Genomic DNA, 52,099 nt, shown 5'->3' with positions numbered 1-52,099 from the left:
CCAGCTATATCGATTGCGAAATCCATGCGCCCCTCCGTTGAATGTTCTCATTCTGTTCCACGGAGAAGCAAGAGAGTCAATCGGTCAGAGCGTGCCCCCTGCCCAGCGTACGCGTCCACCTATGATCAGCTCCGGCTGCTCGGCCAGTGGCACTTCCTCCGTCTGGTAGCGAGGGTTGTCGCTTTTTATCAGCAACACCCCGGAACGCAGCATTTGCAAGCGTTTCAGCCGCACCAGGCCGCCATAAACGAGCACATAAATCGCCTCGTCGATGAACTCGCGGATTGAAACGTCCACGATCATCAGGTCGCCATCGTTGATGGTTTCCCGCATCGAATCGCCCTTAGCCACCATCAACCGCGCAAACTTGGGGCTGACGCCAATGCGACGCAGCCATTCCTCCCGGAACGCGAAGATATCGGGCTCGCTCTCCTCATAAAGGTCAAGGGTGCCAGCGCCCGCACTTGGCCGGATTTCGATCTTCGGCACCGGCACGAAGCCGAACGGCAGTCCGCCCTCCTTGAGGGTGAGATAGTTCGGTTCCGACGAACGCATCGGCCCTTTTCCGGCCGCAAGCCAATCCAGCGTGACGTTTGCCGCCTCGGCAATCACCAGGAGATTGTCCAAGCCCGGCATGGAGCCCAACAAGTAGCGCCGGATGGTCGAATCCCCAATTCCCGACCTTTGCGCAAATGCGTGAGGCGATTCGTCTCCGAAGGCGAGCATCAACCTTTCCGCAAAGGTGGAACTCCCCTCCTTCGAACTCTGACCGACCGTCAGAGTTCCATGTTCTGCGTCTTCCAAGTCGATAATCATAGCGTTTTCAAAACCTTAGACGCCAATTGCCCGCTTTGCGCAAACTCTCGAACTCTGACGCGCAAAAGTTTTCGCAATCCGGTTGATCACTTTGCGCAATTGTGCGACATTAGTCGCGACTAGTGTTGTTTAAACATTTAACCATCCGGCCCTCTCCAAAGGTCCGGACGATCGGTGGAGCCGCCATGAACACGCCTCAGGTGTGGGACCGTCACGCCATCAATGCCGAGCTTCGGCGCCGTGGCATGACCCTGACCGGGATCGCCCGCAGTGCTGGCCTTTATCCCAGCTGCTGCAGGCAAGGGATTATCGGCATGAGCCGCCCAGGTGCCCAAGCCATCGCCACTGCCCTGGGCATCCCTTTTCGAACCCTGTTCCCGACTCTCTACACCAGAGGCCGTCATGACGAGGTCGACACTACCAGCACGGCCCGTCGCAGCGGAAGTGCAAAAGTTGCACTCATTTTAGACGGCACGACCAGCCCTCCCTGACGCCTCTGTCTAGCGCAACCGCATTCGCGGACAGCCGAAAGCCAATCAGGGAACTGCCGACGTGACACCGATCAAGATCAAGATTGCCGAAATCAGGGTGCCCGCGAGCCGGCGCCGGCTCGATCCCGCCTGGGTCGCGACGCTGATGGCAGACATGGAAGCCGGCAATGGCCACATGGTGCCCATCGAGGTCGTTCCGGAGAAGACCGAGGGATACCAGTACCGGTTGATCTTTGGTGGCCATCGTCTCGAAGCCGTTCGCCTCCTCGGGCGTGACGAAATCGCCGCCTTCATCAAAGACCCAAAGGACGTGGCGACGGAAGCGCAAATTCGCAAACGCGAGATTGCCGAAAACCTAATCCGCCGCCAGCTCTCTGTCCTCGATCGTTCGAAGGATATCGCTGACTGGCGCGACATCTACGACGCCGAACACGGCACCGGCAAAACTGGACGCAAGAAGAAGGTTCGTGAGATCGTCGAGGATGACGAGTTGAGTGCAAACTTTGCACTCAATTTCTCGGAGGCAGCACAGACCGTCCTCGGCATATCACGCCGCAGCGTCTTCCATGCGCTCAAGATAGCCACCATTCCCGAACCGATCCGGCAGAGCATCTCGCTTCACCCGGTCGCAAACAGCCAGACCGACCTGCTGCTGCTCGCTTCCGAGCCGGTGGAGCGGCAAGGCGCTATCGCCAACCTGCTGCTCGCCGAACCTGCGGAAGCATCGACCGTAGCCGATGCGATCGCGCTGCTCGACAGGGCGCCAGCCCCATCAAGAGAGCCGCGCTGGCAAAAACTCGCGGGCGACTTCTCCAAGATGAAGGAGAGCGAGCAGGACAGGTTCTTTGAGCTGCACGAAGCGGCCGTCCAGCGGTGGCTGAAAGGCCGGCAGCCCTGATGGCCAAGACCCGCCGCGATACTCAGACACTAAACCTGTTCCGCGACTATCAGCCGGCCCCGGTGGTCGAGCGCTTTGACGCGAACGCGGTGCAGGCCTGGTCGCTGGCGGGGCGGTTGTCCAAGGCGGTCAGCCTCACCCTCAACGAAGCCGAGATGAGCCGCGCCGATATCGCCAAGGCGATGTCCGAGCACCTTAAGGACGATGTCTCAAAGGCAACGCTCGACGCCTACGCCAGCCAGGCCAAGGAACAGCATTCAATCTCCGCGCTGCGGCTTGCCGCGCTGGCGTCGGTGACCGGCGACGTGCGCGCTCTCAACACCCTTCTGGAAGATGCCGGGATGATCGTCGTCCCCAAAAAATACGAGGCGCTGATCATGCGCGAAATGGCTGACGAGGCCATCGAGCGGGCGACCCGAGACAGGCAGGCGTTCGACGCACAGTGGAAAGCAAAACGATGAAAGGCTTTCACATGAAACGCGCAATTCTCGACCTGGCGCAAGACGTCGCCGGTTTCCTCGCCATGGCCGCATTCCTGGCCTTCGCGCTCTACGGCTCGGCCGCCCTATCCCTCGCGATAAAGGCCGTCCAATGAACACCTTCCTGGTCATCGGCATCAGCGCCGCGATCGTCTACGCCATCGTCCTTTATGGCGTGCATCGCCTCTACACCGCGCAGATCGCCCGCCGCGCCGCCACCGGCGCCGCGTTCCGCAAGCGAGTGCGCAAGCACGTCCTGCGCGGAGGCATCTGGTCATGACACCGCATCGCTGCGCCATGCCGGAATGCCTCGACGACGCCACCGGCATCTTCTGTCCCAATCACTACATCGCGCTGCCGCCTAAGCAGGCGCAGTGGCTGGTCCGTTGGCAGATCAAGATGATGCGGTGCGAGGACACCGACACCAAGCAGCACATGCGCGACCAACTGCACGGCTACACCCAGGAAGCTGTGCGCACCCTCCAAAATTCCGGGGCGAAGTCCTCCCAAGCCGCCTCGGAGAGCGCCCGCCATCCAAGCCCCACTGCGGTGGCGGGCGCCGACCAATCACAGGTCTCCCCATGATCGAAGCCCGCCTAGACCTCCTCGAAAAAAACCGCGCCGACATCATTAGCAACCTGATGATGTTGTGGTGGGACGATGACCTCTGCTTGCCGACCGACTTTTATTTGGCGATTGCGAACGCGCCGTCCGTCACCAAGGAAGCGCTGAAGGCCGGGCTGCTGCGGGGACGACTGAAGCATCGCGGAGGCGGTTTGGTCGGGCGCCTGGAACTGACCGCCGAAGGCCGTTACCTCGTCCGCCGGATGCTCCAGCGCATGCGTGCCGCACGCTCGACCGAGGTGGTCGCGTGAAAGAGTGGTTGACTGCCCGCGAGATCGCCGCCGAGGCGCTGCCGGATCTGCCGCAGAGCGAAAGCGCTGTCATCCGGCTGGCGAAGCGTGAGGGCTGGGACGATCGCCCCAGGCAGGCGCGCCCGCGCTCCGGCCGGGGCGGCGCGACCGAATATCACCTCTCGCTCTGGCCGACGCTCGCTCAGGTCACCTATCAGCAGCGCCACATCGTTATCGAGCTGCCCTTTAAGTCGGCCAAAGCCGCGCCCGACACCAGCATGACGGCGCGGGCACAAAAGGAACGCGATGCCCGCCTTGCAGTCGTAGCCGCCTTCGAGAGATTCTCGCGCGGCCTCAAGCTCGGCTACGCCACGCGGGTCCAGGTCTTCACCGACAAGTACAACACCGGATCGCTCAACATCGACGAGTGGGTTCTGGACATCGTCCCGGCCCTGTCGAAGCGTTCGCTTGCCCGCTGGCAATCGCAGAAGCGCGACGGCAAGGTCAACGCGCTCGGTCACGATCCCGCGACCGCGCGCAAGGGGACCGGTGTCCTCGAAACGGCCAATGACGGCGCTGTCCGCGCCTTCATGCTGGCACTGATCGCGCATCAGCCGCACCTCTCCGGCCATCACGTCCGTACCATGTGCCGATCCGAGTTCGGCGAGACGTTGAAGGCGATTTCAAAGGGCGTTGAAACGGTCATTCCCATGCCACCCGTCCGGACCTTCCAGCATGCGCTGAAGGGCTTGAAGGAAAATCACAAGGTCGAGCTGCTGAAGCTCACCAATCCCGACCGCTACCGTTCGCATCTCGCGCCGGCCGGCGTCGGCATGCTTCGGCACGTCACCGAACCGAACCAGCTCTGGCAGATCGACGCCTCGCCGGTCGATGCGCTCTGCACCGACGGGCGGCATTCGGTCTATGCCTGCATCGATATCGCCACGCGCCGAAGCGTCTGGCTGCTGTCGCGCACGCCGCGCGCCTCGGCTGTCGCGCTGCTCATCCGTAAAGCCATCCTGGCGTGGGGTGTGCCGGATGTCGTCAAGACCGACAACGGCTCCGATTTCGTCGCTCAGGATACGCAACGCCTGTTTGCCTCGCTCGGCATTGAGGCGGAAACGTCGGACGCCTATTCGCCCGAGCAGAAGGGCCATGTCGAGCGCGTCATCAAGACGTTTCAGCACGATGTCGGGCCGCTGCTGCCGGGTTTCGTTGGCCACTCGGTCACCGACCGCAAGGCGATCGAAAGCCGCAAGAGCTTTGCCCAACGCCTTGGCGAAAGCGATGCCGAAGTGTTCGGCGTCACGCTGACCGGTCCGCAGCTGCAGCAGCACATCGACGATTGGGCGACCACGGTCTACCAGCACCGGCCGCATGCCGGCCTGAAGAATGCCACGCCTTTTGCCACCGCGCTCGCATCCACCAGCGAGCCGCGCCGGGTCGACGAGCGGGCTCTCGACCTGCTTCTGATGCCGGTCGCGGGCTCAGACGGCCAGCGCCTGGTGGGCAAGCTCGGCATCCGCATCGACGGCCGCCACTACATGACGCCGACCATCATGCCAGGCACCGCCGTCTTCGTGCGCATGGACCCGAATGATGCCGGTAGGGCCTATGCCTTCGCCCAGGACGGTGCCGAGTTCCTCGGCGATGCGATCTGCCCCGAACTGTCAGGCATCCATCCCGAGACCCTCGTCCGCGCCGCCAAGGAAATCCGCCACGAGCTGGTCGACGATATGACCCGCGACCTGAAGGCGAACGTCAAAAAGCTTGCCAAGGGTTCACCGCTGATCGAGCGCGCCCTGGAAGTCGCCCGCCGCGACATGCCGAACGTCATCCCGCTGCCAAAGCGCGACCAGGCGCATTCGACACCGCAGATCGCTGCGGCGATCGAGGCGCTTGGCGAAAGGCTCAACCCGAGCCAGCCACTCGATCCACGAGCCGCAGCTGCCCATCGCCGGCTGATCGACGAAATGCAGGCCGATGACGAACAGCGGCTAGTCGCCGAGACCGAAGCGATCATGCGGCGTCGGCAGGCCGAAATCGAAGCGGCGCGCACCGCGCATCTGCCGAAAGACGAGAACGTGGTGGCGCTGCCGGAAACGCCGAAGGAGCGCTACCGCCGCGCGCTTGTTTTCCGCCAGCAGCTCAACGCCAACACGCTGCCGGCCGACGACGCGGTCTGGCTGGGTGGCTACGAGCAGTCGCCCGAGTTCAAGTCCCACAAGGCCATGCATGAAGATTTTGGTGAAGCGTTCTTGTCCCCCTGAGTAACGGAAAAGCCCGGTCGGCAAACCGGGCTCTCCGCAAAGAGATCGCCGCCAGAGCGGCAAACAGAACAACGAGGAAGATGATGACAGAACTGCTCAAAGTCAATCGGCCGGCGCCGCTGAAGAACGTTTCCGCCTTCGCCACGCTGCTCGAAAAGATGGTCAACCGCGACCCGGACCTGCCGGGGCTCGCCGTTTTCTCCGGACGATCTGGCGATGGCAAGACCAAGTCGGCGGTCTATGGCGCAAATAAATATCGCGCCGCGTATGTCGAATGCGGCCAGTATACGACGGCACGCTCCCTTCTCGTGGAGATCCTGAAGGAGCTGGGCGAACAGCACCCGCGCGGCTCGATCGAGGAGCTGAAGACCAACGCCATCATGCTGATGGCGGGCAACCCCCGCCAGCCGCTGATCATCGACGAAGCACACTTCATCGCCAAGAAGCGCTTCGTCGATTTGCCGCGCGAGCTGTCCGACAAGTCCGGCGCGGCGGTCATCATGATCGGGGAGACACTGCTACCGAAGTATCTCGAAGAGTTCGAGCGCGTGCACAACCGCGTGCTCGAATGGCTGTTGGCCGTCCCGTGCGACGCCGAGGATTTCGGCCTGCTGATCGCCAATCGCTGCCCCGGCATCGAGATCGCGAACGACTTGGCCGCCGCGATCCTCGACAAGACCCAGGGCAATACGCGCCGCATCGTCGTTAACCTGACGAAAGTGGTCGAGGCGAGCCAGATACTCGGCACCAAGAAGATCGACCTCGCGACATTCGGCGGCGTCGGCGCGATCTACAGCACCTCGAAATTCACGCCGAGGAAGTTGGCATGAGCGCGCGCGGCATCATCGACATCGTGCAGATGAGCCTTGCAGTCCCGCGCGGCGAGACCGGCTACTGGTCGATCATTCGTGACCTCGATCGCAACGGCCCCTGGACGGTGCGGCAGATCTGCGAGCGGACGAACGTCAAGACCCAAGCGGTCGGCAGATACGTCCGAAAGCTTAAGCTCGCGGGCATCGCCGAAGTGGTCGAAACGAGCGGGCATGTCGGCAGCGGCAATATCCCGGCGACTGTTGTCTACCGGCTGGTCAAACGGCCTCTTGTCGCGCCTCGGATCAGACAGTCAGGCGAAATATACGAGAAGAACATCGACCAGCTCTGGCGGGCGATGAAGATGGCCAAGGTGTTCAGCGTCGCCGAGCTGGCCGGTCTCTGCCCGCAGGTGCCTCCGCGCTCGGTAGAAGCCTATCTCTACGCACTCTCGACGGCCGGCGTCGTGGCGGGCACGCCGAAACGCTACCGGCTCGTCCGCAACATCGGCCTCCAGGCCCCCAAGGTTCTCGGCACCAAGGCTATCTACGATCCGAACGCCAAGACCGTCATCGGCCAGCCCGTGGCACGAGAGGTGCAGCCATGAACCGGGGACCGGTCAAGAACAGCCGGCCCGACGGTAGGTCCTTTGTCGAAAAGGCGATCGAGGCGCACGGCGACCCGCTGCCCGACTGGCTGGACGAGCTCGCCCGGCTTGCTGACGCCGAAGGCCTCGCCGGGGCCGAGAAGCGCGTCGGCTACAGCCGCTCGGCGGTGTCGACCATCATCAGCGGCAAGTATCCGGGCGATGTCGGCCGCTTCGAGGAAATGACGCGCGGCGCGCTGATGTCGCTCACCGTCGAATGTCCGGTCCTGGGCGAGATCGGCCGCGACCGCTGCCTCACCGAACAAAAGGAGCCGTTCCGCGCCACGTCGCGGCACCGCGCCCAGCTTTTCCACGCCTGCAAAATCTGCCCCCAAAGGAGAAAATAGTAATGGGCCTGAAGATGTCCCTGGAACTGTCGGACGGCTTGTCCGACCTGCGCCGCCTGTTTTCCGAGTTCGAGCATGAGCCGCGTGTCCTGGCGCCCGATGACGCAAGGATGCTGTCGCGCATCATCACGGATCTCGGCATCAAGGCGCGCGACATGGAGAACCGGCTGAGCCGGCTCCTATGGAACGAGCAGGCTCGCGCCGAGCGGGCGGCTGACATCGACCATATCGCCGAGGCGGTGTGCCGGCCTGGATCGAACGTGAAGCTGTTTCCGGTTATTCCCAGGCCGTTCTCTGACGGCCGGCCGGGAGGTGCGGCATGAGCAACTTGCAGGAAGCCGAAGCCCGCGCCGCGAACATCGTCAAGCACCTGTTGCCGGTGCTGACGGCCGAGCTGATCAGAAAACCGGAGCCCCGGCCGCTGACCGACCAGGAGCAGGCAATCATGACCGCTTGCGGCGAAGTCGGCCGCGCGATCGACCGCTACGACAACGCCAGATATTCGAACACCGCAGCGGAGCGCCGGGCGCGGGCCACACTGGAAACCGCCGCCCGCAATCTTCGCAAGCTGATCGACCTGCGGGAGGGCAAACATGCCCGCAAGTGAGGCCCTCTTAGCCGCGGTTGCAAAGCTCGACATGATCGACCTTTGCAGCCAGATCATCAGCAATCCAGAGCGCAACGCACCAAGGGCTTCGGTTGCCGAAATCTACGCCCTAGCGAAGGCCACGGAAGGCCTTTGGGCGATCGCTCTCGATGCGAGGCTGCTGATCAGCGCGCTCGATACCGGAAACCACAACGAGGTGGTTCTGCTGACTGCCGCCTTGCGAGATCAGCTTACGCCACTGAGCCCAATCCCCACTCGATAGGAAAGCGACAATGCAAGCAGCAACTGAAGCCACCATCCTCGCCACCGGCGCCGTCGTCGTCGGCGGCAAGTCCTACATGCCCGACGCAAAGGGTAACCTTGTGCCGGTCGAAGCCATCAAGGCAGCCGACAAGCTTGAGGATGAAACCGTTCGGAAGATCCTTGGCTATGCCACCGATCTGTCCGCCCAGGTCACGCGGTTCAAGGAACACACCTTCGACGATCTCTCGGCCTTCGAAGCGCTGCTCGCCCAGGACTACGGCGCGAGCAAGGGCGGCGCCAAGGGCAACAAGACGTTCATGACCTTCGACGGGCTGAAGAAGGTCACCGTCCAGGTCGCCGACCTGATCGCGTTCGGCTCACAGCTTCAGATCGCCAAGGGCCTGATCGACGAATGCCTGACCGAGTGGTCGGCGGACAGCCGCACCGAAATACGCGCCATCATCTCCCGCGCTTTCAATGTCGAAAAGCAGGGCCAGATCAACCGTACCGAAATCCTGATGCTCCTACGCCTCGATATCGAGGACGAACGCTGGCAGCGGGCCATGGAGGCCATCCGCGCCGCCATGCGCGTCATCGGCTCCAAAACCTATGTCCGGTGCTACGAGCGCGACAACCAGAGCGAGGAGTTCCGCCCCGTCACCATCGATCTGGCGAAGGCATAACCGCCATGACCATGCTCTGGATAGAAACCCTTGAGCGCATTGTTGCGCTTCTCGACGAGAAGCTCGCCGAAGCCGACGCCGAAAAAGGCGAGTTCAGCCATGCCGACTATTCGGCCTGGCGCGCGCGGGTCGACGCCGCCGAGGCGAAGCTGACCAGCTTCTTCACTGGCCAGGAAGGCGCCCGGTTTAAAGCCGGCAGCGAGCATTCGGTGAAGATGGCCGGCCTTCGGGCCACCTCAACCAGCAGCGTGACCGTAGCGCTCGGGAACTGGCGCACCGCCGCCACGAAGCAGATCGCCAAGGCGGACGGCTTCAACCCGCATGGCAGCGGCCCGGTCCCGATCGAGCCGAGGGAGGTTTGAGCCATGGTCGGCGAAATCCAGAGAATAGAGGATGCGCTGGTCAAGGCGCTGCGCTTCCGGGGACACGGAACCGAAATCACTTCGATTGACGGTGAACGGATCGCCTACCTCTACGACTACTCCTGCCCGAGTGAGAATGGCGGACATATGCGCGTCGAGATCAACCTCTCACGGGTGGCCCGCGATATGGAGCGCGAGCTGTCATGAACACAGGAACCACAGTCCTTAACCATCATGTGGGTAGCAGCGGGAGAGGCCTTTTTTTCTCTTTGTGCCTTCGCCCTTTCGTGCCTATCGTCACCCTGCTTCGCGAAAAAGGCGGAGCCGGGTTTGGTAGCCCGACATGGAGCGTCCTGGTCGGGCGACGCGGGAAGCCGAAAGGCTTGCCGTTTCCATGCGGTCTACCAACCTGCGTTCGTCCGGCCACCAGGGTGGCCTGCGTGCGCGATGGCAGCAACACCCTCAATCTCACCGCAAAGGCCCTTCCCGGGGGGGAAACTAAATGTCAGGAACTCTACAGCCGATCGACCGGCTGGATTACGCATTGCTTGCTTTCGAAGGGCTCAACGACCTCGTCGCGTCTATGCCCAACCTCCAAGAAGTTCAGAGCGAAAAGCTCTCGCTGCTCTACAGCCTGGTCGCGGACGAGATCCGGAACTGCGCCAGGGAATTGCGCCGCAAACAATGATGGCATCTGCGGGGTCGCGTCATGACCCCGCTCGCTGCCATCCATGTGGCCAACAAGCAGCTCGGCCTCGACGAGGACACTGCGCGCGATCTCTATGAGCGGGTCACCGGCAAACGCAGCCTTCGCCAGATGAACGACCGCGAGCTGAAACTCATCATCACCGAGCAACGCGAGCGAGGTTTCAAGCCGGCTGAAAAGGGCCTTCAAGGGCCGTTCGCGAAGAAGCTGCAGGCGCTATGGATCGCTGCCTGGAACCTCGGCATCGTCCGCGATCGGCACGATGCCGCCATGCTGTCGTTCGTCAAGCGGCAGACCGGCATCGAGCACACAAGGTTCCTGCTGGACGGCGAGGATGCCGCCAAGGCGATCGACGCCCTTAAAGCGTGGATGACGCGAGAGGCCGGCGTCGACTGGAGCCAGTCCGTCAATACCGCCGAATGGCTACGGCCTACAGGTGCAAAGATTGCACTCGCGCAGTGGCAGCTCCTCTCAGTCGCAAAGGCGGTCGACCCCAAGGGCTTCCGCAAGTTTGTTTGGGACAAAGCGAAGCCGCTCGACCAGATGACCGATCGTGACTGGCCGGCCGTCATGAATGCGCTCGGCGACATGGTCAGAAAGGCCCGCCCATGAACAGCCGCCCTGTGCTTTCGCGCGAAGACCGTGGCTGGCCGCAAACCTGGTCGGCCGCCACCCGCATCTATCTCGACTGGACCATCGGCCTGATTTCCGTCGAACACGACGGCGCCATCACCTGGGACGAGCTGCAGGCCATCAAAGACCACCTTGCGGGAACTGTCGCCGTGGCGATCGAGATCTACCCGCCGGCCGCGCGCGTCGTGAACAACATCGCCATGCGGCACCTCTGGCTGCTCGGCGACGACGATTGTTGGCCCGATCTCGGCCGCGAAGGCGCAGCCAAGCCGGTCAGCCTTCGCGACCGCTACCTGGCGGCGCAGATCTCGGCTGGAGGGTCGCGCTGATGTTCCGCTTCTGGAGTGGCAGGGACTTCCTCCGCTGCAATAGCGGCTGGGCCATCGGCTTCTATATTTTTCGGCGACGCGCACAGCCAGGCGAGATCCGCTGGCGCCTGTCCTATGAGGTCGGCATCTCGTTTCGGCCGTTTCGCATCATCAATCACTTGCGGCTTTGGCCAGCTTGGTCGGACGAGCCGTCAGCGCTTGCCGAATACGAACGCACCATGAGGGCGCGCTGATGGTGGCCTATAGCTTCAAGGCCATGTTCGGCCCTCAGGTGTCGGGCCTTATCAAGCGCCACACAGTGCGCGCCGACCGGAAGCGGCACGCCCGGCCGGGCGAGCGGGTGCAGCTCTACCAGGGCATGCGGACCCGCAACTGCATCAAGCTAGTCGATCCCGACCCTATCTGTGTCCGCGTGCTGCCGATCGCCATCGTGACCACGCCGCTCCTGGACGAGTTCATTGGCTCGATCGTCATCGACGGCCGATCGCTGCATCGTGACGAGATTGAAGCCTTTGCCGCTGCTGACGGCTTCGCGATCGACCACGTTGGCGACTGGAAAGCGAAACGGCTGGGCGAAGGGTTCGTCGGATCGGCCCGCTGGAACATGGGAGCCTTTTGGGAAGCCGAGCATGGTGCCGGTTTGTTCGAGGGCGTCCTCATTCAATGGGAGCCAGCATGAGTGATCCGGTTCGCGTTTCCGACCACGCTGTGCTGCGCTTCATGCAGCGCGTGCTAGAGATCGATGTCGAGCAGTTGCGCAGCCTCATGGCAGAGGGCTTGACGCGCCATCAAGGGGCGCCATGCGTGCGGACGATCGGCGCCCGTTTCCTGATGATCAACGGGCGCGTGGTCACAGTGATCAAGGGCAACGTCGTTCCCGGCGACGAGGTGCTCACCGACCTCCTGCGGAGAGCCCAAGAAGAGGGGCGGGCTTGAGCGAGCACGGCCTCACCGACGCTCTGCTGCGCCTGCTCGGGCCAGCCGGCCTCATCAGGCTGGCCGAGCAGCATGGGGGCACGCGCCTTTACATCCCCGCGACGCCGGAACGCGGAAAGCTCGCCGACGAGCTGGGCATCGAACTCGCCGCGAAACTCTCCAGGCGCTTCGGCCGCGACTATCTCAATGTCCCGCTGGTGCGCGAGCTACGCGCGCGCCACTACCGCGCCGCAGGCTCGTCCAACGCGGATATTGCACGAAAGCTCGGATTGTCGGAGAGTGCGGTGAACCGGCTTTTCCAGCGTATGGAAAACGTGCCCGCCAAAGGCAGCGGTGATCCGCGACAGCTCAAGCTTTTCGGCTGATGCTCCTGATGGCTACCGACGTAGCCATGCCTTCTTGTCCCCGAATGCGATGAAGATGCTCCCTGCGGCCGGAGATTTCCTCTGGCCGATTTTCACATGCGGGCGTGAAGTCCAGCCCCGCAGAACATGGAGCGTTCGATGCCCCGTCTTGTCCCGGACTGGCGCCGCGTGGTGCTACTGTCTCTCAGTTTCTGGATGCAGGCAGCTGGCCTCGCCGTGCTTGTGCTGCCCGAATTGCGCTACCGCTTGACCGGCCAGGACGCTGACCCGTATTTCGCCTGGTGGCTTGGTGTTCTGCTCCTGCTCGCCGGAATTGTCGGCCGCTGCTTCCAGCAAGGCCTTTCACTCTGGAAGGAATGGCTGCGCATCATCGCTGTTGCCGCCATCATTATCGCCCTGGCAGTCCTCCTCGCCACGCCGTCCAGAGCCGCCGAGGCGACCGAGGCCGAGACACTGCGGATCGCGGTGCCGTTCATCGCCAAGGAGGAAGGCAAGCGCAACATGGCCTATCGCGACGCGGTCGGCATCTGGACGATTTGCTACGGCTCGACGCTCGGCGTGCATGCCGGCATGGTCATGAGCGATCAGCAGTGCATCGAGACGCTCAAACGCGAGGTGGCTGAGCACCGGTCAGGGCTGCACCGATATTTCTCCGCATCCACCACCTATGCCCGGCTGCCTGCGACGCGAGACGCGGCCTACACGTCTACCGCCTTCAACTGCGGCGTCGCCGCCATCGGCAAGAGCACGGCGACGCGCCGCCTGAACGCCGGCAACGTCGTCGGCGGCTGCGAGGCCCTGACCTGGTGGGACAAGGCCGGTGGCCGCGTCCTGCGCGGCCTCTTTGAGCGGCGCAAGCGCGAGCGCGTTCTTTGCTTGCAGGGCCTGCATTGATGCAGGCTCGCCTCATCGTCCTTGGGCTCATTGTCCTCGCCTTCATGGGACTTGGACTGGTTGCCTACCACTACAAGGTCGAGGCCCGCGACGCGGCGGCCGAAGCCAAGCAGGCCAGGGCCGACCTTGAGGTGGCAAAGGATGTGAACGACGCCAATCAAGAGACGATCGGCCGGATGCAGGCCCAAGCGGCGGCCGACGCCGAGCTCACCCGAAACCTCGCGGAACAGATTGCCGCCTCGAACCAAGCCTTCATCGAAAACAACGCGGCGCTGGCCGCCCTGAAAGATTCCAATGCGGACGTTCGAGCTTTCCTTGCTCTGCCTGTGCCTGATGCTCTGCGCAGGCTGCATGACAAGCCCAAAACCTCAGGTGGTCGTTAAGACCGTGACGATCAAGGAACGCGTGCCATCTGCGTTCCTGATCCCCTGTCCACCGAACTGGTGGAAGGCCGGCGGGCCGGCAGTTGTCGGCGACTATGTCGAGCGAGGCGATGTGAACGGCGCGGCGCGGGATGTTTGCGCCGCGCGTCTGGCCAAGGTCGCGGAGTGGGACAAGCAATGAAGGCCAGCGACGCTGCAATAGAACTCGCGGAGCGCCGCGTTGAGCAGGAACGCGCCGCCAGCATCGCTCGCATACAGGCGGCCGCCCGAGGCCAGCACACCGCAGAAGAAACATCTGAGCCGAGGTTCTGCGATTGCGGCGAACGTATCCCCGACGCCCGCCGACAGGCCGTGCCGAAAGCCACCAGGTGCTTCGACTGCGAAACCTTCATCGAACGACAGAACAGGAAACGAGCGTGATGGACCAGATCAAGGATTGGGCAGGCCTGATCGCCGTCCTGATATCAGTTGGCGGCATTCTCTATGGTTGGCTGACTTCAGGGTCGAGCAAAGCGCTGAAGGACGTCGCGGCGTTGCGTGAAGAGATCGAGGTGGATGCCACCGAACTTGCCAAGGAACGGAGAATTAGTGACGCGGCCATCGTTGGCCGCTTTCAGATGGCCGAGGAGCGTTTGATCAAGCTCGAAAGCGACTTCCAGCACCTTCCGGAGCGGGAGCAGGTCCATCGCATCGAACTGGCGGTAGAGAAGTTGAGTGGTTCGCTGGCTGCTATGTCCGAGCGCATCACCCCGATCTCGGCACTTGCGTCCCGCCTTCAGGAATTGGAATTCGAGAGGGCAAGCGGCAAATGAGCCTGGAAAGCATCATTCAGGAAGAGGCTCGGCTGATCATCCTGCGCGAGCTTTTTGCGCAACCGAACCGCTCGGCGACATCGACATCGATCCGCAACCACCTGCTTGCGGCTTTCATGATCAATAAGTCGCGGGAGTGGGTAGAAGATCAGTTTGACTGGCTCGCCGAACGCGCGGCCGTCAAGGTCTTGGCCGCAGGCTCGATCAAGATCGCGACGCTGGCGCCGCGCGGCCGCGAGCACCTGGCGCATCAGGCGTTCATTTCCGGCGTGCTTAGCCCCACCGACCCGGTGCTGTAGCATCATGGCCGCTGAGCGCCGCGTCCTTTCATCGCTCGACCAGTTGCCGGAAGAGTGCCAGGACGATGTCATCTGGGCACTCGCGCGGCTGAACGAGCGGCAGCGGACGCAGGCCGATATCCTTTTCGAGCTGAACGACCGGCTGGCGGTGAAGGGGCATGGCCCGGTCTCGCGATCGGCGTTCTCCAGGCGCAGCATCCGGCTAAAGCGGCGCGCCGATCGCCTGGCAGAGCGCGACGCCCTCTATGCCGGCATCGTCGACAAGATTTCGCCCGACAAGATGGGCGATCAGGATCTCGTCCTGGGTGAGCTGCTGAAGGCCCTGATCGATGAGCTGATCGACGAAGCGAAGACGGCCGAGGACGTGAAGGAGCTGGCATCGGCATTTCGGCAGACCGTCTCGGCCCAGCACGTCTCGGCCAATCTGAAGCAGAAGGCCAACGCGGCGGCCGAAGCGAAGATGGAGAAGGCGGTCAAGACCGCCACCGGCGAGATCGGCAAGGCCGGACACAAGGTCAACCCCGAAGAAGTGCTTGCGATGATCCGCAAGGCCTATCGCGGGGAGTGACCGACTATGGCGAAGCCCATCCTGTTTGGCTACCAGCGCCGCTGGATCGAAGACCAGGCCCGGTTCAAGCTGGGCAAGTTCGCGCGCCAGACGGGCAAGACCTTCACGACGACACTGGAGAACGTCGACGACTGCTTCGAACATGTGGTCAAGCAGGCGCGCACCCGCTGGGTGATCCTGTCGCGCGGCGAGCGCCAGGCAAAGGAAGCCATGGACGAAGGCGTGAAGGTGCACGCCAAGGCCTACGGTCTGCCTTTCGAAGAACTGCCGGTTGAATACGATATAGGGGCAGTCAAATACACCGCTCTGGAAGTTGTGTTCCCGCATGGGTCGAGGATCCTTGCCCTGCCGGCCAATCCCGACACCGCCCGCGGCTTTTCCGCAAACGTCTTCCTGGACGAGTTCGCCTTCCACAAGGACAGCGGCGCGATCTGGAAGGCGCTGTTCCCGGTCATCTCAGCCGGCTGGAAACTGCGTGTCACTTCGACGCCGAATGGCAAGAGCGGGAAGTTCTATGAGCTGGACACCGGCAAGGACACCACCTGGTCGCGTCATTCCGTCGACATCTACCAAGCCGTGGCCGATGGCCTGCCGCGCAACATCGAGGAGCTGCGTGCCGGCCTCGCCGACGAGGACGCCTGGGCGCAGGAGTACGAGCTTCAATATCTTGATGAGGCGTCGGCCTGGCTCACCTATGAGTTGATCACGTCCTGTGAAGATCCGCTCGCAGGAGATCCCGATGGCTACCAAGGCAACGTCTGCTTTGTTGGCGTCGACATCGGCCGGCGGAACGACCTCTTCGTCATCGATGTCGAGGAGCAGATCGGCGATGTGCTTTGGGAGCGCGAGCGTGTCGAGCTGAAGCGCGCGACCTTTGCCACCCAGGACGCCGCCCTGGACGAGGTCATGCGCAAGTATCGCGTCGGCCGCGTCTGCATGGACCAGACCGGCATGGGCGAAAAGCCGGTCGAGGACGCACAGCGCCGTTATGGCGCCGATCGCGTGGAGGGCGTGCTGTTCACCGGCCCGAACAAGCTGGTGATGGCGACCGCCGGCAAGCAGCGCTTCGAGGACCGCACCATCCGTATCGAGGAAGGCAATCCGGTGCTCAGGTCGGATCTGCACAAGCTGCGGAAGGTCTCGGGACCAACGGGCGCCCCGCGTTTCGTTGCCGAACGTGATGACGATCACGCCGACCGCACCTGGGCGAAATTCCTGGCGATCAACGCGGCTGGCGGTGGTCGAGCCGAATACGGCTATCAGCCGGTCCCGATCACCAAGAGCCGTTTTGAAGAAAGCGGCGATCGTGGCCGCATGCAGGATCTTCCGGATGAGCGGCCGCGCGGCTTCCGCATGGCTTCCCTCCGCCGCTCGAAAGGGATCTACTGATGGCCGATGTTTTCAAGGGACTTGTCGACCAGTATGGCCGGCCGATCGAGAAAGCCGCACTGAGGGTTGAACAGGGCGCGCCGACCACGCGGGGCGTTCGCCGGCACGACGCCCATCATCCAGCCGCCGGCCTCACGCCTGGCCGGCTCGCCAGCATCCTGCGGGCGTCGATCGACGGCGATCCCGAAGACTACCTCGCCCTTGCCGAGGATATGGAAGAGCGCGATCCGCACTATGCCGGCGTGCTGGGCGTTCGCAAACGCCAGGTCTCTGGACTGGAGATCACGGTGGAGGCGGCCGGCGATGATGCGGTCAGTGTACGTGCGGCCGACCTGATCCGGGACATTGTCACCCGCGACAGCTTCGAAGACGAGCTGTTCGATATCCTCGACGCGACCGGCAAGGGCTTCTCATGCACGGAAATCGTTTGGGACACGAGCGAGGGCCAGTGGCTGCCGAAGCGGCTCGCGTGGCGCGACCCTCGCTGGTTCACCTTCGACCAGGTCGACGGCGAAACGCCTTTGCTCCGCGACGGCGGCCAGAACATGCCGCTCAATCCCTACCAATGGGTCTACCATTCGGCCAAGGTGAAGTCCGGCCTGCCGATCAGGGGCGGCATCGCGCGCGCTGTCGCTTGGACCTTCCTATTCAAGAGCTACACGATCAAGGACTGGGCGATCTTCTGCGAGGCCTATGGCCAGCCGCTACGTCTTGGCAAATACGATGCCGGGGCCAGCGACGCCGACAAGGACAAGTTGCTCCAGGCCGTGTCAGACATTGGCACGGACTTCGCAGCGATCGTGCCGCAGTCGATGGCGGTTGAATTCATCAAAGCCGAGATCTCGGGTTCGCACCAGCTCTACAAGGAGCGCGCCGACTGGCTCGACCAGCAGGTTTCCAAAGTGGTGCTGGGCCAGACCGCCACCACCGACGCGATCGCGGGCGGCCACGCGGTCGGCAAGACGCATGACGGGGTGCGCGAGGACATCGAGCGCGCCGATGCCCGCCAGCTCGCTGGCACTCTCAACCGCGATCTCGTTCGGCCAGTCGTGGATCTCAATCTAGGACCCCAGAAGAAGTATCCGAAGATCTGCATCGGCCGGCCCGACGAGGTCGACGTGTCGGCGACGGTGAAGAACGTCGCCACGCTCGTGCCATTGGGCCTGAAGGTCGGCATGTCAACGATGCGCGACCTGATCGGCATCGCCGATCCGAGCGAGGATGAGGAGCTGCTCGTCGCGCCGCGCCAGGCGGCGCCGGCCGACCCGACCACACAGCCGACGTCAGCTGACCAGGAAGAGGCCGTCAACTCGGCGATGGCGCCGAAGCGCGATGCGGTCGAGCGGGCGACGGACAGCCTTCTCGGCGATTGGGAGCTGCTGGTTAAGCCCATCGTCGCCGGCCTGGAGACCGAGATAGCGGCGGCCAGCTCGGTCGATAAGGTGCAAGCCATCCTGGCGAAGCGGTTTGAAGGCCTGAATGTCGATGCGCTCACCGAGCAGCTCGCCCGCTCAGCCTTCGCCGCGCGCCTGGCCGGCGAGGCTGGCGAGTCGCTCTGATGCCGGTTGATCTGAAGCCGGTACCGCCTCGCGATGCGCTGGCTGCGCTGTTTGAGCGCGGCGGCAGGCTTGATCCTTCCTTCGCCTGGCAGGACGTCTGGCAGGAAACCCACGCCTCCATGTTCACGGTCGCCAAGTCGGCCGGCTTTGACATTCTGGGCGACATCTATGCCGCCCTTCAGCAGGCGCTGGCCGAGGGTAAGACGTTCCAGCAGTTCGCGGCCGAACTGACGCCGCTCCTGCAAGCGAAGGGCTGGTGGGGCCAGCAGCCGTCCTTCGATCCGCTGACCGGCGAGACGCGCTGGTCGCAGCTCGGCAGTGTGCGCCGGCTCCAGACGATCTTCGACGTGAACATGCGGATAAGCTACGCCGCAGGCCATTGGGCGTCGTTCGAGCGCAACAAGAAGGTCCGGCCATTCCTGCGCTACGTCCATCTGGAAGCGCAGGAGCATCCCCGGCCGCTGCATCATCTGTGGCACAACACGGTGCTGCCGGTCGATCATCCCTGGTGGAACACCCATGCGTGCCCTAATGGCTGGAACTGCCACTGCACCCTCCAGAGTCTCTCCCAACGCGATGTCGACCGGCTGGAACGCGAAGGCGAGAAGCTAAAGTTCAAGCCCGAGCCAGGCGGCGAGACCGCGTACGTCAACAAACGCACTGGCGAGGTCTTCACGGTGCCGGACGGCATCGATCCTGGCTGGGCTTACAATCCGGGCAAGGCCGGCTTCTCGATGGTCGAAAAGGCGGCAAACGAGAAGATGGCGAGCGGTCTCCTCTCTGGTCCTGGCGCCCCGTCCTGATCGATTTCCAAGGGCCGCCACAGAACGGCAGCCTACCCTTCGCCGCTCCACTGGCCCGGAAAACCGGCCTGTGGCGCTGTAGACCCGTTCAAAACCGATTTTAAGGGCTATTAGCGCCTAAAGGTCGGCCTCCAAATTACCACCCTTGCCGGCCTCCCCGGCCTCGGCTACCGTTCTGCTTGCGAACCGGTCGTCCCACGGCCAGCTGACTTCGCCTTCTCATTCTTGGCGACCGATCGATCATGGCGACCGCCGTCGCCATGCCACGAAGCATCAGGACCGGCCAATGTCCGGCGATGCACAACGCACTTGCCGCACTCCTTTCGGCCGCCCTGGTCGCCTCCCACTCGACTGCTCTCACCGCAGGCGATGCGGACGGTGACAAATGGGTGCAGCTGGTGCCGGCCGGCACCTTCACCGGTCGCAACGGCGAAGGCCCATGGACGACTGGCGACAAAGCGTCGATGGAAACGATCGTCGACAGCACGCGCCAGTATGCCGGCTCGACCGAGCTCGTCGTGGATTACGACCATCAGGCAATCACTGCGCCGAGCGTGGGAGGCCGTGCGCCGGCCGCTGGCTGGATCAAGCAGCTGGAGGCTAGGCCGGACGGCATCTTCGGTCGCGTCGAATGGACGGAGGCAGCCGCCAGCGCGATCAAGGCCGGCGAGTACCGTTACATCTCGCCCGTTTTCCTGCACCAGAAAAGCACCGGCCGGGTGCTCCTCATCCGCATGGCCGGCCTCACCAACACGCCAAACCTGGACCTGATGCAGGTAGCGGCGAGTGCCCTCCTTCCCTCAAAACTCAATGGAGACAGCATGGATAAGATCCTTGCAGCCCTCGGCCTTGCCCAGGGTACCAATGAAGACGGCGTGGTTGCCGCCATCAATTCTTACCTGACAAGCAGCACGGCGATCGCCAAGGCCGCAGGCCTGACGGACACCGCTAAGTCGGAAGATGTCCTTGCCGCCGTCAATTCACTGGTCACCGACCGCGCCAAGTTCGCCAAGGCCGCTGGCCTGGCCGAGGGCGCGAAGGCGGACGACATCGTCACGGCCGTGCAGTCGGCCGTTGCAGGCGCCAGGCCCGACCCGACCAAGTTTGTGCCGATCGAGCAAGTGACGAAGCTCCAGGAGGACGTGAAGGAGCTGCAAAAGACCATGGTCGGAGACAAGGCCGAAGAAGCGGTCAATACGGCGATCAAGGACGGAAAGCTGGCGCCCTCACTGAAGGACTGGGGTCTCGATCTCTACAAGGCCGACGCCAAGAAGTTCGAAACGTTCGTCGGCAGCGCGCCCGTTCTGACGGCGCCGCAGCTGAAGACGCCGAAGAAGGGCGACACCGAAGGCGAGAGCCTCGACGAGGCGCAGCTCGCCGTCTGCTCGCAGCTTGGCATCAAGCCCGAGGATTTCAAGAAGACCTTGACCGCAGAGGCGAAGGCTTAGGCCCCGCCTTTCCCGAACCGATCAACGGGCCTCGCGCCCAGCCAAAGGACCAATTTCGATGACTGCTCTTGGACAGGACCGCAATACGCCTCGCCTTGAAGGGGAGGCCCGCGTCGGAGGCGTTGCCGCCGCCGTGCTCGTTTACGCCGGTGCGATCGTTATGCGCAATGCCTCCGGCTTCCTGACAAAGGGCGCAGCCGCGACCGCCCTGGTCGGCGTCGGCCGGGCCGAGGAACGCGCGACCGGCGGCGCGAATGCCGGAGACGTCAATCTCAGATATCGGCCCGGCATCTATCGCTATGCCAACTCGGCCGCCGGCGACCTGATCACGATCGCCGACATCGGCAAGCCCTTCTACGTCGTCGATGACCAGACGGTCGCCAAGACCGATGGCACAGGCGCTCGCTCGATAGGCGGCTTCATCGAAGGCGTCGACGCCCAAGGCGTCTGGTGCCGCTTCGACGAGGTGGCCGTGCAGGCCTACCTGGCCGGCGCGACGCTGCCCGCCTGATCCCAAACTCCGTTCCAACCAGGAAACCGCTCACATGCTTGTCAATGCCGCAAACCTCAATGGCCTTCGCGTAGGCTTCAAGACCTCCTTCCAGGGTGGCCTTGGCATGGCCTCGACCATGTACACCCGCATCGCAACCACGGTGCCGGCCTCGACCAAGGACCAGAAATACGGATGGCTCGGCAAGATCCCGAGCGTCCGCGAATGGATCGGGCCTCGCGCGGTCCAGAACTTGTCTCAGTCGGATTACACGATCTCGGAAAAGCCCTGGGAGCTGACCATCGGCGTCGACCGCGACGACATCGAGACCGACAATCTCGGCATCTATACGCCGATGTTCACCGAGATGGGTCAGTCGACCGGCGCCAAATGGGACGAGCTGGTGTTCGCTCTCCTGAAGGCCGGTTTCAGCACCAACTGCTATGACGGCCAGTATTTCTTTGACACCGACCATCCGGTGCTCGATGCGGCCGGCGCGCCGCAATCGGTGGCCAACACCGATGGTGGCGCCGGAACGCCCTGGTTCCTGCTTGACGTCAGCCGTTCGCTGAAGCCGATCATCCTGCAGAAGCGTCGCGATTTCGACTTCGTCGCCAAGGACCAACTGACCGACGACAACGTCTTCAGCAACAAGGAGTTCGTCTACGGCGCCGATGCCCGCGCCAATGTCGGCTTCGGCTTCTGGCAGTTCGCCTGGGGCTCCAAGCAGACGCTGGACGCAACGCACTACGCCGCCGCGCGTGCTGCTTTGATGGGCATGAAGGGCGATTATGGTCGCCCCCTCGGTCTCCTGGCCAACGGAGCGAAACCGCTCCTGGTCGTGCCGCCTGCGCTCGAAAGCGCTGCCTTGAAGCTGCTCAATTCCGAGTATGCCGCCGGTGGCGAGACCAATGAGTGGAAGGGCACCGCCGAACCGCTGGTCGTCTCCTGGCTGGCCTGATCGGTCCGCCGGAACTTTGACCTGCCGGCACTCCCAACGGTGCCGGCGGGTTTTTCAAAAGCAGCCCGCTGCCGAGGCTCCTTTTCAAAGACCCGAAAACGAGGATTGAACGATGGCGAAAGCCCCAAGAGCCAGAGCAGCGAAGCCAGTAATCGCGGATCAGCATGTCGCGGCGAATGCTTCGCCTGCGGCTGATGCCACCACCACTTTGGCGGTGGCACCGGCCGCCCCGTCGCTGGGGGCGACGGGGACCATTTCGAGCATACCCCCGGAGAGCCAAGACCAGGGCGGAGCCGGCAATGCGGCCGGCTCCGCTGAGCTGGCCGCCTTAGCGCGGGTCGAGACGGAGGAAGATGAGTTCCGGGCCAAGTATCCGCGCACATTTGCCGCTCTCGACGCCTGGCGTGCGGCGTCCTTAAACGAACCGGTCGGGGTCCGCATCGCTTCGAAGATCGAGGGCTTCAGGCGTGCTGGCATCGCCCATTCCAAAGCGCCTGTCGAGCACCGTCTGGAGGCTTTCAGCCGCCATGCAGACACCGCAGGCCTCGACATGCTGGAAGCGCTCTTCGCCGAACCAAACCTGACGGTGGAGCTGATCTAGTGCTGCACGCCGTGGCGTCATCTGCCTTGCTCCCGATCGTGCTCACGGCCCTGCTATGGGCCGTCGTGCTGCGTCGGCCAGTCACGGACCTGGGCAACGGGGCAAACTTTCCGTTTGGCGTGTTCACCTCGATCGCGCTGCATGTGGTCGCCATTGTTAGCGGTACGGCCATTATCTGGGCCGCTTGGCACTTCTGGCTTCTACCAGGAGGCAGCCGGTGACCTACGCTGTTCAACAGGATCTGGTCGACCGCTTCGGCGCCACCGAGCTGATGCAACTCACGGACCGGACGAACGTGCCGCCCAGCACGATCGACGGTGTGGTTGTCGGCCGCGCCCTGGCGGATGCCGACGGGGTGATCGACGGCTATATCGGCAAGCAGTACTCGCTGCCGCTGACCGTGGTGCCGCCTGTCCTGACCAAGGTCGGCTCCGATCTCGCGCGCTACTACCTGCATGGCGAGGCTGCCGACAAGGAGAGCATCGTCACTCGCAATTTCAACGCGGCGCTCGCCTGGTTGAAGGATGTCGCCAAGGGGTTGGTCTCGATCGACGACGGCGGCCAGGTGCCCGAGCAGGCTGGCGGCGGCGCGATCCGCGCGAATCCCTCGACCCGCGTCTTCAGGCGCGACACGCTGGAGGGGCTGTGATGGCGACCGAAGGCATCCAGCTCCGCCTCGTCGACCAGGCCGTGCTTGCCACGCTCGATCGCGTCGAGCGCCTGGCCGAGCATCCCAGCGCGATCATGTCGGCGATCGCCGCCTACCTGGTCACGTCGACCCAGCGGCATTTCGAGCGCGAGACCGGCCCGGCCGGGAAGTGGCAGCGCCTCAGCCCGCGCACGGCCGCCAAGCGCATCGGCCGCAGCCAGCGCGGCTATGGCCACATGCTGCGCGTCACCAACCGGCTCTACAGCTCGATTACTGGCGAAGCGACCGACACCGAAGCTGCGGTCGGGACCAATATTCTCTACGCCGCTATCCAGCAGCTCGGCGGCCAGGTGAACATCCCTGCGCGCGAGCAGGACCTGCACTTCGGCAAAACCAATCGCGGCCGGCGCTTCGTCAAGGCCTCGCGCAAGCGCAAGGAAACCGTTCGCGTCTCGATCGGCGCGCACAGCATCACCATCCCGGCGCGGCCGTATCTCTACGTCGACGAGGCCGACCAGGCCGAGATCCTGCGCATAGCCGAGGACGCCTTCCGCGCCGAGGCCGACAGCCAGTCCGGAGCACAGCCATGAGCCTTTCGTCCGAATTCCAGCAGCGGCTGCGCGACATCGACCCGCCGCTCTTCCGCATGGTCGCGGGCGCTGCCGCCTTTGCCTCGCTCAACGGCGAGCCGAAGGCGGTCCCGGCCGCCTTCGTCCTGATCGAGGAAGAGCAAAGCGCGCCTAACGAACGCATGACCGGCCGGGTGCTGCAGCGTTGCGAGGCCGATGTCGCCGTCATCATCGTCACCCGCAACGTCTCCGATGGCACGGGTGCTGCCGCAGCCGAGGACAACGAGACGATCAAGACCAAGGTGCGTGACGCGCTGATCGGCTTCGAACCGGTGAGCGTCAGCAACGCCGATGTCGTCGAGCACGTCTCGTCGAACCTTCTCAAAGCCAAGAACGGGCATGTCTGGCAGCGCGAGCTGTTCGGCGCGGCCTACTACCTCGTGGAGAAACCCTGACATGTCGAACGTCGAACGGCCGCTGGAAGGCGGCAGCTACATCCGCAAGGACGGCAAGCTGAAGAAGGTTGCCGGGACCGAGCCCGCACCGCCGCCCGGCACCGCGCCCGAGGCCGCCACGCCGGCAGGCGAACCGGCCTCGGCCGGGGCAACCACCACGCCCAAGAAGGGGAAATAGACCATGGCCATCCGCCGTTGGAAGAAGCTTTCCGCTCTCATCAAAATGGACACCGTCTATGGCGTCGATCCGGTGCCGACCGGCGTCGCCAATTTCATCCAGCTCAGCGACGCAGCCTTTACGCCACTTGCCGGCGATGAAGAGGCACGCAACCTGATGCAGCCGTTCCTCGGTCATCAGGGCGTGTTTCTCACTGGCGACTATGGCCAGTTCAACTTCTCGGTCGAGATCGCCGGCTCGGGCGCGCTCGGCACAGCGCCGGCCTATGGCCCGCTGCTGCGGTCCTGCGGTTTTGCAGAGACGATTACCGAGGACGTGGACGTCCAATATGACCTGATCCACGACGCTTTCGAGAGCAGCGGGCTCTATTACAATGCGGACGGGGTCAAGCACGTGCTGCTCGGCCAGCGCGGCAGCGTCTCGCTCGGCTTCACGCCGAAGCGTATCCCGCGTTTCCAGTTTTCGATGAAGGGTCTGCTCGGGACGATCGCCGATGAAGCCTTGCCGACCGTCACCAAAACTATGTGGATCGACCCGGTGGTGGTCTCCAAGGCCAACACCGTCATGGCGCTGCATGGCTGGACGGCAATCGCCGAGAGCCTCAACATCGACACCGGCTCGCAGGTCGTGCCCCGCCACCTGATCGGCGAGGAGAGCATCGAGATCTCCGATCGCTCGGTGACCGGCACTGCCGTGGTCAAGGCTCAGTCGCTTGCGACCAAGAACTGGTTCGCGATCGCCCGCGCCCACACGAAGGCCGCGCTGTCGCTGACCCACGGCACCGTGGCCGGCAACACGGTGGCGATCGACAGCGACGCGGTTCAGATCGGCAGGCCGGCCGAGGGCCAGAGCGACAACATCCGCAACTATTCGCTGCCGCTGATGCTGACCAGCCTCGGCTCCGAAGAGCTGAAAATCACCATCAAGTAAGCGGCGTTCACGCCCGCTACAAACGTCGTTTAACCCAAGGAAACGTGCCCCCATGAAATTCGTTCTCACCAAGGAATATCGCTACCCCTGGCCGGTCAAGATTGAACGCCCCGATCCGACCAATCCCGGCAAATGGCAGATCCAGAGCTACACGCACGAGTTCGTCGGCGTCGGCGAGGACGAAGCGAAGGCACTCCAAAAGGAGATCGAGGATCTGAAAACGGCTGAGGAACGACAGGCGCGCGAGCACGATCTGCTGATCAAGGCCAGCCGCGGCTGGCGGGATGTCATCGACGACGACAAGAACCCCGTCGAGTTTACCGAGGAATTGCTTCGCCAGGCGCTTCAGGACACCTGGTACCGCCTTGGGCTCTACAACGCCTATGCCGCCTCGCTTGGCAGCCCAGCGGCCCGAAAGGGAAACTGATAGAGGCCGCGCGCGCCTGGGCGCTGGCACGGGAAGGCCTTTCCGACCCGACACGCCCTTCGCGGCCCGACGAACAGGCGCGGCAGGATGCCGAGGCGTTGGGCGTCCCGCCCGAGAACCTCCCCGATGACGATGAAGAGAGCGACGTGTTCGAGGTTTGGGACATCAACGAGGCTTCCATGGCGCTGTTTCTCGGTTGCGAGACACAGTGGCGCGTCGTCGCGCGCGGCATGTCCGGCCTGCTCTATTGGCTGGGCATCGACTATGCCGCCGCCGCCGTTCTGCTGAAGGCGCGGCCAAAGCGCGAAAAGCGGCGCTACCCGGCTACTCAGCTGCTTGATGACCTTCGTGACATGGAGATCGCCGCCCGTGAGATCATGAACGAGGTACGCGAGTGAGCCTAAACCTCGCTCTTGTCATCAGTGGCAACGCGGCCGGCGCCAAAGGTGCCGCAGGCGAGACGGCCACGGCTGTCCGCACGATCGGCGTCGAGGCGGCCCGCAGTTCGGCAGCGCTGACCGCCGCCAACGACCAGGCTGCCGACTCGTCGAAGCGGGTGACCGACGCGTTGACCGGCCAGGAGGCCGTGCAGAAACGGATCCAGGGGATCGTCGCCGCTTACGCAGGCATGAAAGCGCCGGCTGACGATGCGAGCTACCGGCAGCGCTCCGCTGACATCGCGGCCTATGGGAACAGCCTTGACGCGTTGAGGGCGAAGTTCAATCCACTTTTCGCGGCGTCCAAGCAATACGAAACCGAACTGAACGAGCTGAACGACGCCCATAGGGTCGGTGCCTTCACCAGCACCAGGGAATACGATCTGGCGCTCGCAAATTTGAACGACCGCTACACGATGCTAGGCCGGCAGCATATCCAGATCGCTTCCGGGCTTGGTTCAGTCGGTGGCGCGGCGCGGCTAACGTCAACCCAACTCCTGAGATTGTCGCAGCAAGGAAATGACGTTGTCACGATGTGGGCGCTCGGCGCACCGGCGATGATGATCTTCGCCTCGCAGGCCGGCCAGGTCTACGATGCGCTGGAAAGCGGGCCGAAAGGGCTTCGCGGTTCGCTGGCCGCGATCAGGACGTCGCTTGCGTCGACAGCATCCAACGTCCTCTCGGCTTCGGCCGCATTTTTCAGCTTCTCAAATCCGATCGGCTTGGTGGCCACGGCGATCGTGGCCGGCACCGGCGCCATCCTCACCTATTCGATGGCGACGCGGGATGGCATCCGCTCGATCGACGATGTCCTGAAGGATCACGAAGCCAACATCAAAGCGCTGAAGGATGCCTGGGGCGCGCCTGTCGCGGGCATCAAGGCCTATGCAAGCGAAGGCAGCGCTCTATCCATCCGTTCGGTTCAAACCGAGCTGGAGCTGCGCGCTGCCCTGATGCAGGCCTCGCAGGATGCCGCCAAGAACATGGTCGCGAACAGCGGATGGCTGTCGGGCGGATCGCAGTTCGGGCCGACCAACAGCTCCGAGTTCCCGGACTTTGCAAAAGAGATCGACTATTTGCGCGGGACGATCGCCAAGGGCACGCCGGATGTGCTCGGCTTCCGACGCCTGGTCGAAGAGCGCTGGAAACTCGACCCGACCAACGAGGCACTGACCAAGCAGGCGCTCGCGCTCGACAAGTTGACCGACGCCGCCGCTCGGGCGGCGCTTGCCCTTCCCGGCGCCCAGGCCGCTGTCAACGCCCTGGTCGTGCAAGGTGGTCGACCTGACTTCGGCCAAGGCGCCGCCATGCAGGCGGAGATGATCAAGAACGCCGGCATCCTCTACCAACTGCGCCGCGACCAGGACGTGGCGATGGGTCGTATCGGCGCACGATCGCCGACTGAGCTGGCAGCGGCGGCGCGAGCAGCGGAAGCCGCCAAGCCGTTCACAGGCGAAAGCGCCGAGGTCCGCCAGTATCGCCAGGACAGCGCCGCCGCCCTGGCATATGCGCAGGCACAGTATCAGCTCGTTGAAGCCGAGAAACAGCGCGCCCGCTCGATCGACCAGACCATCGCTGCCCAGCAGCTCGACATCAGCCTGATCGGCAAGACGGCCGGCGAGGCCGCGCGCCTGCGGATGGAATTCGAGCTGACCGCGCAGGTTCGCGAGGAAGCCGCGCGCAACAACGTCGCGGTCGACGATGCCGAGATCCGGCGCATCCAGGAAAAGGCGGCAGAATATGGCCGCCTGGCAGACGCGGCGGCGCGGGCCAATCTCTCGCGGGATCTGCAATTCGAGCGCGACCAGCTCGGCCGCTCGCCGATCGAGGCGACCGTTGCCGACCGGCTGAAGGGCGCGGGCCTCTCCGTCGATCTCAATTCCGAGGCGGCGGCGATGATCCGCATGAATGAGCTGCTGAAGCAGCAAAAGCAAATCTGGGAGGATGTCCGCGACACCGGCGTCGACGCGATCGGCGGCATCGTCGACAGCGCAACCCACGGCTTTGCCGACATCGATGACGTGCTGAAGAGCGCGGCCGAAGACGTGCTGAAGCAGCTGACCCAGCTCGGCGCCAAGAACCCGCTGGCCAATGCGCTGTATGACAAAGGCCTGCCGACGCTGGACAGCATCGGCGGCCTGCCAGGCTTCCTCAGCTCGCTCCTCGGCGGTCCCGCGCCTGGCGGTGGCCAGTCCGTCGCCGCGATGACGGTCAGCGCCGGCACCGTGGTCGTCAACGGCGCTCTCGGCGGCGCGGCCGGCGATCTGCTCGGTAAGCTTGGCATCGACAAGCCAGGAGCGGCCAGCGACATCATCAGGATGCCGTTGCCGGACATCGGCGCGGCCTCGGCCACGTCGCAGGGCGGCGTTGGTGGCCAGATCTGGAACTACTTCGCCGGCAAGGGCCTGCAAAGCCACCAGATCGCCGGCATCCTTGGCAATCTCACCGCCGAGAGCGGCCTCAACCCGAACGCCGTCAACCCGAATGGCGGCGCGACCGGCCTGCCGCAATGGTTGGGCTCCCGGCTGACCGGCCTGCTTTCCGAAAACGGCGGCAAAGTTCCCGGTGTCGGCGGGCAGCTCGATTATATCTGGAAGGAGCTTCAAGGGTCGGAAAGCGGCGTGCTGAAGCGCTTGCTCGCTTCGACCGATGTTCGCTCGGCGACCGGCGCATTCGCCGGCTTCGAACGGGCCGAAGGCTGGTCGCAGGCCAACCCGGAAAACATCGCGCTCTGGCAGAAGCGGCTCTCGGCCTCCCAGGATGCCCTGGCCAAATTCCAGGGAACGGCTTCTGCGGCGACGAAAGACCTCGGCACGTTTGGCGGCGGCCTCGGCCAGCTCGGCAATGCCCTCAGCAGATTTCCGACCGCCCCGGCCGGCGGCGGTGGCGGCGGCCTTCTGAGCCTGCTCGGCGGGATCGTCGGCGGTGGCTCCTCACTGTCGCCGGACGCCTGGTCGGCCATCCAGGCTGGGGGTGGCGGCCTGTATGATGTCGGCGGTGCAACCGGCGGCAACGACCCGCGCAAGGTCGCCGGCCTCGTCCACGAAAGGGAATACGTCATGGACGAGCCGGTCGTGCGCGTCCTCGGCGTGCCGTTCCTGGACAATCTTAGGCGCGCCGCCAAATCCGGCCGGGGCTATCTCGAAGGCGGCTATGCCATGCCCGGCTACAGCAACAGCGCGTCGGCGGGCTCTTGGTCGTCGCGGCAGAGCCAGCCGACGAAGATCGAGCGGCACTATCACGACTATGCCGGGGTCAGCGTTCGTGAGGAGGAGCGCGACGACGGCCAGGGCGGCCGGCGCGAGGACATCATCATCGAGGACAAGATGACGGCGGCCGCCAACCGTGCCGGCAGCTCCTTCAACAAGACACTCAGCGCGCGTGGCGCCAGGCAGCCGGTGAAACGCCGATGACGCTAGTCTGGTATCCCCCGGAACTGCCGAGGCCCGAACGCGCGCCCTACCAGTTCGCGCGCGGCGACGGCCGCACCCGCCGGGCAGAGGACGCCGGTCCACCCAATGTGCGCCGCCGCTTCTCGGCCGTCGCCGACACCGTCGCCTTCTCGACGATCCTGACCAGGGCGCAGCTCGCCCGCTTCGATCGCTGGTATGTCGAGGAGATCAAACAGGGCACGCAGCCCTTCCTTATGCCGGCCTGGGACACGGACGGCCTGCCTTTGCTGACCGACGCCGGCGTCCCGCTGCTGACCGAAGCCGGCGTGCCGATCCTGATTGCCGAGACCTGGCTCTGCCTGATCGGTCAGCAGATGCCGGCGCGCGCGCCGAGTTCGCCGAGCAGCGTCCAGTGGCGGGTCACCTTCGACATCGCGGTGATGCCATGAGGCGGATCTCGCTCAACGCCCGCCAGGCCATCGACCAGGTCGCCACGGACGAGCTGGAAGTTGTGCTGGTCATCATCGAGCACCCGCTGCTCGACAAACCGGTGCGGCTGTCCTCGGACAACGCCGATCGGATCTCGGTCGAGCCGCTGATGTACGGAACGCGGTCGACCTGGCGCACGGACGATGGATCGCCGTTCCTTTTCGTCATGCTCGACGCGCTGGTGCCGGACGAACAGGACGACACGCCGGCGCAGGCCTCGCTTGTCATGGAGATCCTCGACAGCGAGATCGCCGACATGCTGACCTCGACCACTGTCCAGGCGACCTGCCACATGGCGATCGTTCTGGCGTCGAGCCCGGATGTTGTCGAAGCCGAATGGCTCGATTTGCTGATGACCGAAGCGCCCGGCGACGCCGGCGAGGTCAGCCTTCAGTTTTCGGTCGAGCCTATCACCGAGGAGCCATATCCGGCCGATCGCATGACCAAGGAACGTTTTCCGGGGTTGCACCGATGACCCTGAAGATGGCGCAAGGCGACCTCCGCTGGACGCAGGCCTTCATCGGCCTGCCCTATGCCGACAAGGGGCGGGACTGGACGGGCTGCGACTGCTGGGGTTGGTGCCGGCTCGTCCATGCCGAACACGCCGGCAACGAATTGCCGTCCTATGACGAACTCTATCCCGGCTCGGCCGAGCGGCGGGAGATCGCGGCAATCGTCGCGCAGGAGGCGCATTCGCCGCTCTGGCTGAAAGTCGAGGATGCGCCACGGGAGCTGGACATCCTCTGGTTTCGTCGCGGACGGCTCGACGCCCATTGCGGCCTTTTCCTTCGCAATGGCCTGATGGGGCACATGGTCGAGGAGGATTGCTCGAAGATCGAGCGCTTCGATTGCATGCCCTGGCAGAACCGCCTGACAGGCATCTACCGCTGGCGGGGTGGAGCATGAGCGTCCACATCACGGCGGCCCCCATCGCCTTCCAGCCCGATCGCGCCCGCATCGAGCTGACACTGCCGGCCGGCATGACGATCGCCGAGATGGTGGCGATGGCTCTGCCTGGCGCCACCGGGCCGGTGCTGGAGCGGGTCCGCGTCGCGTTGGTCAAGGCGAACGGGATGCAGATCGTGCCGCGCGCGATGTGGCACCTGGCCAGACCGCATGCCGGCGTTCACGTCGTCATTCGTGTCATTCCCGGCAAGAGCGCCCTCAACACCATTTTGCAGATCCTCGTCGTCGTCGCCGCCACCGCCATTGCCGGCTTCTTCGCGCCGGCAATCGCCGGTTCGCTCGGCATCACCTCGCAGTTTGGCATCGGCGCGGTCAAAGGCGTGCTCCAGCTCGGCCTGACGGCTCTGGGCGGCCTGCTGATCAATGCGCTGCTGCCACCTGCTGGGCCTGGGAAAGACGAAAAGCCCGCCTATGCGATTTCGGGCTATCAAAACCAGTTCACGCCGGACGCGCCGGTGCCGGACGTTTTCGGCACACACCGCTACGCGCCGCCCTTTGCCGCCTTCTCCTATATCGAGGTGGTCGGCGATGTCCTCTACAGCCGCGCCGTCTTTCTGCATGGCTATGGACCGCTGGAGATCGGCGAGGAGAAGCTCGGCGACACGCTGCTGACCAAGTTCAAGGACTATGAGCTGGAGACGCGTCACGGCTATCCCGACGACCAGCCGCTCTCGCTCTACACCCACCAGGTAATTGAGGAACGGATCGGCACCGACCTGGTGCTTGAGTTCCCGCGCGATGCGGCCGGCAATAAGCTCGGGAACGAGCCGCTCGAGCCCAAGCCGGTCAGCCGCTTCACCGCCCGCGACAGCGCTTGGGCGATCTCCGTCCTTTCATTTCCGGCAGGCCTGATATAGATCGATGGCGAAGGCGACAAGAGTGCCTGGTCCGTGACCTTCAAGCGCCGCATCCGATTGGTCGGCGTCGATGATTGGACAAATCTTCCCGAACTCACGATCCGCGCCAAGAAACAGGTCGGCTTCTATCGATCTGACCGGATCGATTTTCCGGTTCGTGGCGCCTACGAAATCGAATATGAGCGCACCACCGCATCGGAGCTCGATAATGATAACAGAAAAGTCCAATACGTTCTGAGTTGCACGTGGGTCGTGCTGCAAAGCTGGCGGCCGGAATATCCGTTCAACTTCAGGAAGCCGGTGGCGCTGACCGCGTTGCGGATCAAGGCGACCTACCAGCTCAACGGCACGCTCGACACCTTCAACACCGTTGACAAGCGCATTGCGCCCGATTGGGACGGCGCAGCGTGGATCTCCAGGGCGACGAAGAACCCTTCCTCGCTGGCGCTGCGCGCCCTGCGAGGCCCAGCTCTCTATCGGCCCGTCACCGACGACAAGATCGACTTCGGGGCGTTTCAGGACTGGCACGAGTTCTGCACGGCCAAGGGGCTCGCCTACAACCGCATCCACGACTTCGAAGGCGATCTCAAACAGACGCTGGCGGCAGTCGGCGCGGCCGGCCGCGCCGTCGTTCGCTGGAACGGCCGGCAATGGACGGTCATCATCGACCGGCCGCGCGACATAGTCGTCGACCATATCAACCCAAGGAACTCCTCGGACTTCCGCTGGTCGGCCTCCTATTTCGAGCCGCCGCACGCCTTGCGCGTGCCGTTCATCGACGAGACCAACGGCTATCAGCAGGCCGAGCGGCTGGTGCCGTGGCCGGGCCATGTCGGCCCGATCGACATCACCGAGGAGCTGAAGCTGCCCGGCAAGACCAATCCGGACGAGATCTGGCGAGAGGCGCGGCGGCGGCAATACGAGATCATGAACCGCGCCGTCGACTATTCCGCCGTCCAGCAGGGCGCGGCGCGCACGGCGACGGGCGGCGACCTGGTGATGGCCTCGCGGGACGTGCTGAAGCGCGCCATGCACTCGGCCAGGGTCAAGGCCGTGCGCGGCAATCACGTCGAGACGGACGGCATCTTCACCATGACGGCCGGCGAAAACTACGCCATCCGCTTTCGCCAGTTCGACGCCGACGACACGGTCGGCGTCAGTGTGATCCGGACGATCGCCACCGTGGCCGGAGAGAGCGCGGCCGTGCGGCTGACCGGCAGCGGCATAAAGCCTAAAGCCGGCGACCTCCTGCATTTCGGTCCGGCCGCGCTCGACAGTATCCCGCTGATCGTCGCCGGCATCACGCGAGGCAAGAACAACTCGTCCGTCCTGGCGATGAAGCCGGCCGCACCCATCATCGACGAGCTGACCGACGCCGAGGTGCCGCCGGCCTGGAGCGGCCGCATTGGAGCCGAGATCGACGTCTCGCTGATCAAGCCGGCGATACCGGTCATCACCAGCATCGAAAGCGGCACGGTCGAGACCGGCGATGTCAACGGGTTGGTGGTCAACCTGGCGGGCGGCCAGCCCAGCTCCATCGTCGTTGCTGCCTTCAAGCTGCAACACCGGCTGGCCGGCGCGCCGGGATGGCAGCCGCCGCTGACCTGCACGCCGGCCGAGGGCAGCATCGCCGTGCCCGGCTACCACTTTGACGACGATGTCGAGCTGCAGGCCTGGGCGGTCAGCGTTGCCGGCGTCGAGGGCGACCCGACCGTGATCGTCACCGAAACCATCGGCGCTGGCGACTTCGTGCCGCCGACCCCACCCCATTCCACGCTTTTGCTCCTGCTTTAGAGGCTCAACATGGCTGCCAGTCAGATCAATACGACCGACACCGTCACTGGCGGGTCGGTGGCGATCGACACCGAACTTGTCGGCGGCAAGCATCACCCCTCGCACGGCGTGCGCGACGGCATGGACGAGGCGCTGGGCGCTACGACCGACGCGCCGGCGACGACTGACGGCGGCACGTTTTCGCTGATCGCCCTGGTCAAGCGGCTGCTCGGCAAACTGCCATCCACGCTCGGCCCAAAGACTGCGGCCAACAGCTTTAGCGTCACCTTTTCAAGCGATGACGATGCGCTGTTCGGCTCCTTGACGGAGGCGGCACCCGGCACGGACACGGCCTCTTCGGGTCTAAACGGCCGCCTGCAGCGCATCGCGCAGAACTTGACGGCGCTGAACCTGCCGGCAGCTGCGCCATGGCACTACGCAGCCGTTGGCGGGGGCGAGACCGGCGATGCCGATGTCCCGGTGAAGGCCGCGGTTGTCGGCCAGCGCAACCACATGACCTGGCTGACGGCTGTCAACGCGCACGCCACCGTCGATACCGAAATTCTGATCAAGGATGGCCCTGGGACCGTGCTCTATCGCGGCTTTCTGAAGGCCGCCGGCGGCCGCCTGGAGATCGACTTCCGATCGCCGCTGTCATCGAGCGTCAACACAGCGCTGAACGTCGCCAACGCGACCACGGGCTCACAAGTCTACTTCAACTGCGGCGGCTACGTCGCGCCTTAGAACCCCTTTTGAAGGAACGGAAAAATGGCCGAAATTGGCGAAAGAAGTCCTGACCTGCCACTGGTCGCCGCGCTCGACGAGGTGCTTGGCAATGCTACGGTCGAAGGGATTGTCCGCACGGCACGCCAGGCAATGGCCGACCATGCCCAGCAGATCGCCGCAGCCGGACCGATCGCGGATGCGCTGGAAGCGGAGGAGACGGCGCGGGCCAGTGCCGATGCGGCGCTCGACGAACGGCTGGATACGCTCGACGCCGCGAACCTGCCGACCCGCGCGACGGCGGCCGAGGGTACTCTCGCCAATCATGAGGCGCGCATCACGAACAATGAGTCGCTGATCCAGATCGGTGCGAAGACGCCGGTCGCGGTGGCCGCGATCGCGGCCGCCAATGTCAACATCGCGACTGGCCTCGTCGACGGCGTCACCATCGGCGGCGTCGTTGTCCATACCGGCGATGTCGTGGTGCTGCCGGTCCAGACCGCACCGGCGCAAAACGGCCCCTACACCGTCGTCGCCGTCGGCGCGGCCGCGCGAACCACCGGCTTCACGACGAGCGCCCAGCTGCTCGGCTCGACCTTCTCCGTAGCCGGCTCCGTCTGGGCCACCAGGAACACCGCCGCCATCAACGTCGGCGTCGACGCCATCACCATCACCAAATCCTACGATCTGCCCGGCGGCACCGAGATTGTCGCTGCGCGACAGGGCCAGGCGAACCTCGGAGCCAACCTGACGGCGATGAAGGCTGCGACAGCCTCTGCGACCAACTTGGTCGGCGCACGGACGATTGGGCCGACACCTCTCACTGGTGCAGGGGCCGCTGCCAGCGCGAATGTCTATTTTTGGCCGAGTTCGCTGGCGGCATTCGACGAGTATGTGACCGGGCTGCCAGTGGCTATGACAGCCCTCGGCGCGCTTCGTGTCGTGGTTTCGTTTGTGGAGGGCGACGGCTCTCTTTCTGACGCCAGCGTTCCGACGCAGCTGGTGAACGCGCCGGCTGGCGTATCCACCATTTCAGGGCTGAACATCTACAAGCCAGCGGGATGTGTGGTCGGCCTTCAGCCAGCGGGAGGCGGCTCACTTTGCACTACCCCAGGCACAATCCCCGGCGGGGAAGCCCGCTGGCACAGTGCGACTATCCCTACCAGTCATACAGCGAAGACCATCTCCACGACGAACGGCGTCCAGTGGCAAGCCGTTCTGACTGGAGAGATTTCGACAAAGGCGCGCGCTGCTTACGACACGGCCGTCGAAACAGCAGAGCAAATAGGCTCCAGCGTCGACATCGGCTGGCCGACCCTCGTCAACACAGGGACCAACACCCCGGCTGGCTATAGCGTCATCCCGCAAACGCCGGCCGCCGACGATGGCTACATCACCGAAGTCGATGTCGGTGCGTCAGCAGGCGCCACGGCGAACATCCATGTCGTCGAAATTCTTGCCGGTCCGACCGTCAATGTGCTCAGCACGACGGCCGTCTCATTGTTGAATGGTGTCGCTTCAATCCCGGTCGCAATTCCGATTGCGGCTGGCCAGTACCCGGCGATCAGCGGCGGCGGCTACAAGTATCAGCCCAATGCCAATCCGCTCGGCATTCGCGCTTGGGTGAGATCGGGCGCGCTGTCGAATGGCGCCGCCGTCATCGACCAGGCATCGCATCGCTTTGAGGTCAACTTCAAGATCAAGACTGGCCTTATCGGTGATGTGGAAGCGATCAAGGGTGGCGGCGCGCAGAACACCGGCATGAGCCTCCTAGCGGACGCCGATCCGAATGGCGTCGTTGATGCTACGGCAATCTTTGCCTCAGCTCTCGCGGCCCACCCTTACCCATACGTCCCGCCCGGCAACTATGCGGTGACTGCTTTGCCAAATCAGGGAAAAGGCCTGTGGGGCGCTGGCCTAGTACGCGTGAATGGCGTTCTCATCTCGCTGCCCGAACGACCGGAGTTCGGGTCTCGATACCGGAAGATCCGTGCAGCCATGATGCCGCAGATCGCCACCGGATCTTGCCTGATCATCAATGGCGACAGCATCAGCAACGGTGCCTATGCGTCCAACCCGAGGACCAACCATGTCGGCCTGATAGCCCGCTTTGCCAATATGGGCATCGCGCTTGATGAAGCTGTTTTGGTCAGTTTTGATGATGCTGACACGTCAGGCGGCAATGCCTTCCACGGAATATCCTTCACTGGTCCCACGACGCCGACCTATGGGGCCAATGGGCCTGTTGGCAAGTCTCTCATGCTGCAGCCTGGACAGGCGATGGTGCTGGCTGCCGGCACTTATGAGAACGTCGATTTGACTTACCAAGGAGTGGCCAGCGGACAACTCAGCTTCGCCTTCAACGGTACGCCCTACGCCACGGTCAACACGGCATCGAGCGGGAATGACGTGCTCGCAGCTCCGGGCCCGACTGGACAGGCCGGCAGTGGTGCCTACACCATCACCAATACCGGCGCTGTGGCCATAGAGATCACATCCTTGATGCGCTTCGGCGTGAAGGCTGTTGGCTCATCGCCACGACTGTACGTCTGCAGAATGGCGCACGGCTCCTACACCATGGCGACATTCACCCTGGCTCGGATGCAGTCCATGGTCCGCATCGCGACGGCCATTGCCGGAGGCACCAACCATCTCGTTGTCCCTGCTCTCGGTACAAACGAGTCGATCAGCGGCAACATGAACTATGCCCAGATGCGTCAGACCACCCTCGACTATGTGGGTCGCTGGGTCACAGCCGGCGTGCCGATCGTGAACATCCTGCCGGTCATGCCTTGGCGGTGGTCGGCCTACGGCACGTCGAACTATCAAAACGCGCTCGGCGGCATCCGACAAGCCTATCGAGAGCTAGGCACGAGGCGCGTCATCCAGACTGACGCCTACGACTTTGTGGCGGAGGGCCTTGCCGGGGACGGCCACCCGAACGATGCGGGCTTCATTGCAGAGTTCAACGCCATCGTCGCATCGCTATGCGATGGGGCGATTTAGCATCGACGCTGTCTAACGTCTCGTCGAGGTCTGGCGGGGCCGCGCTGACTATTGCGCTGGCTTGACCTGGTAGCCACGCCGGCGGCTTCTGAGGCCTTCAGCGAAGGCTTGAATTCGCTTCTCTACGAGGAGATGCGCGAGGATGCCGACGCCGATACCGACGAGTGAGCTGATGGCCGCTGCAGCAGTTGATGGAAGCCAAGGTGCCACTTTCGTCAACAGGATTAAAGTCGCCGGCATACAAGGCTGATGGAACAGGAAGATGGCGTAGGAGGCGTCCCCTATCAAAAGGCCAACAGAGCTTTCGCGTGGGGACTTGGTGTAAACGGCTATGAACATTGCCAGCACAAGCAGAGGCGCAATCGCCAACACCATCGTCAGGGTTCGGATCTCCAGTCCGAAATACACGACGAGAGCCCGCATCCCAAGGCATATGGCGATCAAGACCAGGATCTGTCCGGGCAGCGCGAAATTCGGTCGCCAGCGGCGCAAAAGCACAGCCATCAGCATGCCCATGCCGAACTCCAAATTGAACGGTGACAGCACAAAGGAAACAAGACTGTCAGCATCCCCGACCTCGCCAGTCAGCACAAAGCGCACCAGCGACAGGGACGCCCAAATCAGGGCCAGCCACCAAAAGCGTGCGGAAATCAGGAAGCAGACGGCGAACACGATGTAAAAAACGATTTCAAAGCGGATCGTCCAAGCAACGCCTGGTGTCACGCTGCCGACGGGCCAGAGGATGATAGTACGGAGCGCACCCATATAATCCGGGCTCGCCCCTGAAACGAGAAGGGCGAAATTGTAGAAAAGGACCGACACATAAAGCAGCGGCAGCAAACGAATAAACCGCCGTTTCAAAAATTCGAATGCCGAATATTTTGGCTGGCCTGTCGCGGCTTCCGTCGCGGTCACGACCATGATGAAGCCGCTCATGATGAAGAACAGATCGACCTCGCCTCCACCGCCCTGGAAAAATGGCGTCAGCAGGCCGGGACCGAAGTACTTTTCTTGCGATGCCGCCAGCACATTGTGGGTCACAACAACCAGGAGGGTTGCGATGGCTCGCAAATAGTGCAGGCCTGAGATCGTCGGTACCTTCTTCGTGGACATGTACCTACGCTGCCTGACGTATTGCTTCGACCAATGTCGCAACCGCACGGCGCGCCAGGTGGATTCCATCGTCGGTCACGTCGTCTGAGCCGCGAATGGCAATATAGGGATCGATGAAGGGGAAACCGCTTCTCAGGGCGGCCTGGCGCGTCGCTTCATTGATCGCGTCGGCAACGGAAGCCGATCTGAAAGCGGTCTTTCTTTCCTCTATTGGAGGAATGGCAAAAATGGTGGCTTCGGTCCCGAGGCTCCGAAACAGGGAGCCGATCGCCATTGTCTGGCCGGCCACGCCCATCGGATCGGTGCCGACTTTACTATCGTTGGTTCCCGCCTGAATGAGAGCTTTTGCCGGTGGGTGGGACTTCAGCGCCGACAGCACAACTGAAGACGAAACTACGGCAAGAACGTTAGCAGCCGTCGCGCCGCCGAAGCCGGCGTTCACCACTTTGAGCCCTTCCAGGGCATGCGGCGGAACAAGTTCGACGAGTGAATCACCGACGAGCATGATGCTGTTTGGACCGACCCAGCGCAGATGCGCCGAAATCGCTGCAGTCCGGACGGCCCAATGGTCCGCCCATGGGACACTATTCGTCGTTGTGACGCGCCCTTTCCAGACGGAAAGGATACCCTTGACCTTTACAAGCCCCATAATTCGCCAGACCCCTAAAAAACCCGCTGGGGTTGTAGCCGACTCTCCAGGGCGTGGCTAGATCACACGGAGTATTCTGCAATACCAGTCGACTCTGGCCGTCATGACGCATCGGCGCCCGAGCCCTTCTGCTTGTTCGACCACCAGATGATGTACATCGCGCCGACCTTCAGAACCGGGACACGCCGATCGCGCTCACGGCTTCGAAGTTCGCGATAGGCTTTCACTTTCAACGTGCCGCCTGGCAGCCTGATACGTAACGCCATAGGTCCCCACCCGTTTCGTGATGAGCGGCATGAAAGACCTGAAGCTTTGGCAGTGTCAATTAGCAATCAATAAACCTGTCTCAAAGCGCGTGGGACCGGTTTGCAACTCTCTGCCTGGCACTCTAGAATCATCGGTGCGTAGAACTCGTGACAGGTGCTCGGGTCAGTTCCCGAGAAGCGGGCCTAGATTGGCGTCCCGACCCGCCCGACAGCATTAAGAGATAACTGCCGCACCTGGCCCTTTCGGGCGCCGGGACGGTGACTGATTCTCGGAAGCCTTTAAATGACCCTTCAAGACCCTTTCACAAGCATCGATCCGGTCCGGCCGCCGGCAGGCTATATCGGCGGCAAACGCCGCCTGGCCGAGCGCCTTGTGGCGCGGATCGCCGCCGTCCGGCACACGACTTATGCGGAGGTGTTCGTCGGCATGGGCGGCGTCTTCTTTCGCCGCCGATCTCGTCCACGCTCCGAAGTCATCAACGACCGCAGTGGCGACGTGGCCAATCTGTTTCGCATCCTTCAGCGCCACTATCCGCAGTTCATTGACACCCTGCGCTTTCAGGTCACCTCGCGCCGCGAGTTTGAGCGGCTGAAGGCCAGCGACCCGTCCACTCTGACCGATCTGGAGCGCGCCGGCCGGTTCCTCTACCTTCAGCGCCTGGCGTTCGGCGGCAAGGTGGCGGGGCGCAATTTCGGGGTCGATCCACGTTCGTCGGCCGGCTTCAACCTGATGACGCTGGAGCCGCTCTTGGCGGATGTTCACGACCGGCTTGCCGGCGTCGTCATCGAGCAGCTCGACTGGTCGGCCTTCATCGACCGCTATGACCGGCCTGAGACGCTGTTTTACCTCGACCCGCCATACTTTGGCAGCGAAGGCGACTATGGCAAGGAGCTGTTCGGCCGCGACCAGTTCGAAGCAATCGCGACCAGGCTGCGGAAACTGAAGGGCCGCTTCATGCTGTCGATCAACGACGTGCCGGAGATCCGGGCGGCCTTCGCAGGCTTCGATATCGAGCCGGTGGAACTGTCCTATACCGTCTCCGGCGGCCGAGGTAGGCCGGCAAAGGAGCTGATTGTCGCGCCGTGATGCCTGGCTCCCTTGCGCGCCAAGGCGGCGCGTTCCTCTTGGCATATTGCCCGGTTTGGGATTAGGTGCACGGATCGGTCACACAGTATCGGAGGATTCCATGCCAATGCGTCGGAAAGCTGAAGAGGCTGGTGTTTTCAGCCCATCCGACATCGCCTTGCTGGGCCGCGTGTTCGATAGGTTGAAGATCGACGGGCAATCCGAGCAGCGGCGCGAAGCATTAGCTTCCAGGATCATCGCCAACTTCGATGCAGGAATTATCGACGAGGACGAGCTGGTTTCGACGTCCAGACTGCCGCTTGGCCGCTAGTTGCCTAACGATCTGGAACAAAGCTTGCGAGACAATGTTTGGGAGACATCGGGAGCCCGCCGCAAAGCACCCGACAGGCGGCCTATAGACCCCACCCGTCCTCCGGTCGCCGGCAGCCCGTCGCTCCACAGGGAGCGGCGGGCCACTCAAGACTTCCCTAATTAGTTGACCGTTTCCCTGCCGCCTTGTTGAATGCAGCGGCTGCCTCCGCCGTGTCGAAGGCTTTCGCGCTTACGCTGCCGTCTACCTTCAGTTTCACTGCGAGGAACGGCAAGCCCCGTATTGGCGGGCTGTAGACGACATACGCTGGAGCGCTTCTTATGTCTGGATCTTGCTTCATCGGCCTAGCTTCTCGACGGTTTCGATGATTGCTTTCGCGAGGGCCTCGGCCTCATCGATCGGCTCGGGACCATAGAGGAGCAAGACGGCCTCCTCGCTGGGCAGCACGCCGGCCGGGCACGTTTCTTCGATCGCCATGCGGATCAGTTTTAGGCCCGTGCGCTCGCTGCCGTGGGCTGTTCCTTGCGTGACGCGCTTGCGGTCCATGGAAAGGCTTCCTTTATTCGTGGAACCTAAACTAACTCGGCGGATTGAATCGCGTTCCTTGAGTGTCGTTCATGCGTCTGAAGTTCATTGAGCCGTTGATGCCGACCCTCGTGGAGAAACCTCCCGAGGGTGGTGGCTGGAGTCACGAGGTCAAGTTCGACGGCTATCGGTCCCAGATGATCATCGACGAGGCGGGCACACGTATCTTCACCCGCCGGGGTCTCGACTGGACGGCGAAATATCGAGACCTCGTCGCCGCGTCGAAATCGATCGACGCTCTAGACGCCATCATCGACGGCGAAATCATCGTTCTGAACGATGCCGGCCTTTCGGACTTCGGTGAGCTGCGCAAAGCCATCGCACGGCGGCAGCACGATCTCTATTTCGTCGCCTTCGATCTGTTGCACCTCAACGGCCACGATCTGCGCGACATGGGGCTGGAAGAGCGGCGCGAGATCCTTGCCGGCATCATCCCGCCTGACATCAGGATCCAGTTCAGCCAGGCGCTGCCCGGTGATGCCAAGGCGATCTATCACCTGGTCGACCAGGCCGGGCTTGAGGGAATGGTTTCAAAGCGTCTGGACAGTAAGTATCGCAGCGGCCCCTCGACGAACTGGTTGAAGGCGAAATGCTATGCGATCGGCGAGTTTGAGCTACTAGGCGTTGAACGGGAGGCTGGGAAACCGGCATTCGCCCTCATGGGCGAAATAGGCACGCGCAAATATGTCGGCTCGGCCTTCATCAATTCGAGCCGCGCGATCCGCGAGCGGCTGTGGAAGCGGGTCCAGGAGCAGGCTGGCCCCGCGCCTAGGGGCATGAAGCGGCCGGCAACCCATTGGGTGAAGCCGGGGCTCATAGGCCGCGTCAAGCACCTGAGGGGCGAGGAAGACCTACGCCACGCCTCCTTGCAGGATTTTCGCGAAGAGTGACTGCCGGTGGACTCTCCACCTCCCGCTACCTATCTTCGCCGTCATGTGCGGACGTGTTCATGTAAAGCGCTCAATTGCGGAGATGGTCGCGAATTTTTCCTTCGCTGACCCAGGCGAGGTCGACCGGCTCTCAAACCAGTTTCCGCTATGGAACGGTGCGCCGAGGCTGAATTACCCGATCATCGTTGTTGATGAGCTGGTACGCGGTTCGACCATGTTCGTGCCGGCGCGGTGGGGCTTGATCCCCTATTGGGTGAAAGACCCCAAGGGCGGTGCCCAGCCGATCAACGCCAAGAGCGAGACGGTCAAGACCAATGGCATGTTCAAGGCGGCATACCAGAATCGCCGAGCCCTGATGCCGATCGACGGGTTCTTCGAATGGAAAGACATCCTCGGCACCGGCAAGAACAAGCAGCCTTATGCCATCGCCATGAAGTCTGGCGAGCCGTTCGCCCTGGCAGCGCTTTGGGAGACATGGCGCGATCCCGCGACGGGCGACAATATCCGCACCTTTACAGTGCTGACGTGCGAGCCGAACCCGATGATGGCCGAGATCCACAACCGCATGCCGGTCATCCTCGCCCCGGCCGACTATATGACATGGCTGACCGACCCCGACCCGGAACACCTGATGAAGCCGTTTCCGGAAGAGCTGATGACAATGTGGAAGATCGGTCGCGACGTAGGCAACCCGAGGAACAACCGGCCTGACCTCCTGGACCCGGTGCGGGACGATCTCTTCGACCTGTGACGCCGAGCTTGAAGCACCGTTGAAAGCGCGTGAGTTAGTGCCAAGTGAAGTTGCGCGGAGATGCCAAGTGATTTTGCGCGCTACACCATTTCGGTGACGCCGCCGCCATGGCCCTGGCGCGGCTTGCGGTCGAACTCCAGCGGCCCGCCTTCCGTATTCACCGGAAGCTCGTTCCACAGGATCGCCTTGTCCTTGAACATGAACGCTGTATAGATGCCCGCCGCCACCGGAATGTCGTCATCGACGACGGCCCTGAGCCCCATATAATAGGGGATCAACGGCCCGCCCTGCTCCGACGACGGCACATAGTCGATCAGGTCGGCGAGCTTCAGCGCCTTCATCTGTTTCGAGTGCATCCAGATCGTCTTGAACTTGTCGGCGCGGTCACCCATGAGGTAGGCGGCCTCGATGATGTCGGTGTCGACGATGGAGGCGCCGGTGGTGCGCACCAGGTCGCCGCCATCATTGGCGATGTTGTCGGCCACGACGCCTTTCAGGATGCCGAGCAAGGTCAGCTTGTTGGCGCGCTGCCAATATTCCGTCTGGCGCCGCACGATCAGCTTCTGCGGGTCGTCGCCGGCCAGGATCGAGGTCAGGTCCGGAACGCCCCAGGCCTGGGCGCGGACATTGCGGGCGGCGACTTCGCGGCGCGAACCGATCTTCTTCATCTCGATGGAATCGGCCGGATCGTCATTGACCGGCTCGGACGGGTCGTTGCCGAGATCCTTCCAGCCGGGCATGTCGACGGAACGGCCGCCCATCGAGAGTTTCGAAGCGATGGACGGGTCGGAAAACAGGATCCCGGCCTGGTAGATTTCGAGCGACTGGACATGCTCCTCGAACGAGTATTGTGCATAAACGGACGGAACGATCGCGTCCGCGATACGGGTATAAGCGTCTGCCATTTTGTCTTTCCTTCAGGGTTGATGGGCGGAGAACTGTGCAGGCCGCTCTGAAACTCGCTCCGGCGAGCCGCCAGATGGCCACCGGAGTAGAGTTTCCAAACGGACTAACGGGGGTTGTTGGGCATCCAGAGGTCCGGGTTCTCACCGGCCTCGCGTGCCAGCCGCCGGGCGCGGGCGGGGTCGCTTTTGACGAGAGCTGAAATCGCCGAAATGTTGCGTTCGCCGGCGGCGTTGCGCTTGAAGGGATTTTGCCCCCTTGGCACGCCGTCGGCGTCGATCGTGTCTTCCCGGAACATCGCTTCGCCGATGGCCTGGAACGCCTTGGCGATCTGCGGATCGGTCAGCGCCCCGTCAGGCAGGAGGATGCCCTTCGCCTTGTAGGCATCGACCAGGCCGAGCTTCTTCATCGCCCGGTTGGCGACTTCGAGCTTCTGGCGAAAGCCATCGCTGTCGGTCGGGCCCCAGTCCCTCACGAGATCGTCGTGAGTGGCTTCCACCGAGCGGGCAAGCGCGATCTCCTGGCGCGCGGCCTGCTCGGCCATGTAGCCGACGAAGCGGTCGTGATAGGCCTGCGCCACCTTCGGCGTAGCGCCGGCCTCGACCGCCCAGGCCTTGGACGCGTTGGCGAGCTCGTCCGAATAGGCGAAGTTCTCGGGCAACCCGTCGGGACGCCGGTACTCGACCTTGTCGGGCGAGGTCAGCGGGCGCATCGCCTCGGGCAACCGGGCATGGAACCTGTCCCAGTCTTCCCGAGATGCGTCAGCAGCCGGAACACGCAGGCTCTCGCCCTGCTGCCGCTCCAGCTCGGCATAGGATGTGAAAACCCGATCGAGGTTTTCCGCCTTGGTCCAGCCCTTGGCTTCGGCGAGCTTGCGGTTGCCTTCGGAAAGACCGTCAAACCAACTTTTGCCGGCCGGCGGGGCGGACCCATGGTCCTCGCTGGCCGGTGGCCGTACTGGGTTGCCCGCCGGCGGCACGTGTGCCGCCACGGACCCGGCGTCTGCCAGATCTGTCATGTGAGATTCCTTGTGTTGAGAATTAAAGACCGGTGATGAGCGCGCAGGCGGCGAAGCTTGGTATCTCCCCCCTCGAGGGGGAGATGGCCGGCAGGCCAGAGGGGGTAGCCGCGCGTGGAGCGCCGGCCTCATCTGTCGCCGGAGGAGGGTTGCGCCCGGTCGAACCGACCCCCTCTGTCGCCTTGGGCGACATCTCCCCCTCGAGGGGGGAGATTAGCGCCTAGACACTATCCCCCCAGTTCTCCCACAGCAGCGTGATCGTGCCCGTCACAGCAATCGTGCCGTCGGCGTCGATATCGGTGCCGGTGGCGAAGGCGAGGTTGAGATAGAGATCGGCCGGCGTCACCGTCCCGTCGAGCGTCACTGCCGCGGCGACATCGGCCGTCGAGGTGGTCGACAGCGCGGCACCCGCGCCATCCAGCGTGCGGCCGGTGGCGGCCAGCACATTGACCATGGTGGCGGCCAGCGTCGCGCTCGACGCCGCCGCCGAGCCGAGCGACCAGGTGAGCGCTGCATTGTCGTTGATGGTCGCCGCACGGGCGGTCAGCACCGCGAACTGCAATCTGGCGGTGCCGCCCTTGATGCGCACCTTGCCGTCGAGGAAGTCGAAAATCTTCTGGCTGGCATAGGCCTGCGCATCGGCAACCGGCACCTGCATGGCATTGAATGAAAAGACGGTGCGGAAGGCGCCGCCCTGCCCCGTGGTAACGGCTTTCAGGCCGAGCCTGGGCGGGGCAAGGCCGGCCTCGCGGGCAGCGGCGCGGCTAAGCGTCCGGGGAAGACCTCGGGTCATGGCATTTCTCCATTTTGGGGGAATTTGTCGTTGCTATCGGCTCGGTCAGCTGCCGCTGGCGGCGGCTTATCGAGCCATCAAGGCTGAATCAATTTGACAGCAAGCTGCTCTATCGCTTTGTTCAAAGACATCTTTCGCCGCGCCACCCCATCAACGCACGAGAAACCATGTCTCATTTCGTGAGGCCCGGTGCCGCCGTTCCGCCGCAATGCAACAGCACTTGGCAAAATCAGCCAGTGCATTAGTTCATTGACTTCAAAGGAGTACCGTAAATGACCATGTACAAAGCCATTGCCGCCGTGCTTGTGACTGCCGCGCTGGCAGGCTGCGCGCAGACCGAGGGGCAGCAGCGGGCCGGAACCGGCGCGCTGATCGGCGGCGCCGGCGGCGCTCTCGTCGGCCAGGCCATCGGCGGCAACACCAAGAGCACGGTCATCGGCGCTGCCAGCGGCGCCCTTCTGGGCGCGGTCGTCGGCAGCGCCACGACGCCGCAGCGCCGCGGCGAACAGCTCTGCCGCTACCAGGACCGCGACGGCCGCATCTACACCGCGCCCTGCGACGACCGGTACTACAACGGCGATTATTGAGGCTAGACCCCTTCTCCCCGTTCACGGGGAGAAGGTCCCGGCAGGTGAATGAATGAGGGGCAGAGCGATGTTCCGAGATGCTGGCGCCGCCGCTCACCTGCCTGGGGCATTCTCTCCCCGTGAACGGGCGAGGGACGCAGTTTCAGCGTCGGCGCAAATAACATTCAATTCACGAAATTTTCGTCTACGAACATCTCCGCAAATTTCTGCGGTGTGAGAGTTACATCATTGTCGCGGGCGATTTTGAGGTTCCTTGCCCACATATCCCGGATTGCTGCCGGCATTCCCTCAGGCATGTGCATAGACTGGGCTATTGCGTCATGCCATTGTCCATCGCCACCATAGATAGATTGCAGTTTGGGGGCCATCCTTTTCAAGCCATCCTCCGACTCTTGAGAAAGTTCTCCGATCGCCCAGAGCACATAAACATCGAGCAGCCTAAGCAGCGGCTGTCCGTCATAACGTGGGTTAGTCAACATTTAACCTCTCACGCATCATAGGTGGCATAATAAATAACGCGTTCGCAGATGGCGGAAATGCTTGGCTTTTCTTTCTGCGACGCAACCAAAGCCTCGGTAATCTCGATTGCAAGGTCGATTTCGAGAAAGTATGCCAGGCCCTCTTTAGCTGCCTCGGGTGGTACCAACACCCCATCCTGCTGAGGCAAAACCATCGCGTCTGAATCCTCCGTCCAAGGCTCCGCCGCGTAGATTGTGGGCTCCGCTGCGTAGACCGGGTCCTCCTCGTCAAATTCCGACAACCGCCCAACGATATCCAGCAACTTCATTTTTTTCCCCATAGGGAAAATCCTCCTCGGCCATTCGGATGCAGTGTTTTCTGGAAGATACTCCCTCGATCATGTTGATATCTAGGGACGAGTTGCATTACACCGGGTTCATCCGCGTGGTGCCAGCTGAAGCCGGGAGGTGCAGCGCGAGGGGCTAGCTCTGTCGGCGTTCGCTGAAGATTGAGACCCTGATTCAGCAAATCCTGAGCGAAAGCAATTTCTCCCTCCATCGTTTGCAATAGGGATTCGTTTGCAGCTTGGACGTGTACTGGGCGCGACGAGCCCGGATACAAGGTCGGGTCCAATCGCATTTCATGTATTACACTGTAGAACTGGCCTGTTGGCGCCGGAATTACGCCGAGTACTTCGGCACGCTTTGCCGCGATGACACTCGTCGGCTCAACTGCTCGTAGTATCCCTTTCTCGGCAACAGCAGCTCGACCAGCCCCGGGCACCGGTATCGACCAGCTCAATGCATCAGACCCCTGATGCATCATCAGGTTCTCGACAGGATTCGACGACTCGTAATAGGCATCCTTGTAATCTGGAGGGCTGATCGTTCCCCCGGACATGCCGTAGGCAACCCAATCATTTGCGTTGGCCAGGGCGATCCCTGCATTGGCAGCTACCTTGCCGAGGGCTTTGGCCTGCGATGCCAACACCGAAAGTGTCGACGGGGCCTTGTACCCGGATGCATCCGGGATGATCCAACCCAGACCGGCATCGGCCAGTTGCCGGGCCACGGCCGCCCGAGCGACAGGGCCGGACGTTCCCGCAAACAGCGCGCCTAGCTTCGCGTTTATGTCCTGCTGATAGCTACTCCTGCTGTCATAATTCTCGGAGAGATCGCGGAGAATGAACTGCGGCACGGGCTGAGGGTTCTCAATCCCCAATTGTTCCTGTGCGGCGACGGACATGGCTATCGCTTTGTCATAGGCGTCCTTGTCATAGCCGTTTGGATCCTCGAGTCCGCCACCGGTCACGGCTTTCCAGGCGGCATCGATATTGGGAAACACTTCGCTGACATAGCCCCCGGCATCGGCTCGTCTGTGATTCATGACCAGCCCTACTGCAACGGCGGTCGTCTCACGGCTCGCCTGGTTTTCCTGCGAACCGTTCGGCCCGGAATCGGCATCGCGAAGTGCTGCATGGATCGCTTGGTTCGGCATGGTGCCCATGCCGAAAACCTGCCTACCGACATCGGCCCGCCAGTCGAAATCCTGGAAGCGTTTGTCGCCCTCGTCGAGCCCATAGGCGATCCTGAAGGCGTCGCGGCCAGGCAACTTGCCGGAATAGGCGCCAGTCCGTGCGATCGCGTCCGGCGCGTTCTGCTCGGCGAGACCGATGCTGGTGCGAAGCTCAACCTGCTGAGCCGTTTTGGCCGCCTCCGCCTGTCGAATCAGCGCTGCCTGCTCCTGTTGTGGAAGGTCGTCTCTAAACGCCTGCGCTACGCGCTCATCTGGCGTCCGCTTTCCAACACGGTCACCTTTCCCGGTAGCTGCCTTTGAGTTGTCCGAGACAAAGCTGCCTGCCGCTTGGGTCGTACCGCTGGCGGCATCTCCGCCGGAGGGCTCCGCCGGCGTCCCGACACCGAACATCTCAAGCGCACGCTGCGGGTCGCTGGCGATCAGCGCCTCGAAGCGCGCCTTCGCGGCGGTGCTAAACCAGTCCTTTACCTTCTGCTGCCTGATCCCGGGGTCGAGCCCCATCTTCTCGATGAGATCGAGCCCGTCCTGGCGGGCCGCTTCGAAGGTGACGATGTCGTCGGGATTGGCCTTGCCGATGGCGATGGCATTGGTCTGCAGCACCGTGTCGACCTCGGCCTGCTCGTAATCCTGGCGCCACTGAAACTGGCGCTGCGCCATGCGCAGCCCGCCAACCCTGCGCATCGCTTCCTTCTGCCTGGCGAAATTGGCGCGCTGGCTTTCGGGCATGTTCGGCAAGGCATCGTCGAACAGCTTGTCGAACAGACCGGGCTTGACCGTCTGGCCGGTGCGCGGATCGATCTGGCCATACATCGCGTCATGCAGGCCTGCGCCGTCGGCCGGCGCGTTCGCCGCCACCTCGTCTTCCGCCTGCGCGATCTGACTGTTGAACCGGCGGCGCGCGAGCTCGGCGTCGAACGCCTCCTGCTGCTCGCTCATCTGCCGGTAGCGCTCGGCAACAGCGGAAAGCTCGTCGCCAAAACCCTGCATGGCAGCACCCAGCGGCGATCCCTGTGGGTATTGCACCGGCGTGCCGGTATCGAGCCGGCGCTCGGCCAGTTGGAGAGGAATGGTCGCCATTTGATTGTTCCCTGCGGTGGCGCCACGCTGGAGGCCGCGGCGCTGCGCCGACGGTCCGGCCCGGTAGCCGCCGCTTTCGCGAGTCATGAATTTTGGGGGTCGCCAATGACGGGGCCATTGGCCAAACAGGGTTTGGGGTTCAGCGACCCTTATTGTGAGCCTGCTGTGAGCTGGGCGGGTCCGCGGACTCGCATGGATGAGCGGGCGAAGCGGGCCGTGACCATGGTCAGGCCAGCGCTTGCGAAGTCCCCTACCCCTCCAGCCTCGCCGCCTTCTCCAGCGCCGCCAGTTGCGCCTCGTCCAGCGTCAGGAACCCCATGATGTGCTGCACCACTTCGGCGCGCGCATTGCTCAAGGCGCTGTGCAGTTCGAAGCCGCTTGGCGTCCTGGTCCTGGCCATCCACTCGCCATAGGACGGGCGACGGTAATAGCCTGTCGTGGCCGCAAGATCGGCCAGCACCATCTCGCCATCCTCACCGGAAAATACCCTGAGATACGCCTTGGCCAGCGCTTCCCGAGCCTTGGCCGGACCGCCGGCCTGCCCTGAATGGGCGAAGCGTTTGCGGCTCATGCGCCGGCGCCCGGCACAGCCGGACCGCCCGGCATCTCGGCCCCGGCCTGCCCGCCCTGCAGCATGCCTTGCAGGCCGTCGAGCAAGCCGCTGTCGCGTGCCTGCACTGCCGCCGGCACCGCGTCCTTGGCCGCCTTCCCCGCGGTGGCGATCGCCGCCATGCCGGCCTGCGCCTGGCTTGCCTTGGCGCGGGCGTCACGCAGACCGTCCACCTCCTCCTTGCGGCGAAAGATGCGCTGCGGGCTGCGGCCGGCGCTCTGCACGATCTTGATCGCCTCGTCGCCGTCGATATTGTCCATGATGCCGGGATCGAACTGCGCCATCTGCATGGCCGTGGTGACGACTTGGATGGTGTCGCGGGCCTCGGCCGAGCGGCGCAAAACGTCGAGCGGGCCGGTGAAGGTCGGCCGCACCGCCTTGCCGGCGAGACTCGCCGGCGGCAGGAAACGGCTGTCCTCGTCGTAAAGCCCCTTGTCCTCGAGAATGCCGAGCTCGCGATCGAGATTGCTGGCAAAGCCCGCCTGTATGATCGAGCCGGACGGCCCGAGCAGCGCGCCCTTTTCCTCTTGCCTTATCAGCGCCTCGGTCGCCGTCATCTGCGGGTTCTGCACCAGCGTCTGGAACAGATTGACGAACATCATGTCGCGGATCTCCTCGGCCCGGCTCTCGGCGTAGTTGAACGCATAGGTCGGGTTCTGCCCGGTGGCGATCGGCGCGATCAGCGGCCGGCCATTGTCGTCGATCAGGCCGGGATAGTTCTCGCCGGGATTGAGCACCGGCACATAGTCGAGCCTGGCCTTCGAGGCGGTTGCCGGATCGGTGACCTGCTGTAGCGCGCGCAAGCCCGAGCGGCGCACGGCATTTTCCTCGCGCACCGTGGTCAGCGCCTCGATGGTCGGCGAGATCCCATAGGGGTCGCCCTCGTAGCGGCGCCAGTTGAAGGTCGACACCGGGAAGGAGCGGAAGCCGCTCTCCCTGACGATCATCTCCTCGTCCTCGATGACGTGGTAGGAGGCAAACGCCGTGTCGAGATACTGGTAGGCGCCGCCGAGCCTATACATCCTGCGCTCGTCGCGCGGCTGGATGCACTGGATCAGCGAGATTTTCGTTTCGCATTTGGCCGGATCGTCGACCAGCATTTTGATCCGCGCCGGCAGCTTCTCATAGCCAAGCAGCTGCGCCGCCTGCCGCGCGGTGCGCTCGTAGCGGCGATGGAAAATGTCGACCTGGCCCCAGCGGTTGCGCGACAGATAGCCCTCGACCACCGGGATCGAGGCATAGCGGATCAGCGTGTGGGGCGCGAACCCCTCCTCGGCATAGAGATAGGCCGGCCCATAGCGCACGACATTGCGCAGGCAGGCCTGCGTCGCCGGCACGAAATTGGAGTTGGCGGAGTAGCGCAGCGCAAACAGGAAATCGCGCAGGCTTTCGGCCCATTCCTTTTCCTCGTCGCTCTCCTCGTCGTTCATTTCGGCGGTCGTCAGCCCATGCCACTTTTCCGACTGCGGGATGATCAGGCTCTCCAGCCCCGCGGCCAGCCGGTTGGCGGCCGAGTTGATGGTGTTGGCGTAGACGCGAGCGCCGCGCCGCTCCTGCCGCTCGGCCTGTGAATCCGGCACGCCGGCGCGACGGCCGCTCCAGACATCGGGCGCGTCGGGGTCGCAGAATTCGGAGACGGCCTCCCAGACATGCTCGTACTGGCTGCGCTCGCTCTCGAATTCGGCCTGTCGCGACAGGATATCGCGGGCACGGGAATCGCTCATGGTTAAGCCTCGTTTGTTTGGCGGCGATTTCATTGGACATGCCGAGGGACAGCACCCCCCTGGGGGGGGGGGGGGGGGGGGCGGGGCGCCCCCCCCCGGGGGGGGGGGGGGGGGGGGGGGCGGGCGGGGGCGGGGGGGGGGGGGGGGGGGGGGGGGGGGGGGGGGTGGGGGGGGGGGGGGGGGGGGGGGGGGGGGGGGGGGGGGGGGG

Annotated in this window: 73 protein-coding genes (1 of these 73 cut by a window edge); 59 read left to right on the top strand and 14 right to left on the bottom strand. The window is 63.5% G+C overall.

Annotated features, from left to right (window positions below):
- Positions 1-26, bottom strand: the start of a protein-coding gene (locus tag AC0L2H_RS25965; RefSeq protein ID WP_473592874.1) for a hypothetical protein. Its footprint begins 295 nt before the window's first position; the window shows 26 of its 321 coding nt (coding positions 1-26); the start codon lies at positions 24-26; the stop codon falls past the left edge of the window.
- 58 nt (positions 27-84) lie between these two features.
- A complete protein-coding gene (locus tag AC0L2H_RS25960) occupies positions 85-816 on the bottom strand; it encodes a LexA family transcriptional regulator (protein WP_473592873.1) in 732 nt (243 codons plus the stop codon).
- A 185-nt stretch (positions 817-1,001) separates the two neighbouring features.
- Here AC0L2H_RS25960 and AC0L2H_RS25955 point away from each other — a divergent pair, with 185 nt between their 5' ends.
- From AC0L2H_RS25955 to AC0L2H_RS25695, 53 genes are all read left to right on the top strand, one after another.
- A complete protein-coding gene (locus tag AC0L2H_RS25955) occupies positions 1,002-1,307 on the top strand; it encodes a helix-turn-helix domain-containing protein (RefSeq protein ID WP_473592871.1) in 306 nt (101 codons plus the stop codon).
- Between the two features lie 61 nt (positions 1,308-1,368).
- On the top strand, positions 1,369-2,205 hold the full coding sequence (locus tag AC0L2H_RS25950) for a ParB/RepB/Spo0J family partition protein (RefSeq protein WP_473592870.1): 837 nt from the start codon (positions 1,369-1,371) through the stop codon (positions 2,203-2,205).
- Complete coding sequence (locus AC0L2H_RS25945) at positions 2,205-2,666, top strand: hypothetical protein (protein WP_473592868.1); 462 nt, start codon at positions 2,205-2,207, stop codon at positions 2,664-2,666. Before AC0L2H_RS25950 ends, AC0L2H_RS25945 begins: the two co-directional genes overlap by 1 nt.
- A gap of 11 nt (positions 2,667-2,677) precedes the next feature.
- Complete coding sequence (locus AC0L2H_RS25940) at positions 2,678-2,800, top strand: hypothetical protein (protein WP_473592867.1); 123 nt, start codon at positions 2,678-2,680, stop codon at positions 2,798-2,800.
- Positions 2,797-2,964 carry a hypothetical protein gene (locus AC0L2H_RS25935; protein WP_473592866.1) on the top strand — a complete coding sequence of 56 codons (168 nt, stop codon included), beginning with the start codon at positions 2,797-2,799 and terminating at the stop codon, positions 2,962-2,964. The genes AC0L2H_RS25940 and AC0L2H_RS25935 overlap by 4 nt, the downstream gene beginning before the upstream one ends.
- A complete protein-coding gene (locus AC0L2H_RS25930) occupies positions 2,961-3,269 on the top strand; it encodes a hypothetical protein (protein WP_473592865.1) in 309 nt (102 codons plus the stop codon). The genes AC0L2H_RS25935 and AC0L2H_RS25930 overlap by 4 nt, the downstream gene beginning before the upstream one ends.
- Positions 3,266-3,559: a hypothetical protein gene (locus tag AC0L2H_RS25925; RefSeq protein WP_473592864.1), complete on the top strand. Its 294-nt coding sequence runs from the start codon at positions 3,266-3,268 to the stop codon at positions 3,557-3,559. The genes AC0L2H_RS25930 and AC0L2H_RS25925 overlap by 4 nt, the downstream gene beginning before the upstream one ends.
- The gene (locus tag AC0L2H_RS25920) at positions 3,556-5,808 is read left to right on the top strand and encodes a transposase (RefSeq protein ID WP_473592863.1); all 2,253 of its coding nucleotides are present in this window, start codon (positions 3,556-3,558) and stop codon (positions 5,806-5,808) included. The genes AC0L2H_RS25925 and AC0L2H_RS25920 overlap by 4 nt, the downstream gene beginning before the upstream one ends.
- 83 nt (positions 5,809-5,891) lie before the next feature.
- Positions 5,892-6,638 (top strand): AAA family ATPase, encoded by a 747-nt coding sequence (locus AC0L2H_RS25915; RefSeq protein ID WP_473592862.1) that lies wholly within the window; start codon positions 5,892-5,894, stop codon positions 6,636-6,638.
- The gene (locus tag AC0L2H_RS25910) at positions 6,635-7,225 is read left to right on the top strand and encodes a MarR family transcriptional regulator (protein ID WP_473592861.1); all 591 of its coding nucleotides are present in this window, start codon (positions 6,635-6,637) and stop codon (positions 7,223-7,225) included. Before AC0L2H_RS25915 ends, AC0L2H_RS25910 begins: the two co-directional genes overlap by 4 nt.
- A complete protein-coding gene (locus AC0L2H_RS25905; RefSeq protein ID WP_473592860.1) occupies positions 7,222-7,611 on the top strand; it encodes a transcriptional regulator in 390 nt (129 codons plus the stop codon). Before AC0L2H_RS25910 ends, AC0L2H_RS25905 begins: the two co-directional genes overlap by 4 nt.
- A 2-nt stretch (positions 7,612-7,613) precedes the next feature.
- Complete coding sequence (locus AC0L2H_RS25900; RefSeq protein ID WP_473592859.1) at positions 7,614-7,934, top strand: hypothetical protein; 321 nt, start codon at positions 7,614-7,616, stop codon at positions 7,932-7,934.
- A complete protein-coding gene (locus AC0L2H_RS25895; RefSeq protein ID WP_473592858.1) occupies positions 7,931-8,218 on the top strand; it encodes a hypothetical protein in 288 nt (95 codons plus the stop codon). Before AC0L2H_RS25900 ends, AC0L2H_RS25895 begins: the two co-directional genes overlap by 4 nt.
- The gene (locus tag AC0L2H_RS25890; RefSeq protein ID WP_473592857.1) at positions 8,205-8,480 is read left to right on the top strand and encodes a hypothetical protein; all 276 of its coding nucleotides are present in this window, start codon (positions 8,205-8,207) and stop codon (positions 8,478-8,480) included. The genes AC0L2H_RS25895 and AC0L2H_RS25890 overlap by 14 nt, the downstream gene beginning before the upstream one ends.
- A 10-nt stretch (positions 8,481-8,490) precedes the next feature.
- Entirely contained in the window at positions 8,491-9,144 is a 654-nt protein-coding gene (locus AC0L2H_RS25885; protein WP_473592856.1) for a DUF3164 family protein, read from the top strand.
- A 5-nt stretch (positions 9,145-9,149) separates the two neighbouring features.
- Entirely contained in the window at positions 9,150-9,506 is a 357-nt protein-coding gene (locus AC0L2H_RS25880; RefSeq protein WP_473592855.1) for a hypothetical protein, read from the top strand.
- Positions 9,507-9,509: 3 nt separating this feature from the next.
- Positions 9,510-9,713 carry a hypothetical protein gene (locus tag AC0L2H_RS25875; RefSeq protein WP_473592854.1) on the top strand — a complete coding sequence of 68 codons (204 nt, stop codon included), beginning with the start codon at positions 9,510-9,512 and terminating at the stop codon, positions 9,711-9,713.
- 295 nt (positions 9,714-10,008) lie between these two features.
- A complete protein-coding gene (locus AC0L2H_RS25870) occupies positions 10,009-10,194 on the top strand; it encodes a hypothetical protein (protein ID WP_473592853.1) in 186 nt (61 codons plus the stop codon).
- Positions 10,195-10,215: 21 nt separating this feature from the next.
- The gene (locus tag AC0L2H_RS25865) at positions 10,216-10,824 is read left to right on the top strand and encodes a regulatory protein GemA (protein ID WP_473592852.1); all 609 of its coding nucleotides are present in this window, start codon (positions 10,216-10,218) and stop codon (positions 10,822-10,824) included.
- Entirely contained in the window at positions 10,821-11,174 is a 354-nt protein-coding gene (locus tag AC0L2H_RS25860; RefSeq protein ID WP_473592851.1) for a DUF7694 domain-containing protein, read from the top strand. The genes AC0L2H_RS25865 and AC0L2H_RS25860 overlap by 4 nt, the downstream gene beginning before the upstream one ends.
- Positions 11,174-11,407, top strand: coding sequence for a hypothetical protein (locus AC0L2H_RS25855; RefSeq protein WP_473592849.1), 234 nt, complete (start codon positions 11,174-11,176; stop codon positions 11,405-11,407). The genes AC0L2H_RS25860 and AC0L2H_RS25855 overlap by 1 nt, the downstream gene beginning before the upstream one ends.
- Positions 11,407-11,853, top strand: coding sequence for an ASCH domain-containing protein (locus AC0L2H_RS25850; protein ID WP_473592848.1), 447 nt, complete (start codon positions 11,407-11,409; stop codon positions 11,851-11,853). Before AC0L2H_RS25855 ends, AC0L2H_RS25850 begins: the two co-directional genes overlap by 1 nt.
- On the top strand, positions 11,850-12,110 hold the full coding sequence (locus AC0L2H_RS25845; RefSeq protein WP_473592847.1) for a hypothetical protein: 261 nt from the start codon (positions 11,850-11,852) through the stop codon (positions 12,108-12,110). Before AC0L2H_RS25850 ends, AC0L2H_RS25845 begins: the two co-directional genes overlap by 4 nt.
- On the top strand, positions 12,107-12,475 hold the full coding sequence (locus AC0L2H_RS25840; protein ID WP_473592846.1) for a winged helix-turn-helix transcriptional regulator: 369 nt from the start codon (positions 12,107-12,109) through the stop codon (positions 12,473-12,475). The genes AC0L2H_RS25845 and AC0L2H_RS25840 overlap by 4 nt, the downstream gene beginning before the upstream one ends.
- 138 nt (positions 12,476-12,613) lie before the next feature.
- Positions 12,614-13,369: a lysozyme gene (locus AC0L2H_RS25835; RefSeq protein WP_473592845.1), complete on the top strand. Its 756-nt coding sequence runs from the start codon at positions 12,614-12,616 to the stop codon at positions 13,367-13,369.
- The gene (locus AC0L2H_RS25830) at positions 13,369-13,752 is read left to right on the top strand and encodes a hypothetical protein (RefSeq protein ID WP_473592844.1); all 384 of its coding nucleotides are present in this window, start codon (positions 13,369-13,371) and stop codon (positions 13,750-13,752) included. Before AC0L2H_RS25835 ends, AC0L2H_RS25830 begins: the two co-directional genes overlap by 1 nt.
- Complete coding sequence (locus tag AC0L2H_RS25825; RefSeq protein ID WP_473592843.1) at positions 13,742-13,933, top strand: hypothetical protein; 192 nt, start codon at positions 13,742-13,744, stop codon at positions 13,931-13,933. Before AC0L2H_RS25830 ends, AC0L2H_RS25825 begins: the two co-directional genes overlap by 11 nt.
- Positions 13,930-14,172, top strand: a complete 243-nt coding sequence (locus AC0L2H_RS25820; RefSeq protein WP_473592842.1) for a TraR/DksA C4-type zinc finger protein — start codon at positions 13,930-13,932, stop codon at positions 14,170-14,172. The genes AC0L2H_RS25825 and AC0L2H_RS25820 overlap by 4 nt, the downstream gene beginning before the upstream one ends.
- On the top strand, positions 14,172-14,564 hold the full coding sequence (locus AC0L2H_RS25815; protein ID WP_473592841.1) for a DUF2730 family protein: 393 nt from the start codon (positions 14,172-14,174) through the stop codon (positions 14,562-14,564). The genes AC0L2H_RS25820 and AC0L2H_RS25815 overlap by 1 nt, the downstream gene beginning before the upstream one ends.
- Positions 14,561-14,863 carry a VpaChn25_0724 family phage protein gene (locus tag AC0L2H_RS25810; protein WP_473592839.1) on the top strand — a complete coding sequence of 101 codons (303 nt, stop codon included), beginning with the start codon at positions 14,561-14,563 and terminating at the stop codon, positions 14,861-14,863. The genes AC0L2H_RS25815 and AC0L2H_RS25810 overlap by 4 nt, the downstream gene beginning before the upstream one ends.
- 4 nt (positions 14,864-14,867) lie before the next feature.
- Complete coding sequence (locus AC0L2H_RS25805) at positions 14,868-15,431, top strand: phage protein Gp27 family protein (RefSeq protein ID WP_473592838.1); 564 nt, start codon at positions 14,868-14,870, stop codon at positions 15,429-15,431.
- 6 nt (positions 15,432-15,437) lie between these two features.
- Positions 15,438-16,820: a terminase large subunit domain-containing protein gene (locus AC0L2H_RS25800; RefSeq protein WP_473592837.1), complete on the top strand. Its 1,383-nt coding sequence runs from the start codon at positions 15,438-15,440 to the stop codon at positions 16,818-16,820.
- On the top strand, positions 16,820-18,379 hold the full coding sequence (locus AC0L2H_RS25795) for a DUF935 domain-containing protein (protein ID WP_473592836.1): 1,560 nt from the start codon (positions 16,820-16,822) through the stop codon (positions 18,377-18,379). The genes AC0L2H_RS25800 and AC0L2H_RS25795 overlap by 1 nt, the downstream gene beginning before the upstream one ends.
- Positions 18,379-19,182, top strand: coding sequence for a phage head morphogenesis protein (locus tag AC0L2H_RS25790; RefSeq protein ID WP_473592835.1), 804 nt, complete (start codon positions 18,379-18,381; stop codon positions 19,180-19,182). The genes AC0L2H_RS25795 and AC0L2H_RS25790 overlap by 1 nt, the downstream gene beginning before the upstream one ends.
- A 242-nt stretch (positions 19,183-19,424) precedes the next feature.
- Entirely contained in the window at positions 19,425-20,630 is a 1,206-nt protein-coding gene (locus AC0L2H_RS25785; protein WP_473592834.1) for a phage protease, read from the top strand.
- Positions 20,631-20,688: 58 nt separating this feature from the next.
- Entirely contained in the window at positions 20,689-21,141 is a 453-nt protein-coding gene (locus AC0L2H_RS25780; protein ID WP_473592833.1) for a hypothetical protein, read from the top strand.
- A gap of 34 nt (positions 21,142-21,175) precedes the next feature.
- On the top strand, positions 21,176-22,081 hold the full coding sequence (locus tag AC0L2H_RS25775; RefSeq protein ID WP_473592832.1) for a Mu-like prophage major head subunit gpT family protein: 906 nt from the start codon (positions 21,176-21,178) through the stop codon (positions 22,079-22,081).
- A 112-nt stretch (positions 22,082-22,193) separates the two neighbouring features.
- Complete coding sequence (locus tag AC0L2H_RS25770) at positions 22,194-22,682, top strand: hypothetical protein (protein ID WP_473592831.1); 489 nt, start codon at positions 22,194-22,196, stop codon at positions 22,680-22,682.
- Positions 22,683-22,899: 217 nt separating this feature from the next.
- On the top strand, positions 22,900-23,331 hold the full coding sequence (locus AC0L2H_RS25765) for a gp436 family protein (RefSeq protein WP_473592829.1): 432 nt from the start codon (positions 22,900-22,902) through the stop codon (positions 23,329-23,331).
- Entirely contained in the window at positions 23,331-23,921 is a 591-nt protein-coding gene (locus tag AC0L2H_RS25760) for a phage virion morphogenesis protein (protein WP_473592828.1), read from the top strand. The genes AC0L2H_RS25765 and AC0L2H_RS25760 overlap by 1 nt, the downstream gene beginning before the upstream one ends.
- A complete protein-coding gene (locus tag AC0L2H_RS25755; protein WP_473592827.1) occupies positions 23,918-24,355 on the top strand; it encodes a phage tail terminator protein in 438 nt (145 codons plus the stop codon). Before AC0L2H_RS25760 ends, AC0L2H_RS25755 begins: the two co-directional genes overlap by 4 nt.
- Before the next feature lies 1 nt (position 24,356).
- A complete protein-coding gene (locus AC0L2H_RS25750) occupies positions 24,357-24,533 on the top strand; it encodes a hypothetical protein (protein ID WP_473592825.1) in 177 nt (58 codons plus the stop codon).
- A 3-nt stretch (positions 24,534-24,536) separates the two neighbouring features.
- Positions 24,537-25,463: a phage tail tube protein gene (locus AC0L2H_RS25745; protein WP_473592823.1), complete on the top strand. Its 927-nt coding sequence runs from the start codon at positions 24,537-24,539 to the stop codon at positions 25,461-25,463.
- A 52-nt stretch (positions 25,464-25,515) separates the two neighbouring features.
- Positions 25,516-25,890: a hypothetical protein gene (locus AC0L2H_RS25740; protein WP_473592822.1), complete on the top strand. Its 375-nt coding sequence runs from the start codon at positions 25,516-25,518 to the stop codon at positions 25,888-25,890.
- Positions 25,891-25,988: 98 nt separating this feature from the next.
- Positions 25,989-26,288 carry a DUF1799 domain-containing protein gene (locus AC0L2H_RS25735; RefSeq protein ID WP_473592821.1) on the top strand — a complete coding sequence of 100 codons (300 nt, stop codon included), beginning with the start codon at positions 25,989-25,991 and terminating at the stop codon, positions 26,286-26,288.
- Positions 26,285-29,740 (top strand): phage tail tip lysozyme, encoded by a 3,456-nt coding sequence (locus AC0L2H_RS25730; protein ID WP_473592820.1) that lies wholly within the window; start codon positions 26,285-26,287, stop codon positions 29,738-29,740. Before AC0L2H_RS25735 ends, AC0L2H_RS25730 begins: the two co-directional genes overlap by 4 nt.
- Entirely contained in the window at positions 29,737-30,168 is a 432-nt protein-coding gene (locus AC0L2H_RS25725; RefSeq protein ID WP_473592818.1) for a hypothetical protein, read from the top strand. Before AC0L2H_RS25730 ends, AC0L2H_RS25725 begins: the two co-directional genes overlap by 4 nt.
- On the top strand, positions 30,165-30,683 hold the full coding sequence (locus tag AC0L2H_RS25720) for a hypothetical protein (RefSeq protein WP_473592817.1): 519 nt from the start codon (positions 30,165-30,167) through the stop codon (positions 30,681-30,683). Before AC0L2H_RS25725 ends, AC0L2H_RS25720 begins: the two co-directional genes overlap by 4 nt.
- Positions 30,680-31,114 (top strand): NlpC/P60 family protein, encoded by a 435-nt coding sequence (locus tag AC0L2H_RS25715; protein ID WP_473592815.1) that lies wholly within the window; start codon positions 30,680-30,682, stop codon positions 31,112-31,114. Before AC0L2H_RS25720 ends, AC0L2H_RS25715 begins: the two co-directional genes overlap by 4 nt.
- Positions 31,111-32,031 carry a hypothetical protein gene (locus AC0L2H_RS25710; protein WP_473592813.1) on the top strand — a complete coding sequence of 307 codons (921 nt, stop codon included), beginning with the start codon at positions 31,111-31,113 and terminating at the stop codon, positions 32,029-32,031. Before AC0L2H_RS25715 ends, AC0L2H_RS25710 begins: the two co-directional genes overlap by 4 nt.
- Complete coding sequence (gpJ, locus tag AC0L2H_RS25705) at positions 32,032-33,825, top strand: TipJ family phage tail tip protein (RefSeq protein ID WP_473593027.1); 1,794 nt, start codon at positions 32,032-32,034, stop codon at positions 33,823-33,825. It abuts the gene before it with no gap.
- A gap of 9 nt (positions 33,826-33,834) precedes the next feature.
- Positions 33,835-34,548, top strand: a complete 714-nt coding sequence (locus tag AC0L2H_RS25700; protein WP_473592812.1) for a hypothetical protein — start codon at positions 33,835-33,837, stop codon at positions 34,546-34,548.
- 24 nt (positions 34,549-34,572) lie between these two features.
- Positions 34,573-37,533, top strand: a complete 2,961-nt coding sequence (locus AC0L2H_RS25695) for a hypothetical protein (RefSeq protein WP_473592810.1) — start codon at positions 34,573-34,575, stop codon at positions 37,531-37,533.
- A gap of 48 nt (positions 37,534-37,581) precedes the next feature.
- On the opposite strand, the gene AC0L2H_RS25690 is transcribed toward AC0L2H_RS25695, so the two are convergent.
- The 3 genes from AC0L2H_RS25690 to AC0L2H_RS25680 form a co-directional block, all read right to left on the bottom strand.
- Positions 37,582-38,646 carry an acyltransferase family protein gene (locus AC0L2H_RS25690; protein WP_473592808.1) on the bottom strand — a complete coding sequence of 355 codons (1,065 nt, stop codon included), beginning with the start codon at positions 38,644-38,646 and terminating at the stop codon, positions 37,582-37,584.
- A gap of 4 nt (positions 38,647-38,650) precedes the next feature.
- A complete protein-coding gene (locus tag AC0L2H_RS25685) occupies positions 38,651-39,295 on the bottom strand; it encodes an SGNH/GDSL hydrolase family protein (protein ID WP_473592807.1) in 645 nt (214 codons plus the stop codon).
- A 101-nt stretch (positions 39,296-39,396) separates the two neighbouring features.
- Positions 39,397-39,561, bottom strand: coding sequence for a hypothetical protein (locus AC0L2H_RS25680; protein WP_473592805.1), 165 nt, complete (start codon positions 39,559-39,561; stop codon positions 39,397-39,399).
- A gap of 283 nt (positions 39,562-39,844) precedes the next feature.
- Between AC0L2H_RS25680 and AC0L2H_RS25675 the strand changes: the two genes are divergently transcribed.
- The gene (locus AC0L2H_RS25675) at positions 39,845-40,648 is read left to right on the top strand and encodes a DNA adenine methylase (protein WP_473592804.1); all 804 of its coding nucleotides are present in this window, start codon (positions 39,845-39,847) and stop codon (positions 40,646-40,648) included.
- A gap of 106 nt (positions 40,649-40,754) precedes the next feature.
- A complete protein-coding gene (locus AC0L2H_RS25670; RefSeq protein WP_473592803.1) occupies positions 40,755-40,958 on the top strand; it encodes a hypothetical protein in 204 nt (67 codons plus the stop codon).
- 336 nt (positions 40,959-41,294) lie between these two features.
- Here AC0L2H_RS25670 and AC0L2H_RS25665 read toward each other — a convergent pair whose 3' ends face one another.
- Positions 41,295-41,504, bottom strand: coding sequence for a hypothetical protein (locus AC0L2H_RS25665; protein WP_473592801.1), 210 nt, complete (start codon positions 41,502-41,504; stop codon positions 41,295-41,297).
- A 71-nt stretch (positions 41,505-41,575) separates the two neighbouring features.
- Here AC0L2H_RS25665 and AC0L2H_RS25660 point away from each other — a divergent pair, with 71 nt between their 5' ends.
- The gene (locus AC0L2H_RS25660) at positions 41,576-42,433 is read left to right on the top strand and encodes an ATP-dependent DNA ligase (RefSeq protein WP_473592800.1); all 858 of its coding nucleotides are present in this window, start codon (positions 41,576-41,578) and stop codon (positions 42,431-42,433) included.
- Positions 42,434-42,476: 43 nt separating this feature from the next.
- Positions 42,477-43,184 (top strand): SOS response-associated peptidase, encoded by a 708-nt coding sequence (locus AC0L2H_RS25655; protein WP_473592799.1) that lies wholly within the window; start codon positions 42,477-42,479, stop codon positions 43,182-43,184.
- A gap of 80 nt (positions 43,185-43,264) precedes the next feature.
- Here AC0L2H_RS25655 and AC0L2H_RS25650 read toward each other — a convergent pair whose 3' ends face one another.
- The 3 genes from AC0L2H_RS25650 to AC0L2H_RS25640 form a co-directional block, all read right to left on the bottom strand.
- Positions 43,265-44,089 carry a Coat protein gene (locus AC0L2H_RS25650; RefSeq protein WP_473592798.1) on the bottom strand — a complete coding sequence of 275 codons (825 nt, stop codon included), beginning with the start codon at positions 44,087-44,089 and terminating at the stop codon, positions 43,265-43,267.
- 104 nt (positions 44,090-44,193) lie between these two features.
- A complete protein-coding gene (locus AC0L2H_RS25645) occupies positions 44,194-45,105 on the bottom strand; it encodes a hypothetical protein (RefSeq protein ID WP_473592797.1) in 912 nt (303 codons plus the stop codon).
- A gap of 220 nt (positions 45,106-45,325) precedes the next feature.
- Positions 45,326-45,898: a hypothetical protein gene (locus AC0L2H_RS25640; protein WP_473592796.1), complete on the bottom strand. Its 573-nt coding sequence runs from the start codon at positions 45,896-45,898 to the stop codon at positions 45,326-45,328.
- A 272-nt stretch (positions 45,899-46,170) separates the two neighbouring features.
- Here AC0L2H_RS25640 and AC0L2H_RS25635 point away from each other — a divergent pair, with 272 nt between their 5' ends.
- Entirely contained in the window at positions 46,171-46,485 is a 315-nt protein-coding gene (locus AC0L2H_RS25635; RefSeq protein WP_008876869.1) for a YMGG-like glycine zipper-containing protein, read from the top strand.
- 164 nt (positions 46,486-46,649) lie between these two features.
- Here the strand turns inward: AC0L2H_RS25635 and AC0L2H_RS25630 are convergent, their stop codons facing one another.
- From AC0L2H_RS25630 to AC0L2H_RS25610, 5 genes are all read right to left on the bottom strand, one after another.
- The gene (locus AC0L2H_RS25630; protein ID WP_473592795.1) at positions 46,650-46,964 is read right to left on the bottom strand and encodes a hypothetical protein; all 315 of its coding nucleotides are present in this window, start codon (positions 46,962-46,964) and stop codon (positions 46,650-46,652) included.
- A gap of 8 nt (positions 46,965-46,972) precedes the next feature.
- Positions 46,973-47,272 (bottom strand): hypothetical protein, encoded by a 300-nt coding sequence (locus AC0L2H_RS25625; protein WP_473592794.1) that lies wholly within the window; start codon positions 47,270-47,272, stop codon positions 46,973-46,975.
- Positions 47,269-49,557 (bottom strand): HNH endonuclease, encoded by a 2,289-nt coding sequence (locus AC0L2H_RS25620; protein ID WP_473592793.1) that lies wholly within the window; start codon positions 49,555-49,557, stop codon positions 47,269-47,271. Before AC0L2H_RS25620 ends, AC0L2H_RS25625 begins: the two co-directional genes overlap by 4 nt.
- A gap of 250 nt (positions 49,558-49,807) precedes the next feature.
- Positions 49,808-50,128: a Bbp19 family protein gene (locus AC0L2H_RS25615; protein ID WP_473592792.1), complete on the bottom strand. Its 321-nt coding sequence runs from the start codon at positions 50,126-50,128 to the stop codon at positions 49,808-49,810.
- Positions 50,125-51,891, bottom strand: a complete 1,767-nt coding sequence (locus AC0L2H_RS25610; RefSeq protein WP_473592791.1) for a portal protein — start codon at positions 51,889-51,891, stop codon at positions 50,125-50,127. Before AC0L2H_RS25610 ends, AC0L2H_RS25615 begins: the two co-directional genes overlap by 4 nt.
- On the opposite strand from AC0L2H_RS25610, the gene AC0L2H_RS25605 reads away from it, so the two are divergent.
- Positions 51,890-52,099 (top strand): hypothetical protein (locus AC0L2H_RS25605; protein WP_473592789.1); only part of this gene is annotated, 210 nt, incomplete at its 3' end. The genes AC0L2H_RS25610 and AC0L2H_RS25605 overlap by 2 nt on opposite strands.

This window comes from Mesorhizobium sp. WSM4871, from assembly GCF_055811295.1.
This window is presented reverse-complemented; position numbering and strand designations above follow the sequence as displayed.

Coding starts and splice junctions, on each gene's coding strand:
- AC0L2H_RS25835 (WP_473592845.1), top strand. CDS start 12,614: ATGCCCCGTCTTGTCCCGGACTGGCGCCGCGTGGTGCTACTGTCTCTC.
- AC0L2H_RS25875 (WP_473592854.1), top strand. CDS start 9,510: ATGGTCGGCGAAATCCAGAGAATAGAGGATGCGCTGGTCAAGGCGCTG.
- AC0L2H_RS25815 (WP_473592841.1), top strand. CDS start 14,172: ATGGACCAGATCAAGGATTGGGCAGGCCTGATCGCCGTCCTGATATCA.
- AC0L2H_RS25660 (WP_473592800.1), top strand. CDS start 41,576: ATGCGTCTGAAGTTCATTGAGCCGTTGATGCCGACCCTCGTGGAGAAA.
- AC0L2H_RS25670 (WP_473592803.1), top strand. CDS start 40,755: ATGCGTCGGAAAGCTGAAGAGGCTGGTGTTTTCAGCCCATCCGACATC.
- AC0L2H_RS25890 (WP_473592857.1), top strand. CDS start 8,205: ATGCCCGCAAGTGAGGCCCTCTTAGCCGCGGTTGCAAAGCTCGACATG.
- AC0L2H_RS25610 (WP_473592791.1), bottom strand. CDS start 51,891: ATGAGCGATTCCCGTGCCCGCGATATCCTGTCGCGACAGGCCGAATTC.
- AC0L2H_RS25905 (WP_473592860.1), top strand. CDS start 7,222: ATGAACCGGGGACCGGTCAAGAACAGCCGGCCCGACGGTAGGTCCTTT.
- AC0L2H_RS25800 (WP_473592837.1), top strand. CDS start 15,438: ATGGCGAAGCCCATCCTGTTTGGCTACCAGCGCCGCTGGATCGAAGAC.
- AC0L2H_RS25665 (WP_473592801.1), bottom strand. CDS start 41,504: ATGGACCGCAAGCGCGTCACGCAAGGAACAGCCCACGGCAGCGAGCGC.
- AC0L2H_RS25700 (WP_473592812.1), top strand. CDS start 33,835: ATGGCTGCCAGTCAGATCAATACGACCGACACCGTCACTGGCGGGTCG.
- AC0L2H_RS25710 (WP_473592813.1), top strand. CDS start 31,111: ATGAGCGTCCACATCACGGCGGCCCCCATCGCCTTCCAGCCCGATCGC.
- AC0L2H_RS25855 (WP_473592849.1), top strand. CDS start 11,174: ATGTTCCGCTTCTGGAGTGGCAGGGACTTCCTCCGCTGCAATAGCGGC.
- AC0L2H_RS25680 (WP_473592805.1), bottom strand. CDS start 39,561: ATGGCGTTACGTATCAGGCTGCCAGGCGGCACGTTGAAAGTGAAAGCC.
- AC0L2H_RS25720 (WP_473592817.1), top strand. CDS start 30,165: ATGAGGCGGATCTCGCTCAACGCCCGCCAGGCCATCGACCAGGTCGCC.
- AC0L2H_RS25935 (WP_473592866.1), top strand. CDS start 2,797: ATGAACACCTTCCTGGTCATCGGCATCAGCGCCGCGATCGTCTACGCC.
- AC0L2H_RS25675 (WP_473592804.1), top strand. CDS start 39,845: ATGACCCTTCAAGACCCTTTCACAAGCATCGATCCGGTCCGGCCGCCG.
- AC0L2H_RS25625 (WP_473592794.1), bottom strand. CDS start 47,272: ATGAAGTTGCTGGATATCGTTGGGCGGTTGTCGGAATTTGACGAGGAG.
- AC0L2H_RS25715 (WP_473592815.1), top strand. CDS start 30,680: ATGACCCTGAAGATGGCGCAAGGCGACCTCCGCTGGACGCAGGCCTTC.
- AC0L2H_RS25790 (WP_473592835.1), top strand. CDS start 18,379: ATGCCGGTTGATCTGAAGCCGGTACCGCCTCGCGATGCGCTGGCTGCG.
- AC0L2H_RS25850 (WP_473592848.1), top strand. CDS start 11,407: ATGGTGGCCTATAGCTTCAAGGCCATGTTCGGCCCTCAGGTGTCGGGC.
- AC0L2H_RS25955 (WP_473592871.1), top strand. CDS start 1,002: ATGAACACGCCTCAGGTGTGGGACCGTCACGCCATCAATGCCGAGCTT.
- AC0L2H_RS25805 (WP_473592838.1), top strand. CDS start 14,868: ATGGCCGCTGAGCGCCGCGTCCTTTCATCGCTCGACCAGTTGCCGGAA.
- AC0L2H_RS25940 (WP_473592867.1), top strand. CDS start 2,678: ATGAAACGCGCAATTCTCGACCTGGCGCAAGACGTCGCCGGTTTCCTC.
- AC0L2H_RS25725 (WP_473592818.1), top strand. CDS start 29,737: ATGACGCTAGTCTGGTATCCCCCGGAACTGCCGAGGCCCGAACGCGCG.
- AC0L2H_RS25870 (WP_473592853.1), top strand. CDS start 10,009: ATGTCAGGAACTCTACAGCCGATCGACCGGCTGGATTACGCATTGCTT.
- AC0L2H_RS25925 (WP_473592864.1), top strand. CDS start 3,266: ATGATCGAAGCCCGCCTAGACCTCCTCGAAAAAAACCGCGCCGACATC.
- AC0L2H_RS25895 (WP_473592858.1), top strand. CDS start 7,931: ATGAGCAACTTGCAGGAAGCCGAAGCCCGCGCCGCGAACATCGTCAAG.
- AC0L2H_RS25760 (WP_473592828.1), top strand. CDS start 23,331: ATGGCGACCGAAGGCATCCAGCTCCGCCTCGTCGACCAGGCCGTGCTT.
- AC0L2H_RS25785 (WP_473592834.1), top strand. CDS start 19,425: ATGGCGACCGCCGTCGCCATGCCACGAAGCATCAGGACCGGCCAATGT.
- AC0L2H_RS25795 (WP_473592836.1), top strand. CDS start 16,820: ATGGCCGATGTTTTCAAGGGACTTGTCGACCAGTATGGCCGGCCGATC.
- AC0L2H_RS25820 (WP_473592842.1), top strand. CDS start 13,930: ATGAAGGCCAGCGACGCTGCAATAGAACTCGCGGAGCGCCGCGTTGAG.
- AC0L2H_RS25655 (WP_473592799.1), top strand. CDS start 42,477: ATGTGCGGACGTGTTCATGTAAAGCGCTCAATTGCGGAGATGGTCGCG.
- AC0L2H_RS25885 (WP_473592856.1), top strand. CDS start 8,491: ATGCAAGCAGCAACTGAAGCCACCATCCTCGCCACCGGCGCCGTCGTC.
- AC0L2H_RS25635 (WP_008876869.1), top strand. CDS start 46,171: ATGACCATGTACAAAGCCATTGCCGCCGTGCTTGTGACTGCCGCGCTG.
- AC0L2H_RS25775 (WP_473592832.1), top strand. CDS start 21,176: ATGCTTGTCAATGCCGCAAACCTCAATGGCCTTCGCGTAGGCTTCAAG.
- AC0L2H_RS25685 (WP_473592807.1), bottom strand. CDS start 39,295: ATGGGGCTTGTAAAGGTCAAGGGTATCCTTTCCGTCTGGAAAGGGCGC.
- AC0L2H_RS25910 (WP_473592861.1), top strand. CDS start 6,635: ATGAGCGCGCGCGGCATCATCGACATCGTGCAGATGAGCCTTGCAGTC.
- AC0L2H_RS25915 (WP_473592862.1), top strand. CDS start 5,892: ATGACAGAACTGCTCAAAGTCAATCGGCCGGCGCCGCTGAAGAACGTT.
- AC0L2H_RS25750 (WP_473592825.1), top strand. CDS start 24,357: ATGTCGAACGTCGAACGGCCGCTGGAAGGCGGCAGCTACATCCGCAAG.
- AC0L2H_RS25620 (WP_473592793.1), bottom strand. CDS start 49,557: ATGGCGACCATTCCTCTCCAACTGGCCGAGCGCCGGCTCGATACCGGC.
- AC0L2H_RS25630 (WP_473592795.1), bottom strand. CDS start 46,964: ATGTTGACTAACCCACGTTATGACGGACAGCCGCTGCTTAGGCTGCTC.
- AC0L2H_RS25740 (WP_473592822.1), top strand. CDS start 25,516: ATGAAATTCGTTCTCACCAAGGAATATCGCTACCCCTGGCCGGTCAAG.
- AC0L2H_RS25860 (WP_473592851.1), top strand. CDS start 10,821: ATGAACAGCCGCCCTGTGCTTTCGCGCGAAGACCGTGGCTGGCCGCAA.
- AC0L2H_RS25945 (WP_473592868.1), top strand. CDS start 2,205: ATGGCCAAGACCCGCCGCGATACTCAGACACTAAACCTGTTCCGCGAC.
- AC0L2H_RS25830 (WP_473592844.1), top strand. CDS start 13,369: ATGCAGGCTCGCCTCATCGTCCTTGGGCTCATTGTCCTCGCCTTCATG.
- AC0L2H_RS25745 (WP_473592823.1), top strand. CDS start 24,537: ATGGCCATCCGCCGTTGGAAGAAGCTTTCCGCTCTCATCAAAATGGAC.
- AC0L2H_RS25615 (WP_473592792.1), bottom strand. CDS start 50,128: ATGAGCCGCAAACGCTTCGCCCATTCAGGGCAGGCCGGCGGTCCGGCC.
- AC0L2H_RS25900 (WP_473592859.1), top strand. CDS start 7,614: ATGGGCCTGAAGATGTCCCTGGAACTGTCGGACGGCTTGTCCGACCTG.
- AC0L2H_RS25755 (WP_473592827.1), top strand. CDS start 23,918: ATGAGCCTTTCGTCCGAATTCCAGCAGCGGCTGCGCGACATCGACCCG.
- AC0L2H_RS25645 (WP_473592797.1), bottom strand. CDS start 45,105: ATGACAGATCTGGCAGACGCCGGGTCCGTGGCGGCACACGTGCCGCCG.
- AC0L2H_RS25880 (WP_473592855.1), top strand. CDS start 9,150: ATGACCATGCTCTGGATAGAAACCCTTGAGCGCATTGTTGCGCTTCTC.
- AC0L2H_RS25640 (WP_473592796.1), bottom strand. CDS start 45,898: ATGACCCGAGGTCTTCCCCGGACGCTTAGCCGCGCCGCTGCCCGCGAG.
- AC0L2H_RS25695 (WP_473592810.1), top strand. CDS start 34,573: ATGGCCGAAATTGGCGAAAGAAGTCCTGACCTGCCACTGGTCGCCGCG.
- AC0L2H_RS25780 (WP_473592833.1), top strand. CDS start 20,689: ATGACTGCTCTTGGACAGGACCGCAATACGCCTCGCCTTGAAGGGGAG.
- AC0L2H_RS25865 (WP_473592852.1), top strand. CDS start 10,216: ATGACCCCGCTCGCTGCCATCCATGTGGCCAACAAGCAGCTCGGCCTC.
- AC0L2H_RS25960 (WP_473592873.1), bottom strand. CDS start 816: ATGATTATCGACTTGGAAGACGCAGAACATGGAACTCTGACGGTCGGT.
- AC0L2H_RS25650 (WP_473592798.1), bottom strand. CDS start 44,089: ATGGCAGACGCTTATACCCGTATCGCGGACGCGATCGTTCCGTCCGTT.
- AC0L2H_RS25845 (WP_473592847.1), top strand. CDS start 11,850: ATGAGTGATCCGGTTCGCGTTTCCGACCACGCTGTGCTGCGCTTCATG.
- AC0L2H_RS25810 (WP_473592839.1), top strand. CDS start 14,561: ATGAGCCTGGAAAGCATCATTCAGGAAGAGGCTCGGCTGATCATCCTG.
- AC0L2H_RS25770 (WP_473592831.1), top strand. CDS start 22,194: ATGGCGAAAGCCCCAAGAGCCAGAGCAGCGAAGCCAGTAATCGCGGAT.
- AC0L2H_RS25930 (WP_473592865.1), top strand. CDS start 2,961: ATGACACCGCATCGCTGCGCCATGCCGGAATGCCTCGACGACGCCACC.
- AC0L2H_RS25690 (WP_473592808.1), bottom strand. CDS start 38,646: ATGTCCACGAAGAAGGTACCGACGATCTCAGGCCTGCACTATTTGCGA.